Source organism: Flavobacterium sp. 1355 (genome assembly GCF_017833415.1).
Classification (GTDB): domain Bacteria; phylum Bacteroidota; class Bacteroidia; order Flavobacteriales; family Flavobacteriaceae; genus Flavobacterium.
Genome location: NZ_JAFICC010000022.1, coordinates 1 through 57,671, shown reverse-complemented (window position 1 = coordinate 57,671; position 57,671 = coordinate 1). Strand labels below are relative to the sequence as shown.

General features: G+C 34.0%; 51 protein-coding genes and 1 tRNA gene (1 of these 52 running past the window's edge). 35 read left to right on the top strand and 17 right to left on the bottom strand.

The features are described 5' to 3' along the window. Together JOD96_RS21640 and JOD96_RS21635 are read left to right on the top strand one after the other, a co-directional pair. Nucleotides 1–832 carry the 3' portion of an MFS transporter gene (locus JOD96_RS21640; RefSeq protein ID WP_209566319.1) on the top strand. The gene continues 662 nt to the left of window position 1, outside the view, so 832 of the gene's 1,494 nt are visible here — the last part of the coding sequence; its start codon lies off the left edge, out of view; the stop codon is at nucleotides 830–832. Between the two features lie 10 nt (nucleotides 833–842). Further along, entirely contained in the window at nucleotides 843–1,070 is a 228-nt protein-coding gene (locus JOD96_RS21635; RefSeq protein ID WP_209566318.1) for a DUF6814 family protein, read from the top strand. A 69-nt stretch (nucleotides 1,071–1,139) separates the two neighbouring features. Here JOD96_RS21635 and JOD96_RS21630 read toward each other — a convergent pair whose 3' ends face one another. The 4 genes from JOD96_RS21630 to JOD96_RS21615 form a co-directional block, all read right to left on the bottom strand. Next, nucleotides 1,140–4,007 carry an alpha-amylase family glycosyl hydrolase gene (locus JOD96_RS21630; protein WP_209566317.1) on the bottom strand — a complete coding sequence of 956 codons (2,868 nt, stop codon included), beginning with the start codon at nucleotides 4,005–4,007 and terminating at the stop codon, nucleotides 1,140–1,142. 76 nt (nucleotides 4,008–4,083) lie between these two features. Beyond that, nucleotides 4,084–5,181, bottom strand: a complete 1,098-nt coding sequence (locus tag JOD96_RS21625; protein WP_209566316.1) for a SusE domain-containing protein — start codon at nucleotides 5,179–5,181, stop codon at nucleotides 4,084–4,086. Nucleotides 5,182–5,200: 19 nt separating this feature from the next. Continuing rightward, complete coding sequence (locus JOD96_RS21620) at nucleotides 5,201–6,805, bottom strand: RagB/SusD family nutrient uptake outer membrane protein (RefSeq protein WP_209566315.1); 1,605 nt, start codon at nucleotides 6,803–6,805, stop codon at nucleotides 5,201–5,203. A 36-nt stretch (nucleotides 6,806–6,841) separates the two neighbouring features. Further along, complete coding sequence (locus tag JOD96_RS21615; protein ID WP_209566314.1) at nucleotides 6,842–9,817, bottom strand: SusC/RagA family TonB-linked outer membrane protein; 2,976 nt, start codon at nucleotides 9,815–9,817, stop codon at nucleotides 6,842–6,844. Between the two features lie 235 nt (nucleotides 9,818–10,052). Between JOD96_RS21615 and JOD96_RS21610 the strand changes: the two genes are divergently transcribed. The 11 genes from JOD96_RS21610 to JOD96_RS21560 all read left to right on the top strand — a co-directional run bounded on the left by JOD96_RS21610 (nucleotide 10,053) and on the right by JOD96_RS21560 (nucleotide 25,325). After that, nucleotides 10,053–11,084: a LacI family DNA-binding transcriptional regulator gene (locus tag JOD96_RS21610; protein WP_209566313.1), complete on the top strand. Its 1,032-nt coding sequence runs from the start codon at nucleotides 10,053–10,055 to the stop codon at nucleotides 11,082–11,084. A 177-nt stretch (nucleotides 11,085–11,261) separates the two neighbouring features. Continuing rightward, entirely contained in the window at nucleotides 11,262–12,614 is a 1,353-nt protein-coding gene (locus tag JOD96_RS21605; protein WP_209566312.1) for an MFS transporter, read from the top strand. 23 nt (nucleotides 12,615–12,637) lie between these two features. Beyond that, nucleotides 12,638–13,294, top strand: coding sequence for a beta-phosphoglucomutase (gene pgmB / locus JOD96_RS21600; protein WP_209566311.1), 657 nt, complete (start codon nucleotides 12,638–12,640; stop codon nucleotides 13,292–13,294). Nucleotides 13,295–13,338: 44 nt separating this feature from the next. Beyond that, complete coding sequence (locus JOD96_RS21595; RefSeq protein WP_209566310.1) at nucleotides 13,339–15,642, top strand: glycoside hydrolase family 65 protein; 2,304 nt, start codon at nucleotides 13,339–13,341, stop codon at nucleotides 15,640–15,642. 19 nt (nucleotides 15,643–15,661) lie between these two features. Further along, complete coding sequence (locus tag JOD96_RS21590; RefSeq protein ID WP_209566309.1) at nucleotides 15,662–17,776, top strand: glycoside hydrolase family 97 protein; 2,115 nt, start codon at nucleotides 15,662–15,664, stop codon at nucleotides 17,774–17,776. Between the two features lie 164 nt (nucleotides 17,777–17,940). Beyond that, entirely contained in the window at nucleotides 17,941–19,797 is a 1,857-nt protein-coding gene (locus JOD96_RS21585) for a glycoside hydrolase family 13 protein (RefSeq protein ID WP_209566308.1), read from the top strand. Nucleotides 19,798–20,081: 284 nt separating this feature from the next. Next, entirely contained in the window at nucleotides 20,082–21,671 is a 1,590-nt protein-coding gene (locus JOD96_RS21580) for an alpha-amylase family glycosyl hydrolase (RefSeq protein WP_209566307.1), read from the top strand. Nucleotides 21,672–21,811: 140 nt separating this feature from the next. Beyond that, nucleotides 21,812–22,489 carry a glycerophosphodiester phosphodiesterase gene (locus JOD96_RS21575; protein ID WP_209566306.1) on the top strand — a complete coding sequence of 226 codons (678 nt, stop codon included), beginning with the start codon at nucleotides 21,812–21,814 and terminating at the stop codon, nucleotides 22,487–22,489. A gap of 125 nt (nucleotides 22,490–22,614) precedes the next feature. Further along, complete coding sequence (locus JOD96_RS21570; protein ID WP_209566305.1) at nucleotides 22,615–23,823, top strand: NAD(P)/FAD-dependent oxidoreductase; 1,209 nt, start codon at nucleotides 22,615–22,617, stop codon at nucleotides 23,821–23,823. 3 nt (nucleotides 23,824–23,826) lie between these two features. Continuing rightward, a complete protein-coding gene (locus JOD96_RS21565; protein WP_209566304.1) occupies nucleotides 23,827–24,474 on the top strand; it encodes an HAD family hydrolase in 648 nt (215 codons plus the stop codon). Between the two features lie 125 nt (nucleotides 24,475–24,599). Beyond that, complete coding sequence (locus JOD96_RS21560; protein ID WP_209566303.1) at nucleotides 24,600–25,325, top strand: hypothetical protein; 726 nt, start codon at nucleotides 24,600–24,602, stop codon at nucleotides 25,323–25,325. Here JOD96_RS21560 and JOD96_RS21555 read toward each other — a convergent pair. Then, entirely contained in the window at nucleotides 25,309–26,289 is a 981-nt protein-coding gene (locus tag JOD96_RS21555; RefSeq protein WP_209566302.1) for a tetratricopeptide repeat protein, read from the bottom strand. The two genes, JOD96_RS21560 and JOD96_RS21555, sit on opposite strands and share 17 nt — an antisense overlap. A gap of 61 nt (nucleotides 26,290–26,350) precedes the next feature. Continuing rightward, nucleotides 26,351–26,827 (bottom strand): TspO/MBR family protein, encoded by a 477-nt coding sequence (locus tag JOD96_RS21550; protein WP_209566301.1) that lies wholly within the window; start codon nucleotides 26,825–26,827, stop codon nucleotides 26,351–26,353. 154 nt (nucleotides 26,828–26,981) lie between these two features. Between JOD96_RS21550 and JOD96_RS21545 the strand changes: the two genes are divergently transcribed. From JOD96_RS21545 to JOD96_RS21515, 7 genes are all read left to right on the top strand, one after another. After that, the gene (locus JOD96_RS21545; protein ID WP_209566300.1) at nucleotides 26,982–28,091 is read left to right on the top strand and encodes a diphosphomevalonate/mevalonate 3,5-bisphosphate decarboxylase family protein; all 1,110 of its coding nucleotides are present in this window, start codon (nucleotides 26,982–26,984) and stop codon (nucleotides 28,089–28,091) included. 30 nt (nucleotides 28,092–28,121) lie between these two features. Then, nucleotides 28,122–28,340, top strand: a complete 219-nt coding sequence (locus JOD96_RS21540) for a hypothetical protein (RefSeq protein ID WP_209566299.1) — start codon at nucleotides 28,122–28,124, stop codon at nucleotides 28,338–28,340. Next, nucleotides 28,340–28,645, top strand: coding sequence for a type II toxin-antitoxin system RelE/ParE family toxin (locus tag JOD96_RS21535; RefSeq protein WP_209566298.1), 306 nt, complete (start codon nucleotides 28,340–28,342; stop codon nucleotides 28,643–28,645). Before JOD96_RS21540 ends, JOD96_RS21535 begins: the two co-directional genes overlap by 1 nt. 2 nt (nucleotides 28,646–28,647) lie before the next feature. After that, a complete protein-coding gene (locus tag JOD96_RS21530; protein WP_209566297.1) occupies nucleotides 28,648–29,586 on the top strand; it encodes a mevalonate kinase in 939 nt (312 codons plus the stop codon). A 64-nt stretch (nucleotides 29,587–29,650) separates the two neighbouring features. Then, nucleotides 29,651–30,241 (top strand): DUF502 domain-containing protein, encoded by a 591-nt coding sequence (locus JOD96_RS21525; protein WP_209566296.1) that lies wholly within the window; start codon nucleotides 29,651–29,653, stop codon nucleotides 30,239–30,241. Between the two features lie 63 nt (nucleotides 30,242–30,304). Further along, on the top strand, nucleotides 30,305–31,261 hold the full coding sequence (locus JOD96_RS21520; protein WP_209566295.1) for a geranylgeranylglycerol-phosphate geranylgeranyltransferase: 957 nt from the start codon (nucleotides 30,305–30,307) through the stop codon (nucleotides 31,259–31,261). 353 nt (nucleotides 31,262–31,614) lie between these two features. Beyond that, the gene (locus JOD96_RS21515) at nucleotides 31,615–32,523 is read left to right on the top strand and encodes a pseudouridine synthase (RefSeq protein ID WP_209566294.1); all 909 of its coding nucleotides are present in this window, start codon (nucleotides 31,615–31,617) and stop codon (nucleotides 32,521–32,523) included. Nucleotides 32,524–32,597: 74 nt separating this feature from the next. Here JOD96_RS21515 and JOD96_RS21510 read toward each other — a convergent pair whose 3' ends face one another. Further along, nucleotides 32,598–33,197: a DUF937 domain-containing protein gene (locus JOD96_RS21510; protein ID WP_209566293.1), complete on the bottom strand. Its 600-nt coding sequence runs from the start codon at nucleotides 33,195–33,197 to the stop codon at nucleotides 32,598–32,600. A 283-nt stretch (nucleotides 33,198–33,480) separates the two neighbouring features. Next, the gene (locus tag JOD96_RS21505) at nucleotides 33,481–33,981 is read right to left on the bottom strand and encodes a DUF456 domain-containing protein (RefSeq protein ID WP_209566292.1); all 501 of its coding nucleotides are present in this window, start codon (nucleotides 33,979–33,981) and stop codon (nucleotides 33,481–33,483) included. Between the two features lie 45 nt (nucleotides 33,982–34,026). Between JOD96_RS21505 and JOD96_RS21500 the strand changes: the two genes are divergently transcribed. Both JOD96_RS21500 and JOD96_RS21495 read left to right on the top strand, forming a co-directional pair. Beyond that, nucleotides 34,027–34,413: a hypothetical protein gene (locus tag JOD96_RS21500; RefSeq protein ID WP_209566291.1), complete on the top strand. Its 387-nt coding sequence runs from the start codon at nucleotides 34,027–34,029 to the stop codon at nucleotides 34,411–34,413. Between the two features lie 49 nt (nucleotides 34,414–34,462). After that, entirely contained in the window at nucleotides 34,463–34,966 is a 504-nt protein-coding gene (locus JOD96_RS21495; protein ID WP_209566290.1) for a hypothetical protein, read from the top strand. Here JOD96_RS21495 and JOD96_RS21490 read toward each other — a convergent pair. Together JOD96_RS21490 and JOD96_RS21485 are read right to left on the bottom strand one after the other, a co-directional pair. After that, on the bottom strand, nucleotides 34,956–36,059 hold the full coding sequence (locus JOD96_RS21490; RefSeq protein WP_209566289.1) for a glycosyltransferase family 2 protein: 1,104 nt from the start codon (nucleotides 36,057–36,059) through the stop codon (nucleotides 34,956–34,958). The genes JOD96_RS21495 and JOD96_RS21490 overlap by 11 nt on opposite strands. Next, a complete protein-coding gene (locus JOD96_RS21485) occupies nucleotides 36,056–37,000 on the bottom strand; it encodes a lysylphosphatidylglycerol synthase domain-containing protein (RefSeq protein ID WP_209566322.1) in 945 nt (314 codons plus the stop codon). Before JOD96_RS21485 ends, JOD96_RS21490 begins: the two co-directional genes overlap by 4 nt. A gap of 109 nt (nucleotides 37,001–37,109) precedes the next feature. Between JOD96_RS21485 and ruvC the strand changes: the two genes are divergently transcribed. From ruvC to JOD96_RS21440, 9 genes are all read left to right on the top strand, one after another. After that, the gene (ruvC, locus tag JOD96_RS21480) at nucleotides 37,110–37,664 is read left to right on the top strand and encodes a crossover junction endodeoxyribonuclease RuvC (RefSeq protein WP_035686340.1); all 555 of its coding nucleotides are present in this window, start codon (nucleotides 37,110–37,112) and stop codon (nucleotides 37,662–37,664) included. Nucleotides 37,665–37,700: 36 nt separating this feature from the next. Next, nucleotides 37,701–38,552 carry a DUF6252 family protein gene (locus tag JOD96_RS21475; protein ID WP_209566288.1) on the top strand — a complete coding sequence of 284 codons (852 nt, stop codon included), beginning with the start codon at nucleotides 37,701–37,703 and terminating at the stop codon, nucleotides 38,550–38,552. A gap of 69 nt (nucleotides 38,553–38,621) precedes the next feature. Then, nucleotides 38,622–39,752 carry a radical SAM family heme chaperone HemW gene (hemW, locus tag JOD96_RS21470; RefSeq protein WP_209566287.1) on the top strand — a complete coding sequence of 377 codons (1,131 nt, stop codon included), beginning with the start codon at nucleotides 38,622–38,624 and terminating at the stop codon, nucleotides 39,750–39,752. Nucleotides 39,753–39,862: 110 nt separating this feature from the next. Further along, a complete protein-coding gene (locus JOD96_RS21465; protein ID WP_209566286.1) occupies nucleotides 39,863–40,240 on the top strand; it encodes a GxxExxY protein in 378 nt (125 codons plus the stop codon). Nucleotides 40,241–40,293: 53 nt separating this feature from the next. Next, nucleotides 40,294–41,049 carry a cyclase family protein gene (locus tag JOD96_RS21460; protein WP_209566285.1) on the top strand — a complete coding sequence of 252 codons (756 nt, stop codon included), beginning with the start codon at nucleotides 40,294–40,296 and terminating at the stop codon, nucleotides 41,047–41,049. 42 nt (nucleotides 41,050–41,091) lie between these two features. Beyond that, nucleotides 41,092–41,493, top strand: coding sequence for a GNAT family N-acetyltransferase (locus tag JOD96_RS21455; RefSeq protein WP_209566284.1), 402 nt, complete (start codon nucleotides 41,092–41,094; stop codon nucleotides 41,491–41,493). Nucleotides 41,494–41,575: 82 nt separating this feature from the next. Further along, nucleotides 41,576–42,634, top strand: coding sequence for a DUF4421 domain-containing protein (locus JOD96_RS21450; protein WP_262898528.1), 1,059 nt, complete (start codon nucleotides 41,576–41,578; stop codon nucleotides 42,632–42,634). Nucleotides 42,635–42,638: 4 nt separating this feature from the next. Beyond that, nucleotides 42,639–43,010, top strand: coding sequence for an MmcQ/YjbR family DNA-binding protein (locus JOD96_RS21445; protein WP_209566282.1), 372 nt, complete (start codon nucleotides 42,639–42,641; stop codon nucleotides 43,008–43,010). 74 nt (nucleotides 43,011–43,084) lie between these two features. Next, on the top strand, nucleotides 43,085–43,789 hold the full coding sequence (locus JOD96_RS21440; protein ID WP_209566281.1) for a PH domain-containing protein: 705 nt from the start codon (nucleotides 43,085–43,087) through the stop codon (nucleotides 43,787–43,789). Nucleotides 43,790–43,909: 120 nt separating this feature from the next. Here JOD96_RS21440 and JOD96_RS21435 read toward each other — a convergent pair whose 3' ends face one another. Continuing rightward, entirely contained in the window at nucleotides 43,910–45,010 is a 1,101-nt protein-coding gene (locus JOD96_RS21435) for a DUF4407 domain-containing protein (RefSeq protein WP_209566280.1), read from the bottom strand. A 234-nt stretch (nucleotides 45,011–45,244) separates the two neighbouring features. Here JOD96_RS21435 and JOD96_RS21430 point away from each other — a divergent pair, with 234 nt between their 5' ends. Both JOD96_RS21430 and JOD96_RS21425 read left to right on the top strand, forming a co-directional pair. Next, entirely contained in the window at nucleotides 45,245–48,055 is a 2,811-nt protein-coding gene (locus JOD96_RS21430; RefSeq protein WP_209566279.1) for a TonB-dependent receptor, read from the top strand. 70 nt (nucleotides 48,056–48,125) lie between these two features. Beyond that, nucleotides 48,126–49,178, top strand: coding sequence for a phytase (locus JOD96_RS21425; RefSeq protein WP_209566321.1), 1,053 nt, complete (start codon nucleotides 48,126–48,128; stop codon nucleotides 49,176–49,178). A gap of 275 nt (nucleotides 49,179–49,453) precedes the next feature. Here the strand turns inward: JOD96_RS21425 and pckA are convergent, their stop codons facing one another. Beyond that, on the bottom strand, nucleotides 49,454–51,058 hold the full coding sequence (gene pckA / locus JOD96_RS21420) for a phosphoenolpyruvate carboxykinase (ATP) (RefSeq protein ID WP_209566278.1): 1,605 nt from the start codon (nucleotides 51,056–51,058) through the stop codon (nucleotides 49,454–49,456). Nucleotides 51,059–51,262: 204 nt separating this feature from the next. Continuing rightward, nucleotides 51,263–51,649 (bottom strand): DUF423 domain-containing protein, encoded by a 387-nt coding sequence (locus tag JOD96_RS21415; RefSeq protein ID WP_209566277.1) that lies wholly within the window; start codon nucleotides 51,647–51,649, stop codon nucleotides 51,263–51,265. Between the two features lie 190 nt (nucleotides 51,650–51,839). On the opposite strand from JOD96_RS21415, the gene JOD96_RS21410 reads away from it, so the two are divergent. After that, nucleotides 51,840–53,204, top strand: coding sequence for a saccharopine dehydrogenase family protein (locus JOD96_RS21410; protein ID WP_209566276.1), 1,365 nt, complete (start codon nucleotides 51,840–51,842; stop codon nucleotides 53,202–53,204). 175 nt (nucleotides 53,205–53,379) lie between these two features. Here the strand turns inward: JOD96_RS21410 and JOD96_RS21405 are convergent, their stop codons facing one another. From JOD96_RS21405 to JOD96_RS21390, 4 genes are all read right to left on the bottom strand, one after another. Further along, entirely contained in the window at nucleotides 53,380–54,606 is a 1,227-nt protein-coding gene (locus JOD96_RS21405) for a M56 family metallopeptidase (protein WP_209566275.1), read from the bottom strand. After that, on the bottom strand, nucleotides 54,603–54,974 hold the full coding sequence (locus JOD96_RS21400; protein WP_209566274.1) for a BlaI/MecI/CopY family transcriptional regulator: 372 nt from the start codon (nucleotides 54,972–54,974) through the stop codon (nucleotides 54,603–54,605). Before JOD96_RS21400 ends, JOD96_RS21405 begins: the two co-directional genes overlap by 4 nt. 36 nt (nucleotides 54,975–55,010) lie before the next feature. Next, the gene (locus tag JOD96_RS21395) at nucleotides 55,011–55,448 is read right to left on the bottom strand and encodes a hypothetical protein (protein ID WP_209566273.1); all 438 of its coding nucleotides are present in this window, start codon (nucleotides 55,446–55,448) and stop codon (nucleotides 55,011–55,013) included. A 468-nt stretch (nucleotides 55,449–55,916) separates the two neighbouring features. Next, complete coding sequence (locus JOD96_RS21390; RefSeq protein WP_209566272.1) at nucleotides 55,917–57,305, bottom strand: dipeptidase; 1,389 nt, start codon at nucleotides 57,303–57,305, stop codon at nucleotides 55,917–55,919. Nucleotides 57,306–57,414: 109 nt separating this feature from the next. Here JOD96_RS21390 and JOD96_RS21385 point away from each other — a divergent pair. Continuing rightward, nucleotides 57,415–57,496: transfer RNA gene (locus JOD96_RS21385), tRNA-Leu, on the top strand. The last annotated feature ends 175 nt before the right edge of the window (nucleotides 57,497–57,671 follow it).

The following is a 57,671-nucleotide window of genomic DNA, read 5'->3' as shown; positions in this document are numbered from 1 at the left end:
TACAAGTGCCAATCCGTTAAAAGAAAGTTTTGGAAACCGATATAATTTAAAATTTGTTTTACTGGCCTTATTTGGCGCTACAATGGGACAGGGTGTCGTATGGTACACAGGGCAATTTTATGCCATGAGTTTTATGAAAACCGTAATGAATATTGACTCTTCTCAGGTAGACACCCTATTGGGAATTGCTTTATTATTAGGTACACCATTTTTTATTGTTTTTGGATGGCTGAGTGACAAAGTTGGCAGAAAGTACATTATGATGAGCGGTATGCTGCTGGCAATTTTATTTTACAGGCCTATTTATAAAATGATGTATAATACAACAGACATTAGCTATAAAACAGAAATCACAGATAAAACAACAAAATCAATTGAAAATAAAAATAGTGGAGGTTATACACTAACAACTCAAAAAATATATACTGACGGTACAACCGCTGTAGAAAAAAAATCATATATTCCTACTAAAGAAGCACAAACAAGCATTTCTGTTACCATTAATTCCAGTGATGAATGGACGTTAATATTTTTGGTTTTCATTCAGGTTTTATTTGTGACAATGGTTTATGGGCCAATTGCTGCATTTTTAGTAGAAATGTTTCCGACAAAAATCAGGTATACTTCGATGTCATTACCTTATCATGTTGGAAATGGAATTTTTGGAGGTTTACTTCCTGCTATTTCTACTTATCTTGTATCGCAAGCAAAGGATTCGGGTAAAACTGATTTTTATCTTGATGGGCTTTGGTATCCTATCATTATCGCTTCGGTTTGTTTTGTAATTGGAATGATTTACATCGATAATAAAAATAAAACTAATCACCTTTAAATTAAAAAAAATGAATACAATTAAGCAAGCTTTAGGAGTTATATGGGTGATATTGGCAGTTTCTGCTGCTTATTTTTGCGTTTTCGAATTTGGATTACCAAAATTACTTTCAGACAAACAAGATGATTTGGTTTTTGGTATTATAATCCTTTTTATTCTGACTCCGCTAATTGTTTTAGGGCTGGGAACTTTTGGTTATTTTGCCGTAATTGGTGAATATAATAATAAGAAAAAATAATCTGAAAACAGATTTAAATAAAAAGGCTGCCTATTTATAGACAGCCCTTTCACCATTACTAACAAACCATTATTTTTTGATGAATTTCATCATCTGTATTTTTTTATTTTCATCAACAGCTTTTACAAGATATAATCCGGTTTTTAAATCTGCTACATTAAACTGAAAGTCTAAATTTCCGTGAGTGGCAAAACTTTTTACCAATTGTCCGGTAACAGAATAAACCTGAACTTTTGTTGTGGTTACATTTAAAGTAAAATAATCTGTAACCGGGTTAGGATACAAATTAACCGAATTCTCTTTTTCAAAATCAGCTATTGCTAAATTTGCCTGTTTATTACCATAAATTCTGTATTCACCTGCTGCAAGGCTTATCGGAGCATTTACATCTGCAACATTTATAGTTGTATTGTCCATTAGATTATACCAGACACCTGTGTATTGAAAACCTGTCGCAACATTTTGTGTCGTTACATCAAAATTTGCCACAATAAGAACATCTTTTAGCTGCGTTGCCGCCAGATTTGGATTGGTAATTTTTATATTAACGCTTAATGAATTTGCATTGGCAATAGTTGGTGTTCCTAGAAATACTGGTTCTGCAATTTTAAGGGTAATCATTTTTGACCAATCATTGTAAATTTTATTTCTGTTTGAATCTCCCTGCCAGTTTTCAACCCATTGCGGCTGTGGCTTTGTGTCTAATTTACAATCTCCGGGAATAGTTCCTGACGAGTCATTTACAGTACCATTATTACATGTAAAAATAGATTCATCCCATCCTAATTCTCCAAAATGCCATATCATCTTTGGACCGGGAACTAATAAAGAAACTGCTCCAATAGCCGACATTCTTGTCAATGCTGTATTTAATGTTTTTACATTATAACTTCCCGCAGAAGCTCCGTACTGAACATTTTTATACATTAATCGTTCTTCATCATGACTTTCTGCATAACCCATTAGACGGTTTGCCACAAAACCGCGGCTTGAGCTTGTCATTCTGGAAATGTTACTCGTATATCCCATAGACAATTTATTATAAGGATCTGTCATTTTACCCCACATCATAACTCCTTTACCAGGTGTTTCGCTAACTCTGTAATCTGCCCATTGTTTTTCTTCAGCATCTGTACCCAAATGTTCAAAAATGGTATAATGTGTCGGGTCTAAACTCCACGAGTAATCGGCATATTTTTTAAGAATATCTACCCTATCCTGCTGATAAGCATTAGTACAAGATTCATCAGAGTCAGTACATGCTTGTGTAAATCCTTTTGTTAAATCCCAACGAAAACCATCAATTTTGTATTCTTCAATCCATTGTCTTACTACACGCTCTACATAATTTTGAGTTCTTAGCGATTGATGATTAAAATCTTCTCCTACACTATAAGTATGTTTAGCTGTCATATTAAAATAAGGATTTTCAGCTGTTGGCGAACCAAAACCATCACCATCCGGGTCGTTCATCCACATTCTTACCATCGGATTTCTTCCAAAGGCATGATTTAAGGCAACGTCCAGAATAACCGCAATTCCGTTTTGGTGACATACATCGATTAATTCTTTTAATTTATCTGAAGTACCATAAAACTTGTCCAAAGCCATGTGAAACGAAGTATTATAACCCCAGCTTTCATTGCCTTCAAACTCCATTACAGGCATTAACTCGATTGCATTGATTTTTAAATTTTTAAAATAATCAATCTTATCTATTAAACTTTGATAATTTCTTGCAGCATCAAAATCACGAACCAAAACCTCATAAACTACCAGCTTTTCTTTCTCTGGTTTAGTAAAATTCGTAATCTGCCAGTTATATGGAGTCTGACCTGTCTTGAAAACTGTAACCTCAAAATTTTGCCCGGTTGGATAAGCCGGTAAATTTGGGTAGTTTGCAGCAGGAATTGTAGAGTCATCATAAGGTGATAAAACTAAAGTCGAATATGGATCAGCAGTTTTTACCATCGCTGGTGAATTTGCTAAAGGAGTGGCATCAACAACCCAATATTGATATGTGTTATTTGTTCCCGAAACTAATCCTGTCAGTTCTAACCAAAATTTTCCTGAAGCCGGATCTTTTTTCATAGCATACGCCGATGAAGGCTGCCAGTTGTTAAAACTTCCGGCCACGTAAACAAAATCTTTTAACGGCGCATCTAAAACCAAAGTTGCTTTTGTTGCATCAGCAGAATTATAATTAATTCCATCAACTAAACCCACAGGCATGGCTTCAGAAACCGTATTTGGATTTACTATTACAGAAAACTTTTTAGAAATAGTAACTCCTGCTTGTGTTGCCAACAATTCGTAACTCTGATTACTTATGACGTTATTATGCAAATAGGAATAATTAACTGTACTTGCAATTGTATTTATTGTGGTACCGTTGGCTTTTAAAGTATAACTCGCAGCCCCGTTTGTATTTGTAGCTGCAATGTTGAAGTTGGAGCCAGAAGTAATAATTGTAGCACTATTTTGCAAAGGAGCGGTCAATGTCACCTGAAAAGAGCCAACTTCGACTAAAATATCCTGTGATTTTTTATCTCCGTTTCCGTTTTTAGCTTTTACTAAAAAACCTATTTTTCCAATATTGGTTGTATTATAATAGGTGGTTGGTGTAATAGTTTTTGTATACGTATCTGCTCCGGCATTATAAGTAAATACGCTTGCATCACTTGAGTTGTCCCAGGCCCCGTTATCCGGAGTGCCTTTCTGAGTTGTATCATTTGTATCAAAAGCCCAAGCCCATAGATACAATTTGTTGTCGGTTACACCCCAAGTTGATTCGTTTATACTGCTTCCGTTAATTGTAATTGTTATAGAAGTAGTCTCGTCGAAAGTAGATGGGCTTACGGAATATGTTGCTGTTTGCTGCTGCGCAAAAGAAATTGCTGACAACAAAAGAAATAGTAATAGTATAGTTTTTTTCATAATACGGTTGGTTTAGTTAGTCTGATTAAAAAAGGGCTACCTTACAGATAGCCCTCTTTGTATAAAGAAAGTTTTATTATTGATTAGGAATCATTAAATAACTTCCGTCCAAATCATTAAAATAAATAACATATTTAGATTTTGATACTGGTATATTGTCACCAGTTCCTCCTCCTGAGAAAGGAGTTTTTCCTCCCCAAGAAACATCCCAAGCATCATTTGCTCTAAATTTCATTTCACCATCATTTAATGAAGTTACACCAAGAGACCAAATGTGACCATTAAAAGAAGATTTTACCATTGCAGTTGAAGCATCCCAACCTTTAGCAGTACTGCTTCCAATAATACCAACTGTCGCATAACTTATAGCAGCAGATGCATCGTAAGTTGTCAATGTGTAGGTTAACTTTTGAACATCCATTTTAAATTTGTAGTATCCATCAGCAGGAATTTCGAAGCTTGCAGGATCTGCATCAGCATCTGTTCCTCTATAAACCAAAGAACCGTTAGCTCCTCCGTACATTGGAGCCCAATTACCTAAGTTTTTAATAGCTTTAAAATATCCTTTTTTAAAGAATCCTGTGAACACATATTCATTAACATTTGTTCCACTTCTGAACAAAATTTGGTTTCCTTTATTATTATCCCAGCCCGAAACAGTTGCATCACCAACTAAGTACCAATCATTAAAATCATAAGGAACTTTTCCTGTGTAAGGAGTTACAGTCATTGTAATTAAACCTTTTGATAACTGAACAAATCCACCAGAAACATTTGATGCAATTTTCACATCATATTCGGCTGCAACTTCTGGTTGTCCTCCTAAATCAATTGCTGCCTGATTTAAATCTTTTGCAAGTACAGACACTTCTTTAGCACCATTAGTAGTTGTTGCCAGAGTTTTTGCGGCTGTAAAATCGCCACCTTTTTTATCTATTAACAGAGTATACTTTATTGCTACCTGAGAAGAATATTCTGCAGCCGACCAAGTAAACTTAGCAACCTCCTCAGATGCTTTATTAACATCTAAGACAAAACTTTGTCCTGTTGCCGGAGCAGTAATTTCTGGTGTAGAAACAGCATCAAGAATTGTTCTTTCATCAACAGCATCAGCATTACATGAAACTGCCAACACACCAACAAATGCGATTAATATTTTATATATATTTTTCATTTTAATGTTTTATAAAATGTTAGTATCCTGGGTTTTGTTCTAATGTTGGGTTTGCCTGAATATTTCGTGCAGGAATTGGCATTAGGTCTCTGTATGATTCTGTAGTATTACCATTCATAGAACCACCTTTCCACTGCCAGATTTTAGATCCTCCTGTGAATTTTCCAAAACGAATTAAATCAGTTCTTCTTTTACATTCCCAGAATAATTCTCTCCCTCTTTCATCCAGAATAAAATCAAGTGTTAATTGAGGAAGTGTAATTGTTTGTGCATTTGCTCTGGTTCTAATTTGATTAATATAACCTAAAGCTGTATTAAGGTTTCCAGTACTAGCCCCTCTAAGAGTTGCTTCAGCATACATTAAATAAGCATCTGTTAACCTAAACATTGGGAAATCAATATCCGGGATATCATTTCTTTGAGCTGCAGAACCGTCTGAATTTACATTGATGTATTTTGTTACAGCATAACCGTCTGTAAAAGTTCCAACATTGTTAATGTCCTTTGACTGACCATCTGTATAGAAAGTTCCTCTCTTATCTGCTGTTGCTGTTTCGTCAGGAAAAAGATTTACAAACTCTCTACGGGTTCTGATTCCTTGCCATCCACCATCCATACCTCTTGAAGCGGCATTCATGCTACCACCGATAGAAGCGTGCATAATAAAACTCATTCCTCCTCCTGTAGCTCTAATAGCGTTACCATCTCCAATAATTGGGAAAATAAATTCAGACTGAGCACCATTTCTATTATTATCTGCAGAGAATAAATAACTGTAAGGAACATTTGCGAAAGTATATCCTGAATTAATAACTTCACTACATAATGTAGCTGCTTCATTATTTCTTTCAGTTCCAGTATATACTTTAGAGTTTAGATAAATTTGTGCTAATAAAAATTTAGCAGCTGTTTTATCAACTCTACCATACTCATTTTGTCTAGAATCTACTAAACTATTATTTAAATCTTTCAGTTCAGATTCAATAAAAGCAAAAACTTCAGCTCTTGACTTTTGTACCGGATAAAAGAATCCAACAGGATCATTTTCTGTTGTAATTGGCACATTTCCGAACAAATCCATTAAGTTATAATAGGAGAAAGCTCTTAAAAAACGAGCCTCTGCCCTAAATTTAGCGATATCAGCTTTTAAATCTGCATCAACACCTCTTGCCTCTAATTTTTCATCTGTAGTTTGTCTTAAAAACTCATTAGCAACACTAATATGATAGAAAGCTCTTGAAAAAGTTCCTTCCAAAAATTCGTTAGCAGGAGCCCATGTTTGAGAATTCAAAGTTGGTAAAGTACCATCTGCCCATGCAATAATTGCTTCATCAGTAGAAAATTCCTGAGTTACAAAAAGTAATCGTAAGTAACTGCTAAAATCACCTCCAAGTCCTGCAATATCTGGTGAACCATCACCATCATTACCTCCTACATACAAACCTGCATATAGTTTTGCCAATACCTGTTTGTATGATGCAGGATCCTGAAAAAATGTTTCAGATAAAAACTCATCATCATCCTTTGGCGTCACGTTTAAATCGTCCGTACACGATGTAAGCGTCATACTTAATCCTAAAACGAATAGGAAAAAATAAGATATATATTTAAATGATATTTTCATTTTGTTTATTTTTAAATTTTTGATTTCAGCCTACTATTAGAAATTAGCATTAACTCCAAACAAGAAAGTTCTTGCTCTTGGGTAAACATTATTATCAATTCCGTTGAATTTCTCAGGATCTAATCCATCATATTTCGTAAGAATGAAAACATTTTGAACACCAGCTGTAAATCTTAAAGAAGCGGCCTTAATGATTGTTTTATCAAAAGTATATCCAAGCGTAACGTTATCTAGCTTAATAAAAGAAGCATCTTTTATAAAATAGTCAGAAAGGTAACGTTGTGTTCCATTATCTTCAAAAGTAAAACCAGTATTAAAATAATCTGAACTTACGTTAGACAAATCTGTTTGTCTTCTTAATCCAGCATCAGAATAGCCTAAATTAGAACTTACATTATCAAAAATTTTATTTCCAACACTTGCTCTCCAGTTCATTGTAAAATCAAACTTTTTGTAGTTTAAAGTAGAAAACAAACCAAAAGTATAATCAGGAGCAGCTTTACCAGCTCTATAACGGTCTCCAGCATCTATTTTTCCATCTGCATTTCTATCTACATAAGCTCCTGCAATTGGTCTTTTATTTGCATCATATAATTGCTCGTAAACAAAAAATGAATTTGGCGCATAGCCCACTGAATTAATTAGAATTTTATTTCCATTTCCACCAGCTATATTATCACCTATTAAATATCCCTGGAAACCTGGAACATTAATTCCTATTTTAGAAATATTTTGATCAATATAGGTAGTATTGAAAGCTACATTCCAGTTTAAATTATCACTCTTAATGATATCAGAAGCAATACTAAATTCAAGCCCTTTTGTTCTTACACTTCCAATATTAAAGAAACCTTGATTTCTAATATTTGCACCATCAGGAACCGCAATTTCAGCTAGCAAATCAGTAGATTTCTTGTCAAAGTAGTTAATAGATCCTGTAATTCTATCATTAAAAAATCCATAATCAACTCCAACATTCATCTCAGCTAGTTCTTCCCATTTAATATTTTCGTTATATCCTTCCGGCCTTGCCGTAGTATAGATTTGGTTTCCAAAAATGTACTGAGAATTAATTGTACCTAATGTTACACGACGTAAATAATCATATTGAACAGAGATATCCTGCTGACCAGTAGTACCGTAACCAACTCTTAATTTTAAAGTCGAAAAAGTTGCATTATCTTTTAAGAAAGCTTCTTCAGACAAATTCCATGCAAAAGCAGCTCCACCAAAATTACCCCATCTGTTATCTTCAGAAAAACGAGAAGTTCCGTCTCTTCTGTAATTTAAAGTCAATAAATATCTACTATCATATCCTAAATTCAAACGTCCAAAAAACGATTGTAAATTAACATCGGGCTCAGTTGTTACATCTTTATTAGGATTTGGCTGTCTAACTTCACCTGATTGAAATTTTTCTCTTTGAAATAACTGGTAGTTATAACCTGCTGTTGCATCAATCTTAAATTTACCTAAATCTTTAGTATAATTAAAATATGCATTTAAGTTTTTGTTTTGAAGTGCATCAGTATACTGGCTATAGTTCCCTAAATTTACATAACCAGCATCAGTAAAAGGTTTTGGTTGATATCCTAAAGCACTTTGCGTGCTTACTTCAGTATATCCACTACTATCGAATCTATCAATACCAGCCTCAACAACAGCTCTCAAATCTTCAAAGAAATGAAATTTATAATCTAACCTAACATTACCCCATTTTCTTGTAGAAGTAGATCTTCTTTCATCTTGGTTTAATCTTGCCACAGGGTTTCTAGCCGGCAATAAAGGTAAATTTCCTGTTGGCTCTAGCCATTCAAAATATCCTCCGTAGCGAGAACCTGCTTCATAAACAGATTGTGTTGGATCAAATCCTATAGCACTTCCTATTACAGCACCTTCGTCCTGAAACTGATTTTTACCAAAAGATAAATTTCCGCTAATGTCAATTTTTAAATGATTGTCAAATAAAACAGGATTTAACGATATCGATGTCGTTGTTCTTTCAAAAGAAGTATTTCTTAGGATTCCAGGATTATCAACATTTCCCACAGATAATCTTACTGGTAATTTGTTAAATAATGAACCACTAACAGATATATTATTATTTGTTGTTAAAGCAGTATGAAAAATTTCATCTTGCCAGTTTGTATTAGCATTACCTAATAAAGCTTGTTGTGCCGCACTACCTTTTGTGTTTACCAATTCACGAAATTGATCTGCATTCATAACATCAACAGTATTCGCAACAGTATTGATACCAACCTGAGAGCTAAAGTTAACTTTTACACCACCTTTTGCACCTTTTTTAGTTGTAATAACAATTACGCCATTTGCAGCTCTTGATCCATAGATTGCAGCAGCAGAAGCATCTTTAAGAACTGTAAAAGACTCAATATCATTAGGATCAATTGTAGATAATATACTTGTTGCCCCTTCTGGTTTAGTATTACTTAACGGAAGACCGTCTAATACAATTAATGGTTCGTTTGAAGCACTTAAAGAAGATCCTCCACGAATTCTAATATCAGCTTTTGCACCAGGCGCTCCTCCACCAGTTACATTAACACCCGAAATACGACCGCTAATTAAACTCTCAGGAGTTACGTTAATACCTTTATTAAATTCTTTTGCGGAAATTTGAGATACAGAACCTGTTGCATCTTTTTTCTTAACAGTACCGTAACCTACCTGAACTACAACTTCTTTAAGTTGATTGGTATCTTCTTCTAAAGTTACATTTAATGTCTTTTGACCAGTGTAATCAATGGTAGCCGTTCTGTAGCCGATAAAAGAAACCACGATTTTATTTCCGTTTTTAACATTTGACAATTGGTAATTTCCGTCAAATCCGGTTGATGTTCCGCCTGGCGCACCTTGTACACTTACATTTACTCCCGGTATTGGCTGACCTGTTGCTTTATCGACAACAGTCCCGCTTACAGTGTTTTGAGCTAACACAGTGAACGGCAACAAGAGGAATAAAAATAACAACTTTTTGTAAATTGTTTTCATACTTTTTGTTTAAATTAGTTTGAGTTTGTGATTGTTAGTTAAGTTTTTAATTTTACTTCGAATTTCAAAATTAGGAATTTATTAACATGGCCGACATTCTACAATTTATTATGCGTTACGAAAACGTGGTAGTGTTGAAAACTTTCTATATTTTGTAATCTTTTCAGTCAAAAAATGCTAAATCATAAAATAAAAGATACCTTTATTATTAATTAGATTTTTTTCAATTTAACTCATGAAACGCAAAATAACCTTAAAACAGATCGCAAAGGAACTTGATGTATCTATTTCAACTGTCTCAAAATCACTCAGAAACAGCCTTGAAATCGGAGAAGAAACACGCCTAAAAGTGCAGGCCTTTGCAAAGTTTTACAATTATAAACCCAACAATATTGCCCTTAGTTTAAAAAACCGAAAGACCAAAAGTATTGGTATTATTATTCCTGAAATTGTACATTATTTTTTCTCTACCGTAATCAACGGAATTGAACAGGTGGCCAACGAAAATGGTTATAGTGTAGTGATCTGTTTATCTGATGATTCTTTTGATAAAGAAGTCCTCAATATGGAAATGTTAGCCAACGGAAGCATCGATGGTTTTATCATGTCACTTTCTAAAGAAACCCAGTACAAAGGTGATTTTCATCACATTACAGAAGTTATCAATCAGGGAATGCCGGTTGTAATGTTCGACCGCGTTACGAATGATATTTTATGCGATAAGGTTATTATTGATGATAAAGCAGCAGCTTATGAAGCCGTGCAAAGTTTGATTGATAATGGCCGTAAAAAGATCGCCTTAGTTACAACAGTCGATTATGTAAGTGTTGGAAAATTAAGAACTGACGGCTACGAAAAAGCACTCTTAGACAACGGATTACCATTCAACGAAGATTTAATCATAAAAATTGAAGATGTAGATACCTGCGAAATCACCATTTCTGAACTTTTGCACGCCAGAGCTTTTGATGCTGTTTTTGCTGTAAACGAACTTTTTGCAGTAACCATAATCAAAACAGCTAACAAAATGGGACTAAAAGTTCCTGAAGATTTGGCCGTAATTGCTTTTACGGATGGAATCATTTCAAAATATTCTACACCAAGTATTACAACCGTAAGCCAAAGCGGTGAAAAAATGGGAAATAAAGCTGCTAAAATGCTGATCGAACGACTCGAAGCCGAACACGATGATGACGAAGAAGAAAACGAAAACTACACCACAGAAGTTATAGAAACACATTTAATAAAAAGAGAATCTACTGACTAATTTTCTTAAAATCAATATATTCCGAAGCCATAATTAATTTTTATGGCTTTTTTGTTAGCATATATCTAAAAATAATTTATACTTTTACGGCCGTCAAGGCTTTTACTTTTACTTCGAAAAAAACAGTAAGTTTTGATAAGCAAAGCGCTTATCGTATAATTTTTTCAAATTACGATAATGGAAAAGCGTAAATTAAGTTTCTGGGAAATTTGGAACATGAGTTTCGGTTTCTTGGGAATACAAATGGGGTTTGCACTTCAGAATGCAAATGCCAGCAGAATTCTTCAAATTTTTGGTGCCGACGTACATGAACTTTCATGGTTCTGGATTATTGCTCCCCTGATGGGATTAATAGTGCAGCCCATTATTGGTCATTACAGCGACAAAACCTGGGGAAAGTTTGGAAGACGAAAACCATTTTTTCTGGTTGGCGCAATCCTGGCTTCGGTTGGATTAATTTTAATGCCTCAGGCTAATATTTTCATTTCTGTTTTACCAGCTTTATGGGTTGGAGCCGGAATGTTAATGATCATGGATGCTTCTTTCAACATTGCGATGGAGCCGTTTCGCGCTTTGGTTGGTGACAATTTAAGAACAGATCAGCGTACAGCAGGTTTCAGTATTCAAACTTCATTAATTGGTTTTGGAGCCGTAATTGGTTCGGCTTTGCCTTATGTTTTAACCAACTATTTTGGCATTTCAAACAATGCCGTTCCCGGAAGTATTCCGTTAAACCTGAAATTATCATTTATCATTGGTGCAGCCGTTTTAATTGGTTCAATTTTGGTAACACTCTTTACCACAAAAGAATACACTCCTGAAGAATTAGCTAATTTTCAAGATCCACAAAGTGAAGTAGATATTCCTTCTGAAGAAAAATCAAAACTTACAGACATTTTCACCGACTTTGCAAAAATGCCAACCACAATGCGTCAGCTAAGCTGGGTGCAGTTTTTTTCCTGGTTTGGTTTATTTGGCATGTGGGTTTTTACCACTCCGGCCATTGCACATCATATTTACGGATTGCCATTAAGTGACACTTCGAGCCAACAGTATCAGGATGCCGGTGACTGGGTCGGAATTTTATTTGGCGTTTACAACTTAGTTTCTGCTATCATCGCACTGTTTTTCCTGCCTTACATCGCAAAAAAAATCGGACGAAAATCAACTCATGCACTTTCCTTAATCATTGGAGGAATCGGATTAATTTCCATTTATTTCATGCCGAATGAAGACTGGGTTGTATTGCCAATGATTTTAATTGGTGTGGCCTGGGCAAGTATTCTTGCGATGCCTTATGCTATTCTTGCAGGCTCAATTGCCCCTAAAAAAATGGGAGTTTACATGGGAATCTTCAACTTCTTTGTTGTAATTCCGCAAATTGTAAATGCCTTAATTGGCGGTCCGATTGTAAAATATCTTTACAATGGCGATGCCATTTATGCCTTAATTACTAGTGGAGTTAGTTTTTTAATCGCTGCACTTTTAGTTTACAAAGTAAAAGATGTAGACGATACTATTCAAAAATAATAAAAAGAAGAATTTCCAATATAATGAACAAAAAAGCATTCATATTCGATCTTGATGGCGTAATTGTAGACACGGCTAAATACCACTTTTTGGCCTGGCAGAAAATCGCTCAGTCATTAAACATAAATTTTACACACGAACACAACGAATTACTTAAAGGTGTAAGTCGCGTGCGTTCGTTAGATATAATTCTTGAATTAGGAAATGTTCAGGCTTCTCAGGAAGACAAAGACAAATGGCTGATTCAAAAAAACGAAGATTACTTATCTTATTTAGTTGACATGGACGAAAGCGAGATTCTTCCGGGAGTTTTTAAAACGCTGCAACTATTAAAAGATAAAAATCAGGGAATTGCATTGGGTTCTGCGAGTAAAAACGCCCGACCAATTCTGGAAAAAACAGGAATTCTTTCGTATTTCGATGTTATTGTTGACGGAAACGACGTTACCAATGCAAAACCGGATCCGGAAGTTTTCTTAAAAGCGGCTCAATTATTACATATTGACCCAAAAGATTCAATTGTATTTGAAGATTCTGTTGCCGGAATTCAGGCAGCAAATATTGCAGAAATGGTAAGTGTAGGAATTGGTGAGGAAACAATTTTGCATGAGGCTGATTTCATTTTTAAAGATTTCACTCTAATAGATGAAAACTTTATCGAATCATTAATCACAAAATAAAAATCAATCATAAATCAATCAATCACAAAACACTGTAAAAACAAATGAATCAAGATTATATTAAGCCAGACAATTGGTCCATTATCGAAGAAGGCTTTGATGTAGAAAGAGTAAAATCGTCTGAAAGTCTTTTTAGTATCGGTAACGGTGCTATGGGACAACGCGCGAATTTTGAAGAAAAATATTCCGGTGAAACCTTTCAGGGAAGTTATATTGCCGGAATTTACTATCCGGACAAAACAAAAGTGGGCTGGTGGAAAAACGGCTATCCGAAATATTTTGCCAAAGTATTAAACGCACCAAACTGGATCGGAATTGATATCGAAATCAACGAAGAAAATCTTGATTTAAAGGCTTGCACCGAAGTTCGAAATTTCCGTAGAGAATTGAATATGAAAGAAGGATGGTACAATCGTTCTTTTGAAGCGACGTTGAAAAATGGAACTGAAATTGCCGTAAATGTGCGTCGTTTTCTCTCATTAGATTTAGATGAAACGGGAATTATCAAATACGAAATCACGCCTTTAAACAAAGACGCAAAAATCGTTTACAAACCTTATGTTGATGCCGGAGTTTCCAATGAAGATGCCAACTGGGAAGAAAAATTCTGGGAACCGCTTGAAGTAAAAAAAGGAACAAATGAAGCTTTTGTAACTGCTCAGACTTTTAAAACGCATTTTAAAGTTACGACTTTCATGCACAATACGATTTTTGCAAACGGAGAAAATGTACATATTTCGCCTTCAACAATCGATTCAACTTCAGATAAAGTTCAGTTTACCTACGGAACTATTATTGCAAAAGGGCAAACCTCATCCATCCAAAAAATTGGTGGCTATACGGTTTCTTTAAATCACGAAAATACTTTGGCTGCAGCCGAAAAAGTAATTAAAAATGCGGTTAATTCAGGATATGATGCTTTGCTTCAAAATCAAATTGATGCCTGGGCAAAAATCTGGGAAATGTCAGATATAACAATCGATGGCGATGTAAAAGCACAACAGGGAATTCGTTTCAATATCTTTCAACTAAACCAAACGTATCTAGGAAAAGATTCTCGTTTGAATATTGGACCAAAAGGTTTTACAGGAGAAAAATACGGCGGATCGACTTATTGGGATACCGAAGCGTATTGTATTCCGTTTTACATGGCAACAAAAGACCAGCAAGTTGCAAGAAATTTATTGACGTATCGTTTCAATCAATTGGATAAAGCGATTGAAAATGCCAAGGACAATTTAGGTTTCAAAAATGGCGCAGCGCTGTATCCGATGGTTACCATGAATGGAGAAGAATGCCATAACGAATGGGAAATCACGCACGAAGAAATTCACCGTAATGGGGCAATTGCATTTGCAATTTATAACTATTACCGTTTTACCGGAGATTACTCTTATATTCCTGAAAAAGGTTTGGAAGTTTTAATCGGAATCGCGCGTTTCTGGCACCAGAGAGCTTCTTTTTCTAAAGAAAAAAATCAATTCGTAATCTTGGGCGTTACGGGTCCAAACGAATACGAAAACAATATCAACAATAATTTCTACACCAATTACATTGCAAAATGGTGTATCGATTATGCAGCTGAACAAATCAAAAAAGTAGCAACTGAATATCCTGTAGATCACAAACGCATTTTAGAAAAAGTAAGCCTTTCGGCGAATGAAATCCAAGAATGGAAAAAAGTGGCCGACAATATGTATTTTCCAACTTCAAAAGAATTAGGAATTTATCTACAGCAAGACGGTTTCTTAGACAAAGATTTAGTTCCGGTAAAAGATCTGGATCGTGCTCAACGCCCAATCAATCAAAAATGGTCCTGGGATCGTGTTTTACGTTCGCCTTACATCAAACAAGCCGACGTTTTACAATGTTTTTATTTCTTCGAAGATCATTTTTCTAAAGAAGAATTAAAACGCAATTTCGAATTTTACGAATCATTTACCGTTCATGAAAGTTCGCTTTCGCCTTGTGTACACTCGATTCAGGCAGCTGTTTTAGATAAAATGGATATGGCTTATACCTTTTACTTAAGAACTTCTCGTCTGGATTTGGACGATTATAATAAAGAAGTAGAAGAAGGCTGTCACATCACATCAATGGCAGGAACATGGATGAGCATTGTTGAAGGTTTTGGCGGAATGCGCGTTAAAAATGACCAGCTTCATTTTTCGCCAAAAATTCCAAAAGAATGGAAAGGTTACTCTTTTAAAATTAATTTCAGAAATCAAATTTTGAAAGTAGCTGTAAATCATGACGAAACAACTTTTACGGTTGATGGCGATCAAGATTTAACAATAGTGGTGAACGGAAATCCTGTAATCGCAAGTAAATTTGTACAAATTGATTAATATCTTAAAAATAAAAAACATGAAAAACTTATTTTTCGCAAGTTTAATCTTGTTTGCTTTTTGCAACATTGCACAAGCGCAACAATTAAAATCTCCCGAAGGAAAGTTCGTAATGGAATTTTCGCTTCAAAACGACGGAACTCCAACTTACAATTTAAAATACAAAAACAAAGAGGTTGTAAAAACCAGTAAATTAGGTCTTGAGCTTAAAGATGACAAAAAATCTTTATTGAATGATTTTACTGTTGTTGATACAAAAACATCCACTTTTGATGAAACCTGGAAACCAGTTTGGGGAGAAGTGGATAATATTAGAAATCATTATAATGAACTGGCTGTTACTTTAAACCAAAAAGGAACCGACAGACAAATCATAATTCGTTTCCGTTTATTCGATGACGGACTTGGATTTAGATATGAATTTCCAACTCAAAAGAACCTTACGTATTTCGTAATTAAGGAAGAAAGATCGCAATTCGCCATGACTGGAGATCACACTGCTTTCTGGATTCCGGGAGATTATGACACTCAGGAATACGATTACACTAAATCGAAATTATCTGAAATTAGAGGCCTTTCTGAAAAAGCCTATACGGCAAACGTTTCACAAAAATCTTTTTCTCCAACAGGAGTTCAAACTTCTTTAATGTTAAAAACAAATGACGGTTTGTACATAAACTTACACGAAGCGGCTTTGATCAATTATTCTTGTATGCACTTGAATCTTGATGATAAAAATATGACTTTTACTTCTTGGTTAACGCCAGATGCAAAAGGAGACAAAGGATACATGCAGGCGCCAAGTCATTCGCCTTGGAGAACGATTATGGTAAGCGATGATGCGAGAGAAATCTTAGCTTCAAAAATGACTTATAACTTAAACGATCCATCAAAAATTGAAAATACTTCCTGGATTAAACCTGTAAAATATATTGGTGTTTGGTGGGAAATGATTACAGGAAAAAGCTCTTGGTCGTACACAAACGATTATCCGACAGTACAATTGGGTGTTACAGATTTCTCTAAAGCAAAACCAAACGGAACACACGGTGCAAACAATGCTAACGTAAAAAAATACATTGATTTTGCTGCTGCAAATGGTTTCGATGCTGTTTTAGTTGAAGGATGGAACGAAGGTTGGGAAGACTGGTTTGGTCACTCAAAAGATTATGTTTTTGATTTCGTAACGCCTTACCCTGATTTTGATGTAAAAGGTTTGCATGAATATGCAAAATCTAAAGGCGTAAAAATCATCATGCACCACGAAACTTCTGGTTCTGTTCGTAACTACGAACGTCATATGGACAAAGCATACCAATTCATGAAAGACAACGGGTACGACGCTGTAAAAAGTGGTTATGTTGGAGATATTTTGCCTCGCGGTGAAAATCATTACAATCAATGGATTGTAAACCACTACCAATATGCAATTGAAAAAGCAGCTGATTATAAAATTATGGTTAACGCTCACGAAGCTGTTCGCCCTACAGGTATTGCAAGAACATATCCTAACTTAATTGGAAACGAAGCCGCAAGAGGAACAGAATACCAAGCGTTTGGAGGTTCTAAACCAAATCACGTTACGGTTTTGCCTTTTACACGTTTAATTGGTGGCCCAATGGATTATACTCCGGGAATCTTCGAAATGGATATCAGCAAAATGAATCCTGATAACAAATCACATTTAAACAGTACACTTGCAAACCAATTGGCTTTATATGTTACAATGTATAGTCCGTTGCAAATGGCTGCTGATACTCCGGAGAATTACAACCGTTTTCCAGATGCTTTTCAATTCATCAAAGATGTGGCTGTAGACTGGTCAGAAAGTAAATATATCGAAGCTGAACCGGGAGATTTTATTACGGTTGCCCGTAAAGCAAAAGGAACCAATAACTGGTTTGTTGGAAACGTAAACGGAGAAACGCCTCGTACGTCAAACATCGATTTCAGTTTTCTTGAAAAAGGGAAAAAATACACGGCTACAATTTATGCAGATGCAAAAGATGCGCATTACAAAACAAATCCACAAGCTTATACTATCAAGAAAATGGCTGTAACCAATAAATCAAAATTATCGCAGTTATCTGCTCCAGGCGGAGGTTATGCGATCAGTATAATCGAAACCAAATAATTTTCTAAAAGACAGGCAATTTCCCCCAAGATTGCTTGTCTTTTTTTTAATTTGATAAATTTAGTCGTTTCTGCAAGGTTTTTAAAACCTTGTAGGTCTTCTTAAGCACCCATTATACCTACAAGGTTTTGAAAACCTTGCAGGAAAATTAAAAACTATAAATTATGAGAGTTCAAAGCCATATCATTTATAAAATACTTTTTTTTGTTCTTGTTTTTTCCGCTTCCGCGAAAGCGCAAATCCAAAAAGTAGAGCCTCCGTTTTGGTACGCAGGAATGAAAAATCCGGAATTGCAGATTCTGTTCTACGGAAAAAATATCGCACAATATGAAGCTTCGGTTTCTAATAATGTTGTTATTAAAAATGTAGAGAAAACAGAAAATCCAAATTACCTTTTCGTAACCATTGATACACAAAACCTAAAAGCTTCTGAATTGGTTTTCTCTTTCAAAACCAAAAATAAAGTGGCTTTTACGCAGAAATATTCGCTGAAAGAAAGAAGAGCAAATTCGGCAGACAGAAAAAGTTACGATGCATCGGATATGATTTACTTAATCATGCCGGATCGTTTTGCTAACGGAAATCCGAAAAATGACAGTGATGCCAATTTAACAGAAAAAGGAAATCGTCAGGAACCGGGCGGACGTCACGGCGGCGATATCGAAGGAATCATCAAAAACCTTGATTATATTTCATCATTGGGCGCAACAACAATCTGGAGCACGCCTTTATGCGAAGACAATGACAAACAGCATTCGTATCATACTTACGGACAATCTGATGTTTACAAAATTGATCCCCGTTATGGAACCAATGATGATTATGCTCGTTTATCTGCAGAAATGCACAAAAAGAACATGAAACTGGTTATGGATTATGTAACGAACCACTGGGGAATTACACATTGGATGATGAAAGATATTCCGACCAAAACCTGGTTCAATCAATTTGAAACTTTTACACAAACACACCATAGACGTGAAGTAATTACAGACATTCACGCTTCAAAAATAGATCAGGAAGTTTGTGTTGATGGATGGTTTGTTCCTTCTATGCCCGATTTGAATTTAAGAAATCCCTTAGTTTCAAAATACCTGACTCAAAACGCAATTTGGTGGATCGAATTTGCTAATCTTGACGGATTTAGAGTAGACACTTATAACTATTCTGATGCTACTGCAATGGCAAATTGGGCAAAAGCTATTACAACTGAATATCCTAACTTTAATATTGTGGGTGAAATCTGGATGCACAATCAGGCGAATTTGGCTTATTGGCAAAAAGACAGTAAAATTGGCGCGATCGAAAACTACAATTCAAATTTGCCAAGTGTAATGGATTTTACACTTCAAAGTCAAATGGTTTCTGCATTTAATGAAAGTGAAGGAACCTGGGACAATGGAATGATTAAATTCTACAACAATTTTGCAATGGATTATTTATATCCAAATACAAATAACATTTTAGTTTTTGCCGAAAATCATGATACAGATCGTATCAACGATAAATACAAATACGATTTCGAAAAATACAAACTGGCCATGACTTTATTGGCTACGGTTCGTGGAATTCCGCAATTGTATTACGGTTCAGAAATTGGAATGGGCGGCGATAAAAGTAAAGGTGATGCCGATATCCGTCAGGATTTTCCAGGCGGATGGGCAGGCGATAAAAACAACGCGTTAACCGCGGCAGGAAGAACTCCTGAACAGGCCAAATATTTCGATTTTACATCCAAACTATTCAACTGGAGAAAATCAAACGAAGCGGTTCATTTCGGAAAAATGACACATTATATTCCTGAAAATAACACGTATGTTTATTTCAGATATACCGATGCCAAAACCGTAATGGTGGTTTTCAATAATAATGCAAAAGAACAGATTGTAAAAACCAATCGTTTTAAAGAAAACATCAAAAACTTTAAATCAGGAAAAGATGTTCTGACTGGAAAAACATTCGATTTAGCTACTGAAATTACTTTGGAACCAAAATCGGCCGTAGTTTTAGAATTGGAGTAAAGTATAAACGATTTTAACACAACGCAAGTCGTAGAGACGCACAGCTGTGCGTCTTTTTTTATGTTCAAAGAGACCTAACAGGTTTTAAAAACCTGTTAGGTCTAACAACGGTAAACCTATAGTAACACACAGTATATTGCAGAAGCGCACAGCAGTCTCCCGCAAGAAATAATTTCTGAATTCGTGACTGTTTTTTTATTATAAAAACTAGTTAAATTCAAAATAAATGTGATAATCCATTTACCTTTTTTTATCTTTAATATTCTCGCACAAAATTAATATTAATGAATACCGAAAATACTTCGAAAACACCTTTCGTCTGGGAAGGAGCAAATGTTTACTTTTTACTTACCGATCGTTTTTATAACGGAAATCCTTATAACGATATCCATTTTAACAGAACTAAAACTCCGGGAAAACTTCGCGGATTTGAAGGTGGAGACATCATCGGAATTATCAAAAAAATCGACGAAGGTTATTTCGACAAATTAGGAATAAATGTGATTTGGCTTACGCCGATTGTAGAACAAATTCACGATGGAGTTGACGAAGGAACCGGATTTAGTTATGGCTATCATGGATATTGGGCAAGAGATTGGACGGCTCTTGATCCTAGTTTCGGAACGAAAGAAGACCTTGCCAATTTGGTCAAAAAAGCACACAAAAAAGGCATCAGAATTATGCTTGACGGCGTGATCAATCATACAGGACCGGTAACTCCCGAAGATCCGATGTGGCCGGAAGACTGGGTTAGAACCGGCATTGTCTGCGATTATAAATCATTCGAAAACACTACGATGTGTACTTTGGTAGATAATCTTCCCGATGTGAGAACCGAAAGCAATCAGGAAGTGGAATTGCCTTCTTTTTTAATCGGAAAATGGAAAAACGAAGGGCGTTATGAAAAAGAAATAAATTCTCTGGATGAATTTTTCAAAAGAACAAATTACCCCAGAACGCCAAAATATTACATCATAAAATGGTTAACAGATTATATTCTCGAATTTGGAATCGACGGTTATAGAGCTGATACAGTAAAACATACCGAAGAAAATGTCTGGATCGATTTTAGAAAAGAATGTGAATATGCTTTTGAAACCTGGAAAAAACATCATCCGCTGGAGGTTTTAGATCAAAATCCGTTTTATACCATTGCTGAAGTTTACGGTTACGAAATAAGCGGCGGACTGGATTATGATTTTGGAGATAGAAAAGTAAATTATTTCGAGAATGGCTTTAACTGCATGATTAATTTTGAGTTTAAACTCGATGCACAAAACGATTATGAAGTTATATTTTCGAAATATTCAACCAAACTTCAAAATGAACTGAAAGGTTTCAGCGTTCTCAATTACGTGTCCTCACACGATGATCCCGAACCTTTTGATGCCACTCGAAACAGAACTTTTGAGGCTGGAACAAAACTTTTACTTTCTCCCGGGATTTCACAAGTCTATTATGGTGATGAAACGGGCCGTTCTCTGGTAATTGAAGGCACAGAAGGCGATGCGACCTTAAGATCTTTTATGAATTGGGAAGACATTCAGTCTGATGAAGAAACGAAGAGAATTCTTTTACACTGGCAAAAGTTGGGACGATTCCGCAGAAATCATCCATCCGTAGGAGCAGGAATCCATCATATGATTTCAGAAAAGCCGTATATTTTTTCCAGAAGTTTTACTAAAATTAATTATAAAGATGAAGTTGTAATTGGTCTAGATTTAGGAACTGGTCCAAAAGAACTTCTGGTTGAATCTATTTTTGAAAACGGAACCAAACTAAGAGATTCATTTTCAGACCAGGAAATAGAAGTTCAAAACGGAAAAGCAATCATTGATTCTGAATACGGACTTGTTTTGTTGGAACTTGCTTAACCGAAAATTTTTGCCACGAATTACACAAATTATCACGAATTTAATTGGTGTAAATTTGTGAAATTCGTGGCAACTTTTTTTATCTAATCTTTGTGTACTTTGCGTAAATCTTTGCGACCTTTGCGGTTAAACTCAATACAATGCTAAAAATAGCACATCGCGGCGCCAAAGGATACGAACCCGAGAATACCTTAAAATCTTTTCAAAAAGCATTAGACTTAAATGCTGACGGAATCGAACTCGACGTACACCTAAGCGCTGACGGACATATAATCGTAATTCACGACGAAACCATCGACAGAACAACCAATGGAAAAGGTTTTGTAAATACTTTATCTTTGACCGAATTAAAATCGTTTTTGATTGATGGAAAATACCAAATACCAACTTTAAACGAGGTTTTTGATTTGGTTGACAAAAAATGCCTCATCAATATTGAGCTAAAAGGTTTAGGAACTAGCAGTAAAGTTGTTCAACTAATTGAAGAATATATTTCAGAAAAAAACTGGAATTACGAGCATTTCATCGTTTCGAGTTTCGATTGGGATTTACTGCAGGAAACATCAAATTTAAATTCAAACATTCCTATTGGCGTTTTAACAGAAGAAAATCTCGATACAGCTTTGGCTTTCGCCGAAAAAATAAAAGCGCGTGCCATTCATCCGGATTATCAATTATTGAATGCGGAAAATACCAAGGAAATACAAAAGAAAGGATTTTTTGTTTTGCCCTGGACAGTAGATTCTGATGAAGACATTCAAAAAATAAAAAGCTATAATGTAGACGGAATAATTAGTAATTTCCCAGATAAACTATAAAACAAATCGTTGTAATCTTTGTCAAAGTTTAAAACTTTGACAAAGATAATTTAACAAGTCCACACCTTTAAATTTGTGCTAATTCGTGTAATTCGTGGCAAAAAAATCGTGGCAAACCAAATAATATGATTCAAAATTTCGACATAATTATTGTTGGCGGAGGCGCTGCAGGATTCTTTACAGCAATAAATATTGCAGAGAAAAATCCGAAACTAAAAATTGCTATTCTGGAAAGAGGAAAAGAAGTACTTTCTAAAGTACGCGTTTCCGGTGGAGGAAGATGCAACGTAACCCACGCTTGTTTTGAACCAAATGAGTTGGTTAAATTTTATCCGCGTGGCGAAAAAGAACTTCGCGGCCCTTTTCATCAATTTTGTTCAGGAGACACAATAGAATGGTTTGAAAAACATGGAGTAGAATTAAAAATTGAAGAAGACGGAAGAATGTTTCCGGTTTCAAATTCATCACAAACTATTATAGATTGTTTCCTTAAAGCAACGGAAAAATTAGGTATAAAAGTATTGACGGGTCAAAGTGTACAATCGATTTATAAAGCAGAAAATCACTGGAAAATTGACACGCAAAGCGATAAATTTATTGCCGAAAAATTAGTAATGGCAACCGGAAGCAACCCAAAAATTTGGGAAATGCTCCAAGAAAAAGGACACGCTATTGTGAGTCCTGTCCCTTCCCTGTTTACTTTCAACATCAAAGATCCTCGAATTAAAGAATTGCCTGGTGTTGCAGCACAAGTGACTGTAAACGTAAAAGATACCAAACTAGAATCAACCGGCCCCTTGTTAATAACACACTGGGGAATGAGCGGTCCCGCGATTCTGAAACTTTCGGCTTGGGGTGCTCGTATTTTACATGATAAAAATTATCAGTTTACGATTTTCGTTAACTGGTTAAATGATGTGGATACAGAAGACGCAGAGAAAATCCTAAAAGACTTAAAACAGGAACACGCTAAAAAAGCGGTTTCAAAAAAATCTCCTTTTGACTTTCCGAATCGTCTATGGGAAAGCTTGGTTTTGGCTTCTGAAATTGAATCAGAAACCAAATGGGCTGATTTATCTAAAATTCAATTGCAGAATTTAGCTTCTCAACTTACAAAAGCCAAATTTCAGGTCAACGGAAAAAGTACTTTTAAAGAAGAATTTGTAACCGCAGGCGGAATCGATTTAAAAGAAATCAATTTTAAAACTATGGAAAGTAAAATTCACGAAAATCTTTATTTTGCCGGAGAAATTGTAAATATAGACGCCATTACCGGAGGATTTAATTTTCAAAATGCCTGGACAAGCGGTTTTATTGTGGGCAACACTATATAAAAAATGAAATACAAAGGAATTATTTTTGATTTAGACGGAACGTTAGTCAATTCATTAGAAGACATTTCAGATGCAATGAATACTGTCCTTACAGGTCTAAATTACCCAACTCATACTTACGATACCTATCAATATTTTATAGGGAGCGGATTAAGAAATCTAGTAAGTAAAGCATTGCCGGCATCTAACAATACAGAAACAGATATCGAAAATTGTTTCAATTGTATGGTTACAGAATATCGTGAGTTTTGCACATTTAAAACAAAACCTTACGCTGGTATTGTGAAATTATTAGATCATTTGGCTTCACAAAATATCAAACTAGCAGTTTTTTCAAACAAGGCCGATGAGCTTACCAAAAAAATAACCTCGGAAATATTTCCTGATTACTTTGACTCTGCAATTGGTTTGAGTAAGGAAGAACTTAAAAAGCCAAATCCATCTGAAGCTTTAGCAATAGCCAAAAAATGGAATTTAAACCCTGAGGAAATTTTATTCATAGGCGATTCTGATATTGATATGCAGACCGCTATAAATGCCAATATGTTTCCAGTTGGAGTTTCCTGGGGTTACAGAATAGAAGCAGAATTGATAGCAAGTGGTGCTAAAATGGTAATAAATAATCCTGCAGATTTAATTGAAATTTTATAGAAACATGAGAGTCGCAGGAAACTGAGACAAAAAACACAAAGAAATGAATTAACAAGAATTTACAGGTTTGCTAAGTTTTAGTTAAGACGATTCTAATAATTTTACTTTCAACTAAAAACCATTAGATGAAAGTAAAATTACTTACTATAATTTCTTTTTTGACTTACCAACTTTCCATTTCTCAAACAGAAAAATTACTACACGGAAGAGTCTTTTCCAACAATTATCCGCTTGATAAAGTAGAGGTTATAAATAAAACAGCCAAAACAAGTACGAGAACAAATAAAATGGGCGAATTTTCGATAGTTGTTCAGCCAAAAGATAGTTTATTGTTTTTCGCCAAAAATTACTTTTTTACACGACTAAAAATATCACAGGAAAATATTGACCAAAACAATATTACCGTCAATATGAATATAAAAGCGGAGGAATTGAATGAAGTTGTAGTAACAAATATAAAATTTGATAAAATAAGCTCTTCTCAACAAGATATTGACGATATAAAATTTGCTAAAGACAATAAATCTTTGCAAAAATATACCGGTGTTTACGACGGAACTATTGCAAATGGAATGGACTTTACCAGAATGGGAACCGGACTTATAAATTTATTTAAAAAAGATGAAGTCAAAAAAAAAACTGAGGAAACTGTTTTCAAAAAACTTATAGCAGCATCAATTCCTCGTGATTTTTTTACCAAAGATCTAAAATTAAAACCCGAAGAAGTTGATTTATTTATTGAGTTCTGTGACGCCGATCCAAGATCAGCAAAACTTATAGAAAATAACAATATCCTAACTACAATGGATTTTTTGTATGCTAAAAATGAAATGTTTAAGAAATTGAAATAGATTTTTTCAATTTCTTATATTTCAAGAAAAAGACAATCATAACAATTAGTAAAATGGTTATTATAACTGACAAAATAATTAAACTTGTTTCAATTTGGAATAAATAATCTGGATTAACAGCGATTTTGCTTTCTCGTAAATACCGTAATTGAGAACCATAGCTCACGGCTCTTTCTCTATAATATTCAACTTCATGCTGAGCACTGTTAATCATTCTTGCCACAATTAAATCACCATCGTAGCCGTAAAGTCTGGCAGTTCTATAAGTTGCAAGAGCACTATTGTTTTCTCCTTTTAACTCCGCAAGATTTCCTAATTCGAAAAGCAAAATCGAAATAATCTTATCCTTTGGTTCAATAAATGACATCCGTTCATTTACCTGATAGTAAATAGACTGAGTTAACTCATCAACTTCCTTTTTTGATAATTTAGTTTTAGGTTCGCTTGAAGTTCCAAAATTTGTATTAATTAAAAATTGACCGGAAACATCTTTTAATTTCTTGATTTTAGCTTCTAATATTCTCAAATGAAGCCATTCAGATCCTTTATGAGATTCCGGATTAATTTCAATAGATTTTTTAATCCAGATATACGCTTTTTGGTTTTCACCCATTAACTCATAAAGCGTTCCAAGATTAGATGCCGTGGAATATCTGTTAGGTTCAATTTTTTCAATATTCAGATATAAATTTAAAGCATCGTCATATTTTCCCTGAACAATTAAAAGATATCCTTTATCAGATAAATAATCCAGATCTTTTGTCTTTTTATAAAAACTGTCCAGTTCAATAATTAATCGTGGAAAATCTCCTTTGAAAAAGTTATGCCCTTGAGGATTAATTCCATCATGGTCAATATAAGCATAAGCTTCATTTTTTAAAATTTTTGTTTCCCCATTCAAACAAGCAAAACCCTTAACTGAAATTAAAACCAACACAATAACAAAAGCCTTAAATTTATTCATAAAGTATAACGTATTGATTAAACCTGAAACAAAGAAAACCTGAAACTTTAAACAAAAAAAATTACTTATTCAACCACCAAATACTGGCATTCAAAACTGCAGCAAAAGCAACCCATGCCAAATATGGAATCAATAAATAACCTGCGATTTTATTGATTTTGACAAACTTTAAATACGTTTCATAAATCATTAACCATAAAAGAGTGATTTCAATTAAAGCAAGCATTGGATTTTTTAGTCCAAAGAAAAGATACGACCAAATAGCATTTAAAGTCAATTGAATTAAAAAGAAAGCTAAAGCCTTTTTAACTTCAGCATTTTGCTCCTTTATTTTATCCCAAACTAATCCCGCGGCAACTGCCATTAAAATATAAAGTAAAGTCCACATTGGCATAAAAATCCAATTTGGCGGATTAAAAATTGGTTTTATTAGAGTTGGATACCAGGATTCTACGCTTGGTCGTGTAACTACACTCGCAGAATATCCTACCATTAAACAAACGATTAAAGCTATAGTGATTTTGACAATTTTATTCATTCCAATTTATTTTTATTCAAAAATAACTAAAAAGAAGTTGAAACCATATAAGTTCATTTTAGTTTGAGTGTACTCACGTTTTCTTATGTAAGCTAAGGAGATAAAAAAATATCTATTATGGATAAAAAACTATCTTTGCCAAAATTTATAATTCATGTTTACAGCAACTGATTTTATTCCTAAAAAATATACTTCAATAATCGAAAACGGAAATTTTGAGTGGAGCGCTCCCAGCAATATTGCATTAGTTAAATATTGGGGTAAAAAAGACAACCAGATTCCGGCAAATCCTTCGGTGAGTTTTACATTGAATAATTGTAAAACGATAACAAAATTGGGTTTTGAAAAGCGAGACATTTCTTCCGAAGCCTCGGAATCGCTCAATGTAAAAAGTTTTTCTTTTGATTTACTTTTTGAAGGAAAACCAAAAGAAGATTTTAAACCAAAAATTCAGAAGTTTTTAGAACGGGTAGAAGTTTATTTGCCGTTTTTGAAGGACTATCATTTTACAATTGATACCCAAAATACTTTTCCTCATAGTTCGGGAATTGCTTCTTCGGCTTCTGGAATGGCTGCTTTGGCAATGAATTTTATGAGTTTGGAAAAAGCTTTAAATCCAGTAATGACAGACGATTACTTTTACCAAAAAGCATCATTTTTAGCCCGTTTAGGATCAGGAAGCGCGTGCAGAAGTGTAAAAGGAAATGTGGTCGTGTGGGGAAATCAGGCCAATATTCAAGGAAGTACAGATTTGTTTGGAATTGAATTTCCGTATACTATTCACGAGAATTTCAAGAATTACCAGGACACAATTTTATTGGTCGATAAAGGCGAAAAACAAGTTTCGAGCACTGTTGGACATGATTTGATGCACAACCATCCTTATGCCGAAAGACGTTTTGCGCAGGCACATGAAAATCTAGATCTATTAATTTCGATTTTTGAAAGCGGAAATTTAGATGAATTCATAAAAGTGGTTGAAAGCGAAGCTTTGACTTTGCATGCGATGATGATGACGTCAATGCCTTATTTTATTTTAATGAAACCAAACACGTTGCAGATCATCAATGCGATTTGGAAATTCAGGAATGAAACACAGATTCCGGTTTGTTTTACACTAGATGCCGGAGCCAATGTTCACGTTCTATATCCCGAAAACGTTAGCGAAAAAGTATTACAATTTATTCAGGACGAATTAGTTGTATTTTGTCAGAATCGTCAGTACATTTGCGACAAAATTGGGAACGGTGCAATTGCATTATAATTTTCCGTATCTTTAATTAAAATTTTGATTATGGACATTCAATTAGAAAAACGTGAAGTGATAGATATTCTGGAAGGTACAGAAGACCTTTCGATCATTTTGGCGGTCAAAAAATTGTTAACCAAAAAGAAAAAAGATTGGTGGCATGATTTAACTGATGAACAGAAAGAAGAAATTAAAGAAGGAGAAAGACAAATTGAACGAGGTGAATTTGTTTTGTATGAAGATATGATGAAAAAGCATCGTTAATGAAAAGAACGATAATCTTTTCAAAAAATGCAGAAAAAAGTTTATTTGAATTATTTGATTATCTGGAAATTAAATGGTCAAAAAAAGTAAAAAATAAATTCATATCAAATCTGGATAAAGTAATTTATCTAATACAAATAGAACCTGAAATTTTTCCTAAATCGGAACTAAATACAAACTATCGCAAATGTGTCTTGTCAAAACAAACAACAATCTATTATAAATTCAACACAAAAAGAGTAGAAATAATTGCCATTTTAGACACAAGACAAGACCCAAATAAAATTAAGAAAGACATAAAATAAACATGAAAGGACCATTATTTTACTCAAAAATATTACTCTTTGGAGAATACGGAATTATCCGCGACTCTAAAGGACTTTCTATTCCTTATAATTTTTATAACGGTGCATTGAAAAAAACCGAAAATCCTTCGGCTGAAGCTATAGTATCGAACGCAAGTTTACAACGTTTTGCAACTTACCTTGAAGCTTTACAGACTGAGCAGCCTGAATTGGTTTCTTTTGATTTGGCTGGTTTAAAAAATGATGTTGAAACCGGTATGTATTTCGATTCCAGTATTCCTCAAGGGTACGGAGTCGGAAGCAGTGGTGCTCTTGTAGCTGCAATTTATGATAAATATGCCACACATAAAATTACTGTTTTAGAAAATCTTACACGTGAGAAACTTTTACAGTTAAAAAACATTTTCTCTCAAATGGAAAGCTTTTTTCATGGAAAAAGTTCCGGTTTAGATCCTTTGAACAGCTATTTGAGTATCCCGATCCTAATTAATTCTAAAGATAATATTGAAGCAACCGGAATACCTACTCAAAGTTTTGACGGAAAGGGAGCTGTGTTTTTATTAGATTCTGGAATTGTAGGCGAAACGGCACCAATGGTGAATATTTTTATGGAAAACCTAAAAGATAAAGGTTTCCGTACGATGCTTAAAAATCAGTTTGTGAAGTATACAGATGCCTGCGTAGAAAACTTTTTGCATGGCGACATGAAATCGTTATTTACCAATACTAAAAAACTTTCTAAGGTTGTATTAAACAATTTTAAACCTATGATTCCTGAGCAATTTCATGGAATCTGGCAAAACGGAATCGACACAAACGATTATTACTTAAAACTTTGTGGTTCTGGCGGCGGCGGTTATATTCTTGGTTTTACAGAAAATTTAGAACGTGCCAAAATTTCCCTTAAAGACTATAAACTAGAAGTGGTTTACCAGTTCTAAACTCTTAAAAACAGAAGTTATTTGAGTAGATTTTCATAAAGTTTTCACCCTAAAAGTTATTTTTATGAAAAATATTTTTAAAATAATCAAAGTAACTTTTTTAGGAGGAATTATGTTTCTGGCTCCTTTCATAGTTTTAATGATTATTCTTGAAAAGGGTTACCACATAATTCAAAAAGTGACACTCCCTTTAGTCAGCTATCTACCCAGAGTACATGTTTTAGGAATCGCTCTTCAGGAAATTGTTGGCATTATAATTATTGCTTTTGTTTGTTTAATCGCAGGTTTAGCATCAAGAACAGCCGGCGCTAAAAAACTAATCAGAAAAATTGAAGATGGAATTCTGAGCTTTGTCCCGGGATATTCGTTTATGAAAGGCATAAATGAAAATATAATGGGTATAGAATCCAATGACAATTTAAAAGTTGTTTTGGTCCCCACTGATGCCGGCTGGCAATTTGCTTTTTTGATGGAACAAATTGATGACAATAATTTTACCGTTTTTGTTCCGGATGCACCAAATCCGTGGAGTGGTTCGGTCTGTTTTGTAGAAAAGAAAAACATTAAAGAAATTGGAATTACCCAAAAACAAGCCTTAATGTGCATACGGAAATTAGGTTACGGCTCTAAAGATTTGTTAAAAAACAAACTCTGAATTTTAGAATCAAAAAATATCTTTTAACTTCAACAATAATTTAATCCAACAATTTAATAATTTATGCTTAGCAGACAACACAAACTTTTAGTAATGAAAATTGTTAGTTTGTTTTCTGTGGTACGCGGTTATAACATTCCGATTATTATTCTGGCACAATATCTATCTGCCATTTTTATTCTGGCTCCCGAAAAAAGGGCACTGGACATTTTACTTGATTTTCATTTGTTATTGATTGTTTTTGCTTCTGCTGTTACTATTGCATCAGGGTATATTATTAATAATTTTTATGACAGTCAGAAGGATTTAATTAACAGGCCTAACAAATCGATGCTGGACAGGCTGGTAAGTCAGAAAACAAAACTTACGGTTTATTTTTCTTTGAATTTTCTAGCGGTCCTAATGGCTATGATTGTCTCCTGGCGGGCTTTTTTGTTTTTTTCCTGTTATATTTTCCTCATCTGGTTTTATTCTCATAAGATAAAAAAATATCCCATTATCGGTAATTTGACAGCTGCCCTATTGGCTGTAATTCCATTTTTTGCGATTTTATTATACTTCTACAACAAAATATCATTTGAAGAAATCGAAGACCATATGGGTCATTTTGCCGTAATTTGGGCACATGCAATGTTTTTGTTTTTGCTATTATTGATTCGTGAAATGATTAAGGATCTGGAAAACCTGAAAGGTGATTTGGCAACTGATTATAAAACGATTCCGATATTATATAATGAAACAACTTCTAAGCGGATTATTACAATTTTGACATTTCTGACGGTTTTGCCGGTTTATGTGCTGATCAATATTTATGATGTGGGCTATATGGATATATACTTTTATATTTGTTTTGTTGTGATGCTTTTTTTTCTGCTTTATTTGTGGAAATCAAATTCTAAGGAACAATATCTGCTTCTTCATAATGTTTTGAAATTCTTAATTGTTTCTGGCGTTTTCTGTATTGTTTTAATAAATCCGAGTGTTTTGTGGCATGGGAAGAATTTGATTTCCAGGTTTTAATATTATAACACAAAGTTTTCTTGATAAAATTTCTTGGCGAATCTCTGTGAAATTCATAGTGAATCTTGAGGAATAAAAATATTTAAAAGAAGCCTAATGTTTGAAATTAGCCCCGATTACTTCACTTAGCATTTATTCTCATAGGAGTTCAGTGAACTTTGTTTGAAAGCGGAAATCCTTTTATTTTTTTCTTAAAAAAATAAAAGATTGAAGTAAAAAGCGGGAAACCATGCTCAAAAAAAGCCTATTGTGATGCTCCTGAATGCACTTAAAATTGTAGCTATTAATCTAAGAACAATGAACTTAGGATTATTTAGCAAGAATAAACTATCTTTGCACAAATTACAGAATTTATGAACAATAAGGAAGGCAATAATAAAAGAGGCGGATCAAGACCAAATAGTTCAAGATCAAACTCTAGCAAGCCAAAACCTCCTATGGCGAAGCGCGCTCAAGGGCCAAAGAAAGCAAAACCTGCTGTTAAGGCTGCAGAAGAAGAAAAGGCAGAAAAAATTAAAAAACAGAATCAGGCTCCGAAAAGACAAAAAGCAGCAGACGAAATGCGTTTGAACAAATACATCTCTAATTCAGGTGTTTGTTCGCGTCGTGATGCCGATATATATATTCAGTCCGGAAACGTGAAAGTAAATGGTGTTCCGGTTACTGAAATGGGTTATTTAGTAAAATTAAACGATGTTGTGAATTTTGACGGGGTTACTCTGACTCCGGAAAAGAAAGAATACATCTTGTTGAACAAACCAAAAAACTTTACAACTGCTCTTGATGAAGGTCAGGAATATCGTAACGTTCTGGAACTTGTACGTGGTTCTACGACAGCAAAAATTGCTCCGATTGGAAGAATGGACAAGAATACGACTGGGTTATTGTTGTTTACGAATGATACCGATATGATTCGTAAATTTACTTTACCGAGCCAAAAATCGTCTAAAATCTATCAGGTTTCGTTAGACAAAAACTTAAAATTTGAAGATTTGGAAAAAATCAGCAAAGGTTTGGTTCTTGACGGACACCGCGTTTTTGTTGAAGAGGTTAGTTATATTGATAATGAACCTAAGAGCGAAATTGGCCTTAAACTACGTTCATCAAATGTAAAAGTTGTTCGTGCTATTTTTGAACACTTTGATTATGATGTTTTACGTATAGATCGTGTCTCATTTGCTGGTTTGACCAAAAAGAATTTACCACGAGGTAACTGGCGTTTTTTAACCGAGCAAGAAATTATCAATTTGAAAAACGTTTAAGAACGCTTCAAATTAAGCCATACAAATCCTGTTTTACTTTTGTAAAATGGGATTTTTTTATTTAATGAATTATTCTAGAAGAAATTGTGCCCGAAAAGTGTGAAAATTGATCTTCCTAAATTTGCCTGATTTTTATCATCTACAGATTCGTAGCATGAAAATCCTAATATGATTTTGATTCCGGGATGAATGCTGTTCAGTATATCTCTTTTTTGTTCTTCAAGAAGTAATTTTAAACTATCAAGAAGCTGAATGTTGTTTTTAAGATAAGAAACAACTAGTAGTGCTGAAAAATTAAGGATTTCTCTTGCTGTCTCACTTTTGATTCCGACTTCGTTTGAAATCATTTCGGAAATTCTTCCTTTTTTGTTACCGAAAATTTCTTTTAGCAAATCATTTCCTTCTAAGCGGTAGCAATCATCTACTGATAAGATTCTTCCTGAAGTAAAATCGACTTCTCCGTAAAAGGTAGAATTTTCGCTGATTAATGAAATTATTTCTTTATAAAAACCCGACTCCTCAGCTTTATTATACAATCCCATAAGAACTGTACCTATTGAAACATCTATTCCTTTTATTAAAAGGGCATCATTTTCAAAATAAAACTTATTCAACTTTGAGACAACATTAGAAGATATAAAACGTCTAAGTTCAATTTGTAGGTTTGGAGTCATAATATTTATTATTTAGAAATTATTTGTATCCATTCGAAATGATCGACAAAGTGGGGCTTTTAATCGTTTATCAGGATAAAAATATAAAATATTTTAACATTTCCAAAAGATAAGTTAAAATTTTCTTGTGACTTTTCCAAATTTTTTAATATCAAATTCAAAAAGTCTCAATGAATATAACCCTTTCGTAATTGAAAACCAAGTGAAAAAAAAATGAAAAAAAAAATATTTTTTTTTCGAAAAAATAAAAATATAAGAAAAAGCTGAAATGTTGAAGTTACATTTAAAATAATAGAGCTCTGTTTTGCCACACAATACTTATAAAAATACCAAGGTAAATGACACAAAACAAAAAATTAATAAAACTTGATGCAAGAAATCCTAATAATGATCCTGTTGCTGCTTTTAACGCACGTTGGTGATTTTTTGAATCATACATCAATTCACCAATCAATGCTCCGACAAAAGGTCCTATAATAACCCCAAACGGAATTGGAGAAAGGATTCCGACAATTAAACCGATATTAGTACCCCAGACTCCGTAAGAACTTCCGCCAAATTTTTTTGTACCTTTTGCCGGTATAACATAATCGAGAACAGTAATAATTACAGTTATTAAAAGTGTAATACCGAGAACCCAGTAATTATTTTCTACCGCTTTTGTCAGGTAGAGCAATAACAAACCTACCCAACAACTTGAAAGACCTGGCAAAACTGGCATGAAACTACCAAAAATACCAACAATTATGCACACAAAACCTAATAATAACAATAGTGAATCCATATTTTTTTTGTAATTTTGCACTTACAATAATTTAGTAATATTATAATGTACAGACTTTTAGCAATTTTATTTTTAATCTGTTTTTTGGCTTTCCCAATCAATAATAAAATACATGCGCAAACCAAAAAACTATCCATAGAAGACCAATTGATTCAGGACAGTATTTATAAAAGTACAAAGAAAAAGGTTCTAAATTTCTCGATGAAAGACTTCGATACTCTTTTTTTTGAATACTTTAACCGCAAAAGTGATTTGAATGTTGTTTTGAGCAAAACTGAATTTTACAATTACACGGTACAAATTGCAACATTTTCTGATCGTCTGGGAATCTTATATCCTGACCAAAAAAAAGTTGCTGCACAAAATAAAGAAAAATGGCTTTCTGAAAGTTATGAAGAATATATGCAATACAAGGCTTCACAAAAAAAATAATTGTATTTTTATACCTCAGTTTTTCTTAGTTCAATTCAACAATAATCCCTTGAAGCAGTTTTCACTTTTTTTATTCGTTTTACTTTTACATTCTTGTCAATATTTTGAGAAGCAGATTCCGTCTGAAAAAGAGTTATTACAAAAAGAATTGAAATCTATTAACTGGAAAGAAGTTGACGAATTTCCGTCTGTTGCCGATTGCGAAAAAATTGCCGAAAAGAAACTGCGCCAACAATGTTTCTTTGAAAAAATGGCACAGCTTATTCAGGAAAAACTAGATGTTGATTCTCTTGCTGTTCTTTATCCTCAACTTGATACTATACAAGTTAAAGTAACTGTTTTTCCAAATGCTGCAATAAAGTTTGAACCGCAATTCCCACAAGATGCTATTGCTTATGACACTATCAAAGTTGACAGTATTCTGCAGGCGCGCTTAATTGATTTTCCAAAAATAAATCCGGCAATAAAACGTGGAGTTCCTGTAAAAACTCAATTTATACTACCGGTAATCTTAAAAGAAAAGAATACAAAGAAGAAAATCATTAAGCCTTAAAGCTTCTATCTTTCCATTTATAAGAACCAAACAAACTGTATAAAGCTACTCCAGAACTAAAAAACGGATAAAGCAGACTACTCAGAAATAAGCTTTTTATTTGTCTGTTTGTCAGAAAATCGTTTGTGATAAAAATCAGTACAAAGTCAAAAATAAACTTCAGAAAGACAAACAAAACAAAAAACGGCCAGAAACAGATTCCAAAAATCATCAGTATAAAGCCGAAAACAAAACTCAAATTAGTAAAGAATACAATCAATCCCAGTCCTTTTCCGAACATACTCTGATACGAACTTGTTTTTGCTGCCCAACGAACTCTTTGATAAAATAAAGATTTCCAGGTTTCTGTTGGTTTTGTAATGACAATTGCCTCTTGAGCTTTTAAGTAACGAACCTCTTTAGGGTTATTATTTACAACTTTTTGGAGCAAAAAAACATCATCTCCGCTTGCTATTTTATTGTTTCCGTCAAAACCATTCGATTTTTCAAACAATGACTTCTTATAAGCAAAATTGGCTCCGTTACACATAAAAGCTTTTTTTATTCCGAAACTGCCAATTGTTGCGCCTTGTAAACTGGTAAGATCCAATTGCTGGAAATGATGCAAAAAAGAATTTTCGCAATTATAAGTAACAGCTCCTGCAAGCATAGAAATATTGTTTTCCTGAATATAATTATCAAAAGCCAATAGCCAATTTTTCTGTACTATGCAATCGGCATCGGTTGTGATAACCCAATCGGTTTTCACGTGTTTCATAGCCGTAACGATTGCATCCTTTTTGGGTGAATTTGAAATACGGATATTATCAATTACTGAAACCTGAAACGCAAAATCTGAAAGCTGAAATTTTTCATCAGAATCATCATCAATCAAAATAACTTCGAATAAATGAAAAGGATAATTTAAATTTTGAAAACTTGCTAAAAGTATTGGCAAATTTTGCTTTTCATTGCGAAACGGTATAAGGATCGTAAAACTCGTTACAGGCTGCAAATTAGAACTTTTATATTTTTTTACTTTAAAAAAACCATAAATAAGCAGTCCAATTGCAAGTACATAAATTGTGAGTATTATGAAGAGAGCCAGACTCATGCAACTGTTTTTGTTTTAAAATTAAGTACATAATAGCTTCCTAAAATAACCGGAAGTACAACATTTAAAAACCACATTAGAGTGGAAATAAAAACAACAATCCATTCATTTACACCCAAAATTCCAAAGAAATAAATAGCGACACTTCCTTTTACGGCAAAATCTAAAAATTGAAATGTAGGCAATGAAGAAGCCAGAAAATAAACCGATGTTACAGCGGCCATTAAAGTTAAATAGGGTAAATCAACATCAAAAGCGAGAAACAAAAAATAATATTGATGGGAAAAAACCAAATAACGGCAGAGCCCTAACAAGATGTTTTTTTGATGTACAGATTTCGGAATTTCGTTGATTTTATGGATTAGTTTTTCTATTGAATATCCTTTTATTTTTATTTTTTTAATGGAAAACAAAAGAATTAAAATCAATAAAAAACCACCAAATAAGATTGCAACTGTTCTGGTTGTAATGACATCAAACTTTGCATTGAAATACAACAATCCGAAAATACCAAAAATGACGGTTAAAACCATTTGGATTCCGTTGCAAATCAGGTTTAGGAAAACTACTTTTTTAGTATCAGATTTTGGATAATATAATGCTTTTCCGGCATACTCTCCTACTCCGTTTGGTGTAAAAATTCCCGCTGTTAATGCTGCTAAGACTTGTTTTGTAGCTTCATGAAGTGAAATTTCATGGATTACTTTTGCCAGGTTTTGCCATTTCAGAATTTCGAAATAACGATTCAAAATACTTAACAGTAAAATAAACCCAATTCCCAAAACAGATTGGTTTTTGCGGAATAAGGTGATAAATTTTTGCCAGTCTAATTTATCGTTATTAGCGAGTTGATTGTATATAAAATAAAATGCGCCGCCAACAATTAAAAGTTTGACCAAAAAAACAAGGAATTGTTTAGCTTTGTGAGGAATTGAAATCATGCCGCAAAAGTAATCAATTTGAGAATGTGGCAATTTGAAAATGAGAAAATGAATAGGTATCATTTTTCAAAAAACTTGAAACCTGAAACAAAAACCTGAAACAAAAACCTTGACAAAAGAACGCATCATATTAGGAATTGACCCCGGGACTACAATTATGGGGTTTGGATTGATAAAAGTCATTAATAAAAAAATGGAGTTTTTGCAGTTAAACGAACTGCAATTGTCTAAATACGACAATCATTACCAAAAACTAAAGATCATTTTTGAAAGAACTATCGAACTAATCGAAACGCATCATCCAGATGAAATTGCGATTGAAGCTCCTTTCTTTGGAAAAAACGTGCAATCGATGCTAAAATTGGGACGCGCACAAGGCGTTGCAATGGCAGCGGGACTTTCGAGAGATATTCCGATTACGGAATACGAACCAAAAAAAATAAAAATGGCGATTACCGGAAACGGAAATGCCAGTAAAGAACAAGTTGCCAAAATGCTACAACAGCTTTTGGGTTTAAAAGAATTGCCTAAAAATCTTGATTCAACAGATGGTCTGGCGGCTGCAGTTTGTCATTTCTTTAATTCCGGAAAAATAGTTGCAGGAAAAAGTTATTCGGGTTGGGATGCTTTTGTGAAACAGAATGAAGACAAGATAAGAAAATAGTTATATTTGTTAAAATTAACTTAACAAATTTACCTAATGACAAAAATCAAACTTATTGCTTTTGTTTTATTTACCGCATTAATTACCTCTTGTTCTTCTGATGATAATAAAGAAGATGAATCTGCAGAATCTTATTTTAACCTCACCTACAATAATGAGGTAAAAACAGTTACAACTTGGGAAGCCTTAAAACAGGGAGATCATATTGAAGTAACGGGAACATCAACTCAGGGTGTAGCTATCGATTTTAAATTTAATGTTTACGGAAATCTATATCAATCTTTTACACATGGAGCGACTGCAAATAGTGATTTGCCTTATATGGAAGCTTCAGAAAACTTTACTGCAAATACGTTTACTTTTACTTTAGAAGACCTGAATATTAAAGACAAAACCGTACAAGTAAAATTTTCAGGAAAAGTATACGAAAACGCTTATGACCTTGAATCTGAATCTGTAATTATAAGCGGATCTTTTAAAGTTTCGTACAAAGAAATAGATCCTTTAATTCCGGGACAGGGAACTTTTGCTAAAATAGACGGAAAAGACTGGCATGGTTTGTCGATGAGTACATCGACAACTGACGGGGTTAAAATGCTGAATATAGATAATGACAGCGAATATAATTTTGCAATTACACTACCAGATGATTCTGAATCTGGTGCACATACTTTTACAAATAATTCTGAAATTAAAGTTGCTTTTCAAAAATATGATGTAACAATTAAAGAATATGTAGATTATGAAGTTGCAGGAACAATAACTTATACCACAATCAGTGATTATTATGTTGCAGGAACATTTAGCTTAACTGCTACCCACCCAACAAATGGTTCAAAAATTGTAATCTCAAACGGTACCTTCAAAGAAGGTGTTCCGTTATTCTAAAAAAACATAATTTATCATTAATTAATGTTGATTATTGAAGAGCAAGATTTATCTTGCTCTTTTTTTATTATGTCAGGAATCTACATTCATATCCCTTTTTGCAAGCAGGCTTGCCATTACTGTGATTTTCATTTTTCAACTTCAATGAAAAAGAAAGAGGAAATGGTTTTGGCTTTAGCCAAAGAAATTGTTATTCGCAAAAGTGAGTTCGAAAACGATACTGTAGAAACCATTTACTTTGGAGGCGGAACTCCATCTGTCTTAGAAAATTCTGAATTGCAATTTTTAATTGATACTGTTTATAAAAATTACAAAGTTGCCCAAAATCCTGAAATTACACTCGAAGCCAATCCTGATGATTTGTCTAAAGAAAGGATTTTTGAATTATATAAAAGTCCAATAAACCGTTTGAGCATCGGGATCCAGTCTTTTTTTGAAGAAGATTTAAAAATGATGAACCGCGCTCATAATTCGGCAGAAGCCAAAAATTGTCTTGCCGAAGCAACAAAATATTTTGATAATATATCACTCGATTTAATTTACGGAATTCCGGGAATGAGTGATGAAATGTGGCAGCAAAATATAGAAACAGCTTTGAGTTTCGGTATTCCGCATATTTCGAGTTATGCCTTGACCGTAGAGCCCAAAACGGCTTTGAGCAAATTAATACAAACAGGAAAAGTTGCTGCACCACAAGACGAAGCGGCTTCAAATCATTTTATGATTTTGGTTGAAATACTTCAAAAAAATGGTTTCATCCATTATGAATTATCGAATTTCGGAAAAGAAAACTATTTCTCTAAAAACAATTCGGCTTATTGGCTGGGTAAAAAATATATCGGTATAGGCCCGTCTGCGCATAGTTACGATGGCAAAAAGAGAGGGTGGAATATTGCAAATAATTCGCTTTATCTAAAATCGATTCAGAACAACGACCTCCCATTAGAAAGTGAAATACTAACAACATCTGATCGTTATAATGAATATATTATGACCGGATTGCGAACGATTTGGGGCGTTTCATTAGACAAAATTGAAAATGAATTTGGGGTAGAATATTTGGATTATCTCAAAAAACAATCTGAAAAATTCCTGAACGACGATTTACTTTCAATCGAAAATAATATTCTAAAACCTACTGCAAAAGGAAAATTCTTAACAGATGGAATTGCAAGTGATTTGTTTTATTTAGATTCTTAAGTTTAACCGCAAGGTTCGCTAAGATTTACGCAAAGCACGCTAAAGTTTTTTTTGTAAGAATAAATTTATTTTTTAAATACTACATTTGACTTTTAATATTTAAATTTCTTATGTCAGAAAATGATTTATCCCGAATTGTCTTTAATTCAGCTTTAAAGGTCCATCAAACTTTAGGTCCTGGTCTTCTTGAAAGTGCTTATGAAGAATGTTTATTTTATGAATTGAAGAAACTAGGGCTGCAAATAGAGAAGCAAAAAGCCTTACCTCTAATTTATGAAGAAGTAAAATTAGATGTTGGATACCGATTAGATATTTTAGTAGAAAATAAACTAATTTTGGAGATAAAATCTGTAGATTCATTAAATGAAATTCATTTTGCACAACTTTTGACTTATTTAAAACTAACAAATTGCAAACTGGGTTTATTAATAAATTTCAATGTTTCTTTAATAAAAAATGGAATAAGAAGAGTGGTAAACAATCTTTAAAAAACTTAGCAAACTTTGCGTAAATCTTAGCGAACGTTGCGGTTAAAATAACTATGAAAGCAAAAATCAACAACTTCGAAATTGACTTATCAAAGCCTATTGATATCTCAATTCCATTAACTAATACAGACGAAAATCCGATTGCGTGGTATATTGAAAAACCGGTTATTGAACCCGTTGTTTTTGGAGACTGGATCGGAAAAGTTTCTGAAGGTAAATCATCAACGAACTTCAATAATATTTTCTTCAATCCGCACGGGCATGGTACGCATACAGAATGTCTGGGTCATATTACCCGTGAGTTCTACAGTATCAATCAGGCATTAAGGCAGTTCTTCTTTTTTGCAAAATTGATTACAGTGAAACCTGAGATAATTGGCGAAGATTTAGTTATAACCAAAGATCAAATTTCAGATTGCTTAAACGGAACACAGCCGGAAGCGATTATTATTAGAACACTCCCAAACGAAAAAGAAAAGAAATCAAGAAAATATTCGAATACAAACCCGCCTTATCTGTCTGAGGATGCTGCAATCTTCATCCGCGAAAGCGAAATTCAACATTTATTAATTGATTTACCAAGTGTTGACAGGGAACATGACAAAGGAAAATTATTAGCGCATAAAGGGTTTTGGAACGTAACAAATACGGAAATTTTAAACGATGACGCAAGATTAAATGCCACAATTACAGAAATGATTTATGTTCCTGATGAAATCGCAGATGGAGATTATATACTAAATCTACAAATCGCATCGTTTGAAAATGATGCAAGCCCCAGCAAACCAATTTTATATAAAACATTTTAGAGCTTAAAATCTACTTTTCTAAAATCTAAATTTACAATTAATATGATTGAAGTTTCAAAAGATAAAAGCAAACTCGACGTCCCGTTTATTCAAAATTTTTTAAAAGATATATATTGGGCAGCCGGCAGAACGATGGAAGAGGTGCAAAAAACAATTGATACATCGGTTTGCTTTGGGATTTATCTTAACGGAAAACAAATTGGTTTTGCCCGTGTAATTACAGATTATATTGTTTTTGCCTATTTGATGGATGTTTTTATTTCAGAAGAATTTCGTGGTAATGGTTATTCTTCTTTATTAATAGAAAACATGATGAAGGATCCAGAATTACAAGAGGTAAAAATCTGGCGTCTGGCAACAACAGATGCTCATTTTTTATATGAGAAATTTGGTTTTACTCCATTGGCACATCCTGAAAAAATGATGGAAAAAGTGATCAAATAAATCTTTTTAACAAACCTAAATAGTAAAACAAATTTGAACAGAAATGATATCTTTGTAATTAAACCATTTTATCTAACAGTAAATGAGAATATTAACCCTATCAAATAAAACCCTTTTTTATTCCGGTTTTTTAAGATTATTTCTCTTACTGGTTTTTAGTTTTCCCCATTATCAAAATCTTTCCGCACAAAATTTTAAAAAGGATACCGTTAATTTTATTTATTATCCCGATAAAATAATGGTTCGGGCAAATGTAAGCACTCAGACTGATTCTTATTTTTTACGATCTAGAGAAAGTGTAAATCTAAAACTAATACCGAATAACGAATATAAATTGTTCTTTACTGTTGATTATAAATTTATTGGCTTTAGCTACGGTTTTTTTCCTAAGTTTTTTGGTGGTAATAATGATAATGATTTAAAAGGTAAATCCTCTTTTTCAGATTATAACTTCCGTCTTTTTTTAGGGCATTGGCTTCAAAATTTTAATTATAGCAAAGTCCGTGGTTATTATGTCGAAAACATGTCTGATTTTTTACCGGATTGGACCAAAGGAAAAGATCCTTATTTACAATTTCCAAATCTTAAAAATGAAACTTTTGGAATGTCAACTTCGTATGTTTTTAATTCAAAATTTTCCTTAAAAAGTATTTCTTCATTTACGGAGTGGCAAAAATATAGTGCCGGGAGTTTTATACCAACATTCTCGTACGAGTACAGCCGATCTTCCTTTGATCAAAATAATATAAATTCTAAAGAAGATAACTTTAATTTTAGATTGGGATTGAGTTATTTTTATAATTTTATATTTAAGGAGAAATTCTATATTGCACCCAATTTAACACCATCAATAGGCATTCGTTTTTCTAAAGACAATGCGATTGAAAACAATGTAAAATCTGTTGAAAAAGAAACGTATTTTACACGATTTTTAGAAGGAGGTATTAAAATTGGCTACAATTCAGATAACATTCTTTTTGGTGCAAGTTTTAATTTTAATGCCAATTGGTATAATGAAGACAGCAAAAACAGAATCGAAAATGACAAAATTTATGGATTGTTATATTTTGGATATCGCTTTGATGCACCCAAATTTATTGCAAAACCAATTGAAAAAGCCGAAGAGAAAATAAAAATGTAATTATATGAATTTAGAAACGTATTACGAATATTGTCTTTCAAAAAAAGGAGTTACAGAACATTTTCCTTTTGATGAAGATACTTTGGTTTTTAAAGTCGGCGGAAAAATGTTTGCATTATCGTCTTTGTCGCAATGGGAAAAGAACGAACAATCTGTAAATTTAAAATGTGATCCTGACCGTGCACAAGAACTAAGAGCCGAATATGAAGAAATCAAACCTGGATTTCATATGAGTAAAGTACATTGGAATACCATCGCTTTAAACGGAAATCTTCCTCTAAAAATGGTTAAGGAATTGATTGATCATTCGTATGAATTGGTTTTCAAAAGTTTGACAAAGAAAATTCAGAATGAAATTATTGAATTAGAAAATTAGGCATTACATTTGCAACGTCAGTAAAAAAAACTTAGCTTCTCAGCAGCTTTGTAACTTAGCAATTTTATAAAAAAATGAAAGAACAATTTAAAAAGTTTTTAAACGAAGAACAAGATCCAAAGGCGATTGAAAAAATTACTTCAAAACTCAGTGATTTATTAATGAGAGGCGAAGAAGTGGGCTATATTGCTGTTCAGAAAAAACCGGCAATCACTGTTTTTCCTGATAGTATTGTATTGACCAACAAAAGAATTATTATCTGTAAGCCAAAAAATTTAGGTCTTTCTATGGATTTTACAGATTATACCTGGGATGAAATTGTTGGTACTTTTGTTAAAGAAAACATTTTAGGTTCTGAGTTTTCTTTCTCTACAAAAACTGACATTCAGGCTTCTATAGATTATATTCCAAAAATTCAGGCTCGTAAAATCTTTACCTATGCTAAGGAACAATTGGATATTTTAAAAAACCCTGTTGCCACTGCAACACCAATAGTTGAAGAGGTACAGGCAGAAGATATTGAGGAAAGCGAAATTGAAGAAGTAGAAACTGAAGAAGTAACTAATTTTGCTGAAATTTTACCTGCTGCTCCTGTTTATGAAACTTACGAGCAAATTCAGCCTCAGGCTCCAGCTCCAACCGGAGATCGTAAATTAAGCGAATTATCTAAAGAAGAGCTTTTTGACAAATTACAGAATTACAAAAAGCTTCTTGATAATGGTTTGATTATGCAGGGAGAATATGATGCGTTCAAAAAAGAAATATTAAGTTACATGTAAAATGTAATTTGTGAGAAGTGAAATAATTCTTTTCTAAAATAAAAAAGTCTTAAGTTCATTAGAGCTTAAGACTTTTTACATTTTATAAATCTGTTTGCAGATTACATTTTACATTTCAATTTACAAAGTAGCTTTCTGTTTTTCAACAAAGCTATGCGATTGCAGTTCTAGTAATTCCCTGGCGTTTTTGCGCTGCAAATCGTAGAGACTTTTATCTTCTGCAATATCTGCGTATACCCTGTCGTGCATAGATGCACTTGTTTTTTTCAATAACTCCCGCTGGTATTTGTTTTGTTCCAGAGTTGCTTTCATTGCTGTTTCGGCTTCTTCCTGTTTAAAATCAAATTCACCTTTAGGAGCCAGTAATTTAGCAATAATAGGAGATGTTTCTATTGCCAGGAACAATAGCATAATAAAAAACGATGGCAGCCATGGCAATTTATTCAATGCATTAATACGCGCCATTAAACCATCAAAGCCTTCTATTATTGGTTGTGTCTGTGATACTTTTTTATCTAAATCGGCCTGAAGCTGTTTTCCGGTTTTTTCTTTCTCGGCAATTTTAGCTTCGTTCGTTTTTTTGAGTGTTTCAAATTCTTTTAGAGAAGCATCGTGTTTGTCACGTTTTTCTTTATAAACCGGACCTTTTCCAAGTTTTTTAGTTCCCGCCGTTCCTTCTGCTTCTGTGATATAAGTTGAATATAAAGCGTTTACTTCCTTTTCTTTTTTCAGGATATCTGCTTTTAATCCTGCAATTTCTGCTTTGTTCTTGTCTAAATCTGATTTGAAATAATTGCCAACTTGTTTTTTATTGGCTAATTCCATTTCATTTTTTTCTTTTAATAAAACAGTATTGATTTCTTTTTCAAAAATTTTAATCTCCAGTGGTTTCGAAATTACGATTGCAATAATGACAGCCAGCATGATACGAGGTGTAGCCTGAAGAAATTCATCCATAAAACGATCTCTTTTCTTGATTGTAGAAACAATAAAACGATCGAGATTAAAGATTAATAAACTCCATACAAATCCGAAAATTAAAGCCGGATAGATAGAGTCAAAAACGGTAAAAAGCGCATAGGCACTGGCTAAGAAAGCCATTACAGCAGTGAAGAAAACGGTGGCGCCGATACCAACATATTTTGTTTGTTCGCCTTCTGAGCAGCCATCAAGAAGATCGCGGTCGGCTCCTGAGCACAGGATGAAAAATTGTTTTAACATGATTGATGATTTTTGATTGTGATTGATAGGGCAAATTTAGCGCCAAATTTTTGATTCTCATGCAAATAGTTGATTGTTTTTGATTTCTAATTTATAGATCCAGGCATTTAAATGTTATTTTAAGATTAATTGATATTGTCTCCAATCGCTAAATCATAACATTATGTTAATTTTTTGGAACGGGTTTAATAATACTTAGGTTTTAGTTTCGCAATCGAACATAAACACAACACAATGAAAAAAATTTATCTGTTAACAGTATTCTTTTTATTAACCCTGTCTGGCTTTGCACAGAAAGCAATAATATCCGGAAAAATATTAGACGCTGATGACAAACTGCCGCTGCCTGGAGCTATGATCCAGATTACAGGCGAAAAAAAATATACAGTTTCTGATTATAATGGTCGTTTTGAGCTTCTTAATATTAATGAAGGAACGTACAAAGTTGAAGTTAAATATATTGGTTACGAATCTGCAACACAAGAAATTAAAGTAGAGCAAGGAAAAAATAACGTAATTGATTTTGCGCTTAAGACTTCTGGAACTGAACTTAATGAAGTGGTTGTTGGAGACATCTTAAAAGGTCAGGCAAAAGCACTGAATCAACAGAAAAATAATAAAAACATCGGAAACGTGATTTCTTCTGACCAAATGGGGCGTTTTCCTGATGCCAATGTTGGAGATGCCTTAAAACGTGTTCCGGGTATTACCATGCAAAATGATCAGGGTGAAGCTCGTAATATTATCATCAGAGGCTTAGCTCCTTCATTGAACTCGGTAACTTTAAATGGCGACAGAATACCTTCTGCAGAAGGCGACAACAGAAATGTACAAATGGACTTAATTCCGTCTGATATGATTTCTACTATCGAAGTAAACAAAACTTTAACTTCAGATATGGATGCAGATGCTATTGGTGGTTCTGTAAATTTAATTACAAGAGCAACTCCAAACGGCGAAAGAATTTCTGCAACTCTTGCCGGAGGTTATTTACCAATTCGTGACCATGCTTCTTATACTGCAGGTTTAGTTTACGGTAATCGTTTCTTGAACAATAAATTGGGCGTTGTAGTAAGCGGTTCTTACAATAATGTAGATTATGGTTCTGATAACATCGAAAACGAATGGGTTAAAGATGATTTCGGAAACGACTTTGTACAAGCTGCCGAAGTTAGAAAATATGATGTACAACGTATTCGCCGCAGCGGGTCTCTGGCTTTTGATTATAAATTTAATGAAAATAACACCATTTTTGCCAATGCAATCTACAATTGGAGAGATGATAGAGAAAACCGTTTCAGAACTACTTACGATGATATTGAGCCACTTTATAATGGAGAGGAAATTATTGGTTTTGAAGGCCGTGCAAAACGTCAGACAAAAGGTGGTGTAGATAACAGCAGAAACAAAAACAGAAGATTAGAAGATCAGCGTGTGCAGAATTATTCTATTCGCGGAGAGCATTTAATCAATTCAAAACTAGATCTTGACTGGTCTGCTAATTATGCAAAAGCAAGAGAATACCGTCCGGGCGAGCGTTATATAGAATACCGTCAAAAAGGTCTGGATGTTTTTGAAAACTTAACAGATCCGAGATTTCCTGTGGTAACAACAGCCGGAGAAGCGCTTGATCAATTTGAATTTGACTCGGTTACTGAAAACACAGATGACACCAGCGAAAGCGAATTTGGAGCAAAAGTAAATATCCGTTTTCCTTTTACTATCATTCCATCAGAAAAAGGAAGATTGAGAACAGGTCTGAGACTTCGTTTAAAAGAAAAAACAAGAGACAATATTTTCTATTCTTACAGCCCATTAAACAGTGGTATGGATTTATTATCTGAAGTTCCGACAAGCTTCTATGACGGAAAAGGTTTTAATCCGGGTAGCCAATACATTCCGGGAACTTTTGCATCTGCAGGATTTTTAGGAAGTTTGGATCTAAACAATGCCTCATTGTTTGAAAAAGAAGCAGATGCTGCAGAATATTTAGCGGTAAATTATAACGCTAAAGAAAATATCTATGCTGCTTACGTAAGATGGGATCAGGATTTTAATGATAAATTATCCATGGTCTTAGGTTTCCGTGTAGAAAATACTCATATCGATTATACAGGAAACCGCGTTTTGGATGAAGAAGAATTAGAAAGTAAAATAAACAATACAAATTCTTATACCAACGTATTGCCAAGTATTTCTTTTCAATACAATGCTACAAAAGATTTAGTATTAAGAGCGGCTGCTACAACGGCTTTGGCAAGACCAAACTATTACGCATTGGCTCCTTATGTAAACAATATTGCAGCAGATAAAGAAATTATGGCCGGTAACCCAGCACTTGATGTTACCTTTTCTTATAACTATGACTTTATGGTTGAAAATTATTTCAAATCTGTTGGTTTGATTTCAGGAGGTGTTTTCTACAAAAAACTAAATGATTTCATTTATAACTACAGTGACAATCAATATACAACAGAAAAATTTGCTGCTGATTTCCCAAATCAGGCAAATCCTGTTCCGGTTGGAGAAAACTGGTCATTCTTACAATCCAGAAATGGAGACAATGTTGATGTTTACGGTTTTGAAGTAGCTTTTCAACGTCAGTTGGATTTCTTGCCAGGTAAATTTCTGAAAGGTTTTGGTATATACTTAAACTATACGTATACTAAATCTGAAGCAAAAGGTATTGCAGATGAAGATGGAAACGAAAGAAACGACATCAGCTTGCCGGGAACAACACCTCACATGTTTAACGGATCATTGTCCTGGGAGAACAAACGTTTCTCTGCCAGAATCTCAACCAACTTTACTTCTGATTATTTAGATGAACTGGGTTCTGAGTCTTATAAGGACAGTTACTATGATAAGCAGTTTTTCTTAGACGCAAATGCTTCTTATAAAATCACACCAAAATTGCGTCTTTTTGCAGAAGCTAATAACTTAACAAACCAGCCATTACGCTATTACCAAGGTATTGAAACGCATACAAAACAAACTGAATATTATGAGGCGCGTTATAATTTTGGATTAAAATTAGACTTGTAAAATACTTTTTAAAAATTCTTACATTAGACAGAACTTCGCGGTTCTGTCTAATTGCATTAACACAAACATGATGAAAAATAAATCTTTAGTTGCATTTTTACTCCTCACCCTTTCTTTTATGGCTTGCAAAGATGGCAAATTAGCACCTGTAGCACCAAATGCCTTAAAACCTACAGCTGTTACAGAAGCTTTACCACACGATACCGACGATCCTTCAATCTGGATTCACCCGACAGATGCTTCAAAAAGTATTATAGTGGGTACAGATAAAGATACTGACGGTGCTTTGTATGCTTTTGATTTAAATGGAAAAATCCTTAAAAAATCAATTGTGCTGCAACGACCAAACAATGTTGATATTGCATACGGATTATTGATTGATGGAAAAAAAGTTGACATTGCAGTTACAACGGAACGCGAAACCAATAAAATCAGAATTTTTAGTTTACCCGATTTAGAACCAATTGATAATGGCGGGATTCCGGTTTTTGAAGGTGATACTGAAAGAGATCCGATGGGAGTTGCGCTATACACACGCCCAAGTGATAAAAAGATTTTTGCTGTTGTGGGAAGAAAAACGGGTCCTTCCGGAAGTTATTTATGGCAATATGAACTTTCCGGAAACGGAAAAGCCGCTGTCGCAAAAGTGGTTCGCAAATTTGGAAACTACAGCGGTAAAAAAGAAATTGAAGCAATTGCAGTTGATAACGAATTAGGATTTGTTTACTATTGCGACGAACAATTCGGAATTAGAAAATATAAGGCTGACCCGTCTTTAAACGATAATAAAGAATTAGCCATTTTCGGAAAAACTGGTTTCAAAGCAGACAATGAAGGAATCGCGATTTACAAAAAGACAGATTCTACAGGTTATATTTTAGTATCCAACCAACAAGCCAATACTTTTATGGTTTACCCGAGAGAAGGTTCAAAAGGAAAACCAAACGAATATCCACTTTTGGCAGAAATCCCGACCTCTACTATTGAGTGTGACGGAGCAGATGTTACCAATGTCAACTTAGGCCCAAAATACAAAAACGGACTTTTCGTAGCGATGAGCAACGGAATGACTTTTCATTATTATACTTGGGATTTGATCCAGAAACGTATCGATAAGAAATAAGTTTTCAGTCACAGTATTTACCTTTCAGTCACATTTTGAGAACTGAAAACTTAAACTGAAAACTGAAAAACAAAACTAAAAACTAAACGTTTGTCAGGCTGAGCGAAGTCGAAGCCCCCGCAAAGTGCAGTCACAAACTAAATAAAATTTCATACGTCAAAAAACGAAGTGGAATACTTACTTGGGCTTCGACTCCCGCTCAGCCTGACAAAAGGTGAAACAAAAAAAAGCTGTTCATTAATGAACAGCTTTTTTAATTTGAATTAGTAATTCCCTTATTCTGTAATCGGTGCGCCAGCCAGGATTTCGGCATTGGCAAACTCTTCAAATTTGGCAAAATTAGCTTTAAATTTCTGAGCTAGTTCAATTGCTTTTTTATCGTATAATTCTTTGTCTTCCCAAGTATTTCTAGGATTTAAAATTTCGCTTGGAACATTCGGGCAAGATTGTGGTTTTGCAATACCAAACACTGCATGATTTTCAAATTCAACATTATCAAGCTCACCTCTTAATGCAGCAGTAATCATGGCGCGGGTATATTTTAATTTCATTCGGCTTCCGGTTCCGTATGCACCACCCGTCCAGCCTGTGTTTATTAACCAAACTTTTACTCCTGCATCTTTCATTTTTTTAGTTAGCATTTCTGCATAACGTGTTGGGTGCAAGGGCATAAATGGCGCTCCAAAACAAGCCGAGAAATTCGGTTGTGGTTCTGTAACTCCTGCTTCAGTTCCGGCAACTTTTGCCGTATATCCGGATATAAAATGATAAGCAGCCTGACCTGGAGTCAGTTTTGCGATTGGAGGCAAAATTCCGAAAGAATCAGCCGTCAAAAAGAATATGTTTTTTGGATTATGTCCGATTGAACCCGGCTGTATATTGTCAATATGAGTTATTGGATAACTAACACGTGTATTTTGAGTAATAGAAACATCGTCAAAATCTACTTCATTTGTTCCGGGTTTGAAAACTACATTTTCTAAAAGAGCGCCTTTTTTAATTGCTCTGAAAATATCCGGTTCGTTTTCTTCCGTCAAATTAATAACTTTAGCATAACAGCCTCCTTCAAAGTTAAAAACAGTGTTTTCGCTCGTCCATCCGTGCTCATCGTCACCGATCAATTTACGGTTCGGATCTGCAGACAAAGTAGTTTTTCCTGTTCCTGATAATCCGAAGAAAATTGCTGTATCTCCCGCTTCACCTACATTGGCACTGCAGTGCATTGGAAGTGTGTTTTCGAAAACCGGTAAAATAAAATTAAGAGCAGAAAAAATTCCCTTTTTCATTTCTCCTGTATAACCAGTTCCTCCAATAAGAGCGATTTTTTTAGTAAAATCAAGGATTGCAAAATTAGACTGACGTGTTCCGTCTACAGCAGTTTCTGCCATGAAACTTGGCGCACAAACTACTGTCCATTCAGGAGTAAAGTTTGCCAATTCAGATTCTTCCGGGCGAAGAAACATATTGTAGCAAAACAGGTTTGACCACGCAGTTTCGGTAACAACACGAACATTTAATCTGTAATTTGGGTCAGAACACACATAAGAATCTCTTACGAATACTTCTTTACCAGATAAAAACTGAGTTACTTTATTATATAATTTATCAAAAGCTTCTGATGAAAACGGGATATTTACATTTCCCCACCAAACTTTATCTTCTGTAATACTGTCTTTTACAATAAAACGATCCTGAGGAGAGCGTCCGGTAAATTCTCCGGTATTGATCGCCAATGCACCCGTAGAGTTCTCAACGCCCTGACCTGACTGTAAAGTAATCGCATGCAATTCATCAGCCGATAATTGATAACGAATGGTTGCATTTTCAATTCCTAATTCTTTTAACGAAATCGATTGCGAGAAAAGTGTGTTAGTGTCCATAAATTTGTCGTTGTGTATGTTTTGATTTTTATTTGATAACACATTTACTTTGATTTTTAAATAGTTGTATTTAAAAAAAGAGAATTGTTATATTTTTTATCAATAGTGACAAAAAGAAATAAAAATTCACATAAGTAAGCTTTTATGTTATTTATGAGACAAAATTAAAGATTAATTTTTAGATAGAATTTTTTATTCGGGATTTTATGATTTTCTCCTCAAAATAGTAACAAATAATATTAACCAAGCAAGAATTAATAAGAATCCGCCCAAAGGTGTTGCGAATACGATAATTTTTGAATCAAAAACTGTTAACTCTTTAGTGACTAATAAATAGATTGATCCGCTAAAAAGTAAAACCCCTGCCACAACCAGACCATAGATAGTTTTTAAGGTTTTTTCGGCAAGTTCTTTTCTGGTAGAAAGGAAAAACAAAAATAAGGCATGATACATTTGATAACGTACACCAACTTCAAAAGTATTTAATTGATCAACAGACAGCCATTTCTTGAGCAAGTGAGCTCCAAAAGCTCCTAAAATAATAGCTAGCATTCCGATAAAAGCTCCCGTTAAAACAATTTTTCTTTTCATGTTATGTATCTTTCAATAATAAAACAAAAATACTTCAAAGAATTGAAAAAGCATTTTACTTTTAAAAATCTTTTTCAGTTAAAGGAATTTATTGGCGTTATTCTTAAATTTAAAAATAAATGATTTTTTTCGACAAACAATATTGTTATATTTATAACAATTTAATATATTTGTGTTATATATTTAAAATATGAGACGCATTTTAATTATCGGTGCAGGCCGATCAGCTTCTTCACTAATACGATATTTATTATCTAAATCTGAAAGCGAAAACCTTCATCTTATCGTAGCTGATTTATCTTTGGCTTTGGCCGAAAAAAAAACACAGCAAAACCCCAATGCTACTGCGATAGCTTTAGATATATTTAATACCGAAGAAAGAAAGGCAGCAATAGAAAATGCATCAATTGTAATTTCGATGCTTCCGGCACATTTACATATCGAAATTGCAAAAGATTGTCTTCAGTTCAAAAAACATCTTATTACTGCGTCTTATATAAGTGACGCTATGCAGGAATTAAATCTTGAAGCGAGGGCAAACAATCTTATTTTTATGAACGAGATTGGTCTTGACCCCGGGATTGACCATATGAGTGCCATGAAAGTAATCGACGAAATTAGGGAAAAAGGTGGTAAAATGCTTCTTTTTGAGTCTTTTTGCGGCGGTTTGGTGGCTCCGGAATCAGACAATAATCTTTGGAACTATAAATTTACATGGGCGCCAAGAAATGTGGTTCTGGCAGGACAAGGCGGCGCAGCAAAGTTTGTTCAGGAAGGGACTTATAAATATATTCCGTATTGCAATTTGTTTAGAAGAACTGAATTTCTCGAAGTCGAAGGCTACGGAAAGTTTGAGGCCTATTCAAACCGTGATTCCTTAAAATACCGTTCTATTTATGGTCTGGATGATATTCTGACTTTATACCGGGGAACAATTCGCAGAGTTGGTTTTTCTAAAGCATGGAATATGTTTGTGCAGCTCGGAATGACAGACGACAGTTATATTATGGAAGATTCTGAAAACATGAGTTATCGCCAGTTTGTAAATTCGTTTCTGCCTTATCATCCAACCGATTCTGTAGAAATCAAAACACGTCTTATTTTAAAAATTGACCAGGACGATATTATGTGGGACAAGCTTTTGGAGCTGGATTTATTTAATCCCGACAAAAAAGTGAATCTGCCAAATGCCACACCGGCACAAATTTTAGAAAAAATACTTTCTGACAGCTGGAGTTTAGAGCCAGAAGACAAGGATATGATTGTAATGTACCACAAATTCGGTTATGAATTGGATGGGGAGAAAAAGCAAATTGATTCAAAAATGGTTTGCATTGGCGACGACCAAACTTATACAGCAATGGCAAAAACCGTTGGATTACCTGTTGCAATGGCAACATTGTTAATCTTAAACGGAAAAATCACAACCCCGGGGGTTCAGCTTCCGATAACTAAGGAAGTTTATTTGCCAATTTTAAAAGAATTAGAGGAGTATGGTGTTGTTTTTAATGAGCAAACCATGCCTTATTTTGGATATAATCCTGATCTATTTTAGTGATGGCTTAGTTTTTTTTTGAGAATTTTTTTTAGTTTTTAATTGATCCGCTTCTATGTCTGGAAGCGGATTTTTTTTTTGTTAAAGGCACAAAGGTTCAAAGAAGCAAAGGTTCAAAGGTTTAATGAATATCTTGAAACTTTGCTTCTTTGAACTTTTGTGCCTTCCTAAAAACCTATTTCTCTGTTTGAATTGTTATAGGCATAGTGTACAAAACACGAGCTGGCTTTCCATCGATAGACCCCGGAATCCATTTAGGAGAAAGTTTTATCGCACGAATAGCCTCATTTCCTATACCGTAACCCAAATCTTTTACGATTTTAAATTCAGATAAACTTCCATCTTTTTCTACCATAAATTCAATTATGGCTTTACCTTCTAATTTCTGCTTTGAAGCTTCTGCAGGTATTTTAAAATTCATGCCGATAAGCTTATAAAATTCGTCAATCCCTCCCGGGTATTCAGGTTGTTTTTCAATCGATTTATCTATACATTTCGATATCGTTTTGTCATAATCTGATTTATCCTTTACCTTTTGAGCGTTAGTTTCTGCACTAAAAACAAACAAAGACAATACACAAACAAGACTAACAATCAATACTTTAAACATCATTTTGAATCGGGATTCTTTTTTAGTCATCATAATAAGGCGTTTTTTGGTTATTAAATAATTAAGATTACTGGCAAGCGAAACAGTATTTTTATGAGAAGCAAAATTCAATAACAGCTTTTGATATTCGGTTACAGACTCAAATTGTTTGTTTACAGATTCATCGGCCAAAAATTCGTGATTTAATTTTATTGATTTTTTGAATAAAATAATAAGCGGATTAAACCAAAAGACAATTTGCAAAACCTCTATAAAAAGAATATCCAAAGTGTGTTTTTGCTGCAAATGTGCCCTCTCATGGGCTATTAATTCTAATGGAATTTTACCAGTTTCCAGTTCTTCCTTATTTATAAAAACAAATTTCCAAAATGAATGCGGTAATACAGGTTCTTCTATTAAAACTACATTTGTATCATTCAAAAATTGTCTGCCATTATTTTTAGTTTTTTTATAAAATGAATACAGATTCATAACGAAACGAACCATTAGTAACAATCCTACAACTAGATAAATTATACTTAAAACAGAAGTTATAATTTGTCCGGAATTATCTTTGGCCAAAGCAGCATTACTCGTTCTAATTACAATTCCGTCTAGTTGAATTACACTTAATGCATTACCTAATAAAGGTTTAACAGAAATTAATTGCAAAGGAATCACAAAGCTAAAAACCAAACTCAACAGCAAATAAGCGCGATTAAAACGAAACATTTTTTCGTTTTCAAGCCATAATTTATACACTGCATAAAAAACCAAAAGCAACATTCCTGATTTTAAAAGGTAGTTTATCATTTTTTCTTTTTTTGAATTTCTGAATCGATTATTTTTTTAAGATCTTCTAATTCTGAGGCAGATAAATTTGTTTCGGTGGTAAAAAACGAAGCAAATTGCGAAGCCGAATTATTAAAGAAATTGCTAATTAATCCGTTTACATGCTTGGAGAAATAAGCTGTTTTTTTAACTAACGGATAATATTCCCGTGAATTTCCGAATTCATTATAAGCCACAAATTTCTTATCGATCATTCGTTTCAAAAGCGTTGCAACTGTTGTTGTTGCCGGTTTTGGTTCAGGATATGCATCGAGCAGATCTTTCATAAAAGCTTTTTCAAGCTTCCAAAGATGTTCCATTAATTGTTCTTCTGAGTTTGATAGTTGCATTTTTTTAAGGTTCTAAGATTATGAGATACTGAGTTGCTAAGTTTTTTTGTTATCAGCTATTTTCTTTTCCGAAATCAATTTGCCATTATTGTAATTTTTAATTTCGGTTAATTTTCCTTTATCCGAATAGAATTTCCATTCTCCAAAATAAAACCAGTGCGTTTCTACAGCATTAGTTTCTAATTTTGTTTTGCCTTTTGATTGTACTTTTCCATTTTCAAAATAATACTTTACAGTGCAAATTCCATTTTTGTATTTTTCGGTTTTATAAATTTTTCCGTTGATATACGATTTCCATTTTTTTACAGGCTGGTCTTTTTTGTAATATTCAAATGATTTATAGACCGTATTATCTTGCTCGTAAGTATCAATCCAAACGCCTTCTTTTTTCTTGTCGATCTTTTGATTGATTGGCTTGCTTTTACAATTTGAAAGCATCATTGCAAAAAATAGTAGGATTAGAAATTGTCTCATTTATATATTTTTACTCTACAAATATAGATGTTGCTCTACAAATGTAGAAATAAATTTTTAATATGCAAGAAAATTTTAGTTTTTGAGATTCTAAGTTACTAAGGGACTAGATCTTATTAGCTGTAAAGACGATATTTTTTTTGAATAGGCTCCAAGTTTTAGCTGGAAATCATTCATTTTCGATGCTAAAACCTTAGAATCTTAGCACCTCAGAACCTTAGCGACTCCCAAAAGCGTTAGGGATTGAGGCGGTATCCTTTTATGAAGTGGAACGGAATAAAAGATATAGCCGAAAGCCCGGTCGCCGCGGCGAAACGCCCATAAAAAAATCCGCTCATTTCTGAACGGATTGGATATTTGAAATAATCTTTGACAAAGATTAATGTATTTTTATACCTAATAGGTTTTAAAAACCTGTTAGGAAAGCTTGTAAACTTAAAAACTTTGCGCCTTCGCGCCTTTGTGGCCTTACTTACTTAATTCCACAAAATACTTGTAAAACAACGGAATAGTTTCAATCCCTTTCAAGTAATTAAAAATTCCGAAATGTTCGTTTGGTGAGTGAATTGCATCGCTGTCTAAACCGAATCCCATAAGGATAGTTTTGCTTTTTAATTCTTTCTCAAATAAAGCTACAATAGGAATACTTCCTCCGGAACGAACCGGAATTGCGGGAACTCCAAAAGTTTCTGTATAGGCTTTATTGGCTGCCTGATATCCTATGCTGTCAATCGGTGTAACATACCCCTGACCACCGTGATGAGGCGTTACCTTTACAGTAACTCCCGCTGGTGCAATATTGGTAAAATGCTTGGTAAAAAGTGCTGTAATCTCTTCCCAATCCTGATTTGGAACCAAACGCATTGAGATTTTAGCAAAAGCTTTGCTCGCAATAACGGTTTTTGCGCCTTCACCCTGATAACCACCCCAGATTCCGTTTACGTCTAAAGTCGGACGAATCGAGTTGCGTTCGTTGGTTACATATCCTTTTTCGCCGTAAACATCATTTAAGTTTAAGGCTTTTTTATATTTTTCTAAGCTAAAAGGCGCTTTAGCCATTTCAGCTCTTTCTTCTGCAGATAATTCCTGAACTTTGTCATAGAATCCCGGAATCGTAATATGATTGTCTTCGTCGTGAAGTGAAGCAATCATTTTTGCCAAAATATTAATTGGGTTTGCTACTGCCCCGCCGTATAATCCTGAATGCAAATCACGGTTTGGGCCCGTCACTTCTACCTCAACATAACTCAATCCTCTTAAACCTGTCGTAATAGACGGCTGCTGGTTCGAAATCATTCCGGTATCTGAGATAAGGATTACGTCGTTTTTTAGTTTTTCCTGGTTGCGTTCTACAAACCACGCCAAACTTGCCGAACCTACTTCTTCTTCTCCTTCGATCATGAATTTTACGTTGCAAGGCAAATTGTTTGTTTGCACCATATATTCAAGCGCCTTTACGTGCATGTACATCTGTCCTTTGTCATCGCAGGCACCGCGGGCAAAAATGGCACCCTCGGGGTGAATATCTGTATTTTTGATAACGGGCTCGAATGGTGGCGAAGTCCATAATTCTAATGGATCCGGCGGTTGAACATCATAGTGTCCGTAAACTAAAACCGTTGGAAGATTGGGGTCGATTATTTTTTCTCCGTAGATAATTGGGTAACCCGGAGTATCGCAAACTTCGACTAAATCGCAGCCTGCTTTTGATAAACTTTCTTTAACAGCCTCTGCTGTATCAATAACATCTTGTGAGTATGCAGTGTCGGCACTTACCGACGGAATCTTTAATAATTCGATCAATTCATTGATAAACCGATCTTTATGTTGTTGAACGTAAGACTTAATATTTTCCATTTAAATTATTTTTATAGAAAACCAAATATACAAAAAAGAGAATTAATAATTTTTTTGAAAAAATTCTTTGAATATTCGAAGTTATGATTATCTTTGCACCCACAATTGAGCGGATATGGTGAAATTGGTAGACATGCCAGACTTAGGATCTGGTGCCGCAAGGCGTGTAGGTTCGAGTCCTATTATCCGCACTGAAAAAGCTTCTGAGAAATCAGAAGCTTTTTTGTTTTTATTGCATTTTTGATTTTAATTGCGAATGACGGATTAAAATGGATCAACACGAAAACCTGTGGATTTTGAAAATTTAAGCATAAATATTAGTTAGCCTAAAAAGAAAAAATTCAATATTCCTTACTCCTCTGAATT

What these genes read in the sequence shown, in the direction of transcription:
- JOD96_RS21635 (WP_209566318.1), top strand. Translation starts at nt 843, where the DNA reads ATGAATACAATTAAGCAAGCTTTAGGAGTTATATGGGTGATATTGGCA.
- JOD96_RS21630 (WP_209566317.1), bottom strand. Translation starts at nt 4,007, where the DNA reads ATGAAAAAAACTATACTATTACTATTTCTTTTGTTGTCAGCAATTTCT.
- JOD96_RS21625 (WP_209566316.1), bottom strand. Translation starts at nt 5,181, where the DNA reads ATGAAAAATATATATAAAATATTAATCGCATTTGTTGGTGTGTTGGCA.
- JOD96_RS21620 (WP_209566315.1), bottom strand. Translation starts at nt 6,805, where the DNA reads ATGAAAATATCATTTAAATATATATCTTATTTTTTCCTATTCGTTTTA.
- JOD96_RS21615 (WP_209566314.1), bottom strand. Translation starts at nt 9,817, where the DNA reads ATGAAAACAATTTACAAAAAGTTGTTATTTTTATTCCTCTTGTTGCCG.
- JOD96_RS21610 (WP_209566313.1), top strand. Translation starts at nt 10,053, where the DNA reads ATGAAACGCAAAATAACCTTAAAACAGATCGCAAAGGAACTTGATGTA.
- JOD96_RS21605 (WP_209566312.1), top strand. Translation starts at nt 11,262, where the DNA reads ATGGAAAAGCGTAAATTAAGTTTCTGGGAAATTTGGAACATGAGTTTC.
- pgmB (WP_209566311.1), top strand. Translation starts at nt 12,638, where the DNA reads ATGAACAAAAAAGCATTCATATTCGATCTTGATGGCGTAATTGTAGAC.
- JOD96_RS21595 (WP_209566310.1), top strand. Translation starts at nt 13,339, where the DNA reads ATGAATCAAGATTATATTAAGCCAGACAATTGGTCCATTATCGAAGAA.
- JOD96_RS21590 (WP_209566309.1), top strand. Translation starts at nt 15,662, where the DNA reads ATGAAAAACTTATTTTTCGCAAGTTTAATCTTGTTTGCTTTTTGCAAC.
- JOD96_RS21585 (WP_209566308.1), top strand. Translation starts at nt 17,941, where the DNA reads ATGAGAGTTCAAAGCCATATCATTTATAAAATACTTTTTTTTGTTCTT.
- JOD96_RS21580 (WP_209566307.1), top strand. Translation starts at nt 20,082, where the DNA reads ATGAATACCGAAAATACTTCGAAAACACCTTTCGTCTGGGAAGGAGCA.
- JOD96_RS21575 (WP_209566306.1), top strand. Translation starts at nt 21,812, where the DNA reads ATGCTAAAAATAGCACATCGCGGCGCCAAAGGATACGAACCCGAGAAT.
- JOD96_RS21570 (WP_209566305.1), top strand. Translation starts at nt 22,615, where the DNA reads ATGATTCAAAATTTCGACATAATTATTGTTGGCGGAGGCGCTGCAGGA.
- JOD96_RS21565 (WP_209566304.1), top strand. Translation starts at nt 23,827, where the DNA reads ATGAAATACAAAGGAATTATTTTTGATTTAGACGGAACGTTAGTCAAT.
- JOD96_RS21560 (WP_209566303.1), top strand. Translation starts at nt 24,600, where the DNA reads ATGAAAGTAAAATTACTTACTATAATTTCTTTTTTGACTTACCAACTT.
- JOD96_RS21555 (WP_209566302.1), bottom strand. Translation starts at nt 26,289, where the DNA reads ATGAATAAATTTAAGGCTTTTGTTATTGTGTTGGTTTTAATTTCAGTT.
- JOD96_RS21550 (WP_209566301.1), bottom strand. Translation starts at nt 26,827, where the DNA reads ATGAATAAAATTGTCAAAATCACTATAGCTTTAATCGTTTGTTTAATG.
- JOD96_RS21545 (WP_209566300.1), top strand. Translation starts at nt 26,982, where the DNA reads ATGTTTACAGCAACTGATTTTATTCCTAAAAAATATACTTCAATAATC.
- JOD96_RS21540 (WP_209566299.1), top strand. Translation starts at nt 28,122, where the DNA reads ATGGACATTCAATTAGAAAAACGTGAAGTGATAGATATTCTGGAAGGT.
- JOD96_RS21535 (WP_209566298.1), top strand. Translation starts at nt 28,340, where the DNA reads ATGAAAAGAACGATAATCTTTTCAAAAAATGCAGAAAAAAGTTTATTT.
- JOD96_RS21530 (WP_209566297.1), top strand. Translation starts at nt 28,648, where the DNA reads ATGAAAGGACCATTATTTTACTCAAAAATATTACTCTTTGGAGAATAC.
- JOD96_RS21525 (WP_209566296.1), top strand. Translation starts at nt 29,651, where the DNA reads ATGAAAAATATTTTTAAAATAATCAAAGTAACTTTTTTAGGAGGAATT.
- JOD96_RS21520 (WP_209566295.1), top strand. Translation starts at nt 30,305, where the DNA reads ATGCTTAGCAGACAACACAAACTTTTAGTAATGAAAATTGTTAGTTTG.
- JOD96_RS21515 (WP_209566294.1), top strand. Translation starts at nt 31,615, where the DNA reads ATGAACAATAAGGAAGGCAATAATAAAAGAGGCGGATCAAGACCAAAT.
- JOD96_RS21510 (WP_209566293.1), bottom strand. Translation starts at nt 33,197, where the DNA reads ATGACTCCAAACCTACAAATTGAACTTAGACGTTTTATATCTTCTAAT.
- JOD96_RS21505 (WP_209566292.1), bottom strand. Translation starts at nt 33,981, where the DNA reads ATGGATTCACTATTGTTATTATTAGGTTTTGTGTGCATAATTGTTGGT.
- JOD96_RS21500 (WP_209566291.1), top strand. Translation starts at nt 34,027, where the DNA reads ATGTACAGACTTTTAGCAATTTTATTTTTAATCTGTTTTTTGGCTTTC.
- JOD96_RS21490 (WP_209566289.1), bottom strand. Translation starts at nt 36,059, where the DNA reads ATGAGTCTGGCTCTCTTCATAATACTCACAATTTATGTACTTGCAATT.
- JOD96_RS21485 (WP_209566322.1), bottom strand. Translation starts at nt 37,000, where the DNA reads ATGATTTCAATTCCTCACAAAGCTAAACAATTCCTTGTTTTTTTGGTC.
- JOD96_RS21475 (WP_209566288.1), top strand. Translation starts at nt 37,701, where the DNA reads ATGACAAAAATCAAACTTATTGCTTTTGTTTTATTTACCGCATTAATT.
- hemW (WP_209566287.1), top strand. Translation starts at nt 38,622, where the DNA reads ATGTCAGGAATCTACATTCATATCCCTTTTTGCAAGCAGGCTTGCCAT.
- JOD96_RS21465 (WP_209566286.1), top strand. Translation starts at nt 39,863, where the DNA reads ATGTCAGAAAATGATTTATCCCGAATTGTCTTTAATTCAGCTTTAAAG.
- JOD96_RS21460 (WP_209566285.1), top strand. Translation starts at nt 40,294, where the DNA reads ATGAAAGCAAAAATCAACAACTTCGAAATTGACTTATCAAAGCCTATT.
- JOD96_RS21455 (WP_209566284.1), top strand. Translation starts at nt 41,092, where the DNA reads ATGATTGAAGTTTCAAAAGATAAAAGCAAACTCGACGTCCCGTTTATT.
- JOD96_RS21450 (WP_262898528.1), top strand. Translation starts at nt 41,576, where the DNA reads ATGAGAATATTAACCCTATCAAATAAAACCCTTTTTTATTCCGGTTTT.
- JOD96_RS21445 (WP_209566282.1), top strand. Translation starts at nt 42,639, where the DNA reads ATGAATTTAGAAACGTATTACGAATATTGTCTTTCAAAAAAAGGAGTT.
- JOD96_RS21440 (WP_209566281.1), top strand. Translation starts at nt 43,085, where the DNA reads ATGAAAGAACAATTTAAAAAGTTTTTAAACGAAGAACAAGATCCAAAG.
- JOD96_RS21435 (WP_209566280.1), bottom strand. Translation starts at nt 45,010, where the DNA reads ATGTTAAAACAATTTTTCATCCTGTGCTCAGGAGCCGACCGCGATCTT.
- JOD96_RS21430 (WP_209566279.1), top strand. Translation starts at nt 45,245, where the DNA reads ATGAAAAAAATTTATCTGTTAACAGTATTCTTTTTATTAACCCTGTCT.
- JOD96_RS21425 (WP_209566321.1), top strand. Translation starts at nt 48,126, where the DNA reads ATGAAAAATAAATCTTTAGTTGCATTTTTACTCCTCACCCTTTCTTTT.
- pckA (WP_209566278.1), bottom strand. Translation starts at nt 51,058, where the DNA reads ATGGACACTAACACACTTTTCTCGCAATCGATTTCGTTAAAAGAATTA.
- JOD96_RS21415 (WP_209566277.1), bottom strand. Translation starts at nt 51,649, where the DNA reads ATGAAAAGAAAAATTGTTTTAACGGGAGCTTTTATCGGAATGCTAGCT.
- JOD96_RS21410 (WP_209566276.1), top strand. Translation starts at nt 51,840, where the DNA reads ATGAGACGCATTTTAATTATCGGTGCAGGCCGATCAGCTTCTTCACTA.
- JOD96_RS21405 (WP_209566275.1), bottom strand. Translation starts at nt 54,606, where the DNA reads ATGATAAACTACCTTTTAAAATCAGGAATGTTGCTTTTGGTTTTTTAT.
- JOD96_RS21400 (WP_209566274.1), bottom strand. Translation starts at nt 54,974, where the DNA reads ATGCAACTATCAAACTCAGAAGAACAATTAATGGAACATCTTTGGAAG.
- JOD96_RS21395 (WP_209566273.1), bottom strand. Translation starts at nt 55,448, where the DNA reads ATGAGACAATTTCTAATCCTACTATTTTTTGCAATGATGCTTTCAAAT.
- JOD96_RS21390 (WP_209566272.1), bottom strand. Translation starts at nt 57,305, where the DNA reads ATGGAAAATATTAAGTCTTACGTTCAACAACATAAAGATCGGTTTATC.